Origin of the sequence: Bartonella tamiae Th239 (assembly GCF_000278275.1) — a bacterium.
Lineage (GTDB): Bacteria > Pseudomonadota > Alphaproteobacteria > Rhizobiales > Rhizobiaceae > Bartonella > Bartonella tamiae.
The window spans coordinates 1194220-1251890 of sequence record NZ_JH725147.1; the positions used below are offsets into that span (position 1 = coordinate 1194220).

Annotated in this window: 57 protein-coding genes and 2 pseudogenes (2 of these 59 only partly in view); 25 read left to right on the plus strand and 34 right to left on the minus strand. The window is 37.6% G+C overall.

Annotated features, from left to right (window positions below; all coding sequences use genetic code 11):
• From ME5_RS05335 to rpsF, 6 genes and pseudogenes are all read right to left on the minus strand, one after another.
• A protein-coding gene (locus ME5_RS05335; RefSeq protein WP_008039143.1) for a replicative DNA helicase crosses the window boundary here: on the minus strand, positions 1–803 show its 5' portion. The gene continues 697 nt to the left of window position 1, outside the view; the window shows 803 of its 1500 coding nt (coding positions 1–803); its start codon is at positions 801–803; its stop codon lies off the left edge, out of view.
• Positions 804–1342: 539 nt separating this feature from the next.
• Positions 1343–2572 (minus strand): annotated as a pseudogene (locus tag ME5_RS05340) (cyclopropane fatty acid synthase); the annotation flags it as partial.
• A gap of 234 nt (positions 2573–2806) precedes the next feature.
• Positions 2807–3382 carry a 50S ribosomal protein L9 gene (gene rplI, locus ME5_RS05345; protein WP_008039145.1) on the minus strand — a complete coding sequence of 192 codons (576 nt, stop codon included), beginning with the start codon at positions 3380–3382 and terminating at the stop codon, positions 2807–2809.
• A gap of 25 nt (positions 3383–3407) precedes the next feature.
• Complete coding sequence (locus ME5_RS05350) at positions 3408–4382, minus strand: hypothetical protein (RefSeq protein WP_008039146.1); 975 nt, start codon at positions 4380–4382, stop codon at positions 3408–3410.
• A 150-nt stretch (positions 4383–4532) separates the two neighbouring features.
• Entirely contained in the window at positions 4533–4781 is a 249-nt protein-coding gene (rpsR, locus tag ME5_RS05355) for a 30S ribosomal protein S18 (RefSeq protein ID WP_008039147.1), read from the minus strand.
• Complete coding sequence (rpsF, locus tag ME5_RS05360; RefSeq protein WP_008039148.1) at positions 4781–5191, minus strand: 30S ribosomal protein S6; 411 nt, start codon at positions 5189–5191, stop codon at positions 4781–4783. Before rpsF ends, rpsR begins: the two co-directional genes overlap by 1 nt.
• Before the next feature lie 509 nt (positions 5192–5700).
• On the opposite strand from rpsF, the gene ME5_RS05365 reads away from it, so the two are divergent.
• The 7 genes from ME5_RS05365 (at position 5701) to gmk (ending at position 12258) form a co-directional block, all read left to right on the plus strand.
• Positions 5701–6264 (plus strand): undecaprenyl-diphosphatase, encoded by a 564-nt coding sequence (locus ME5_RS05365; RefSeq protein WP_008039149.1) that lies wholly within the window; start codon positions 5701–5703, stop codon positions 6262–6264.
• 103 nt (positions 6265–6367) lie between these two features.
• Complete coding sequence (fabD, locus tag ME5_RS05370; protein WP_008039150.1) at positions 6368–7312, plus strand: ACP S-malonyltransferase; 945 nt, start codon at positions 6368–6370, stop codon at positions 7310–7312.
• Positions 7313–7329: 17 nt separating this feature from the next.
• A complete protein-coding gene (fabG, locus tag ME5_RS05375; RefSeq protein ID WP_008039151.1) occupies positions 7330–8067 on the plus strand; it encodes a 3-oxoacyl-[acyl-carrier-protein] reductase in 738 nt (245 codons plus the stop codon).
• Between the two features lie 334 nt (positions 8068–8401).
• Positions 8402–8638: an acyl carrier protein gene (locus ME5_RS05380; protein ID WP_008039152.1), complete on the plus strand. Its 237-nt coding sequence runs from the start codon at positions 8402–8404 to the stop codon at positions 8636–8638.
• Between the two features lie 205 nt (positions 8639–8843).
• Complete coding sequence (gene fabF / locus ME5_RS05385) at positions 8844–10103, plus strand: beta-ketoacyl-ACP synthase II (protein WP_008039153.1); 1260 nt, start codon at positions 8844–8846, stop codon at positions 10101–10103.
• Between the two features lie 87 nt (positions 10104–10190).
• On the plus strand, positions 10191–11291 hold the full coding sequence (mltG, locus tag ME5_RS05390; protein ID WP_008039154.1) for an endolytic transglycosylase MltG: 1101 nt from the start codon (positions 10191–10193) through the stop codon (positions 11289–11291).
• Between the two features lie 295 nt (positions 11292–11586).
• Positions 11587–12258 carry a guanylate kinase gene (gene gmk, locus ME5_RS05395; protein WP_008039155.1) on the plus strand — a complete coding sequence of 224 codons (672 nt, stop codon included), beginning with the start codon at positions 11587–11589 and terminating at the stop codon, positions 12256–12258.
• A gap of 246 nt (positions 12259–12504) precedes the next feature.
• Here the strand turns inward: gmk and rsmA are convergent, their stop codons facing one another.
• The 6 genes from rsmA to lptF all read right to left on the minus strand — a co-directional run bounded on the left by rsmA (position 12505) and on the right by lptF (position 20046).
• A complete protein-coding gene (rsmA, locus tag ME5_RS05400; protein ID WP_008039156.1) occupies positions 12505–13329 on the minus strand; it encodes a 16S rRNA (adenine(1518)-N(6)/adenine(1519)-N(6))-dimethyltransferase RsmA in 825 nt (274 codons plus the stop codon).
• Positions 13319–14332: a 4-hydroxythreonine-4-phosphate dehydrogenase PdxA gene (gene pdxA / locus ME5_RS05405; RefSeq protein ID WP_008039157.1), complete on the minus strand. Its 1014-nt coding sequence runs from the start codon at positions 14330–14332 to the stop codon at positions 13319–13321. Before pdxA ends, rsmA begins: the two co-directional genes overlap by 11 nt.
• Positions 14332–15288: a peptidylprolyl isomerase gene (locus tag ME5_RS05410; RefSeq protein ID WP_008039158.1), complete on the minus strand. Its 957-nt coding sequence runs from the start codon at positions 15286–15288 to the stop codon at positions 14332–14334. Before ME5_RS05410 ends, pdxA begins: the two co-directional genes overlap by 1 nt.
• A gap of 118 nt (positions 15289–15406) precedes the next feature.
• Positions 15407–17770 carry an LPS-assembly protein LptD gene (locus ME5_RS05415; RefSeq protein ID WP_008039159.1) on the minus strand — a complete coding sequence of 788 codons (2364 nt, stop codon included), beginning with the start codon at positions 17768–17770 and terminating at the stop codon, positions 15407–15409.
• Entirely contained in the window at positions 17771–18862 is a 1092-nt protein-coding gene (lptG, locus tag ME5_RS05420; RefSeq protein ID WP_008039160.1) for an LPS export ABC transporter permease LptG, read from the minus strand.
• Positions 18859–20046 (minus strand): LPS export ABC transporter permease LptF, encoded by a 1188-nt coding sequence (lptF, locus tag ME5_RS05425; RefSeq protein ID WP_008039161.1) that lies wholly within the window; start codon positions 20044–20046, stop codon positions 18859–18861. The genes lptG and lptF overlap by 4 nt, the downstream gene beginning before the upstream one ends.
• 378 nt (positions 20047–20424) lie before the next feature.
• On the opposite strand from lptF, the gene ME5_RS05430 reads away from it, so the two are divergent.
• Both ME5_RS05430 and ME5_RS05435 read left to right on the plus strand, forming a co-directional pair.
• Positions 20425–21912: a leucyl aminopeptidase gene (locus ME5_RS05430; protein WP_008039162.1), complete on the plus strand. Its 1488-nt coding sequence runs from the start codon at positions 20425–20427 to the stop codon at positions 21910–21912.
• 1 nt (position 21913) lies between these two features.
• The gene (locus ME5_RS05435; RefSeq protein ID WP_196793552.1) at positions 21914–22363 is read left to right on the plus strand and encodes a DNA polymerase III subunit chi; all 450 of its coding nucleotides are present in this window, start codon (positions 21914–21916) and stop codon (positions 22361–22363) included.
• A 173-nt stretch (positions 22364–22536) separates the two neighbouring features.
• Here ME5_RS05435 and ME5_RS05445 read toward each other — a convergent pair whose 3' ends face one another.
• The 8 genes and pseudogenes from ME5_RS05445 to ME5_RS05470 form a co-directional block, all read right to left on the minus strand.
• Complete coding sequence (locus ME5_RS05445; RefSeq protein WP_008039165.1) at positions 22537–22773, minus strand: hypothetical protein; 237 nt, start codon at positions 22771–22773, stop codon at positions 22537–22539.
• 25 nt (positions 22774–22798) lie between these two features.
• Complete coding sequence (locus ME5_RS05450) at positions 22799–24085, minus strand: MFS transporter (RefSeq protein ID WP_008039166.1); 1287 nt, start codon at positions 24083–24085, stop codon at positions 22799–22801.
• Positions 24086–24611: 526 nt separating this feature from the next.
• Positions 24612–25025 (minus strand): autotransporter outer membrane beta-barrel domain-containing protein, encoded by a 414-nt coding sequence (locus ME5_RS10885; protein ID WP_342413249.1) that lies wholly within the window; start codon positions 25023–25025, stop codon positions 24612–24614.
• Positions 25026–25074: 49 nt separating this feature from the next.
• The gene (locus ME5_RS10890) at positions 25075–25308 is read right to left on the minus strand and encodes an autotransporter outer membrane beta-barrel domain-containing protein (RefSeq protein ID WP_051016458.1); all 234 of its coding nucleotides are present in this window, start codon (positions 25306–25308) and stop codon (positions 25075–25077) included.
• A 41-nt stretch (positions 25309–25349) separates the two neighbouring features.
• Positions 25350–25523, minus strand: a complete 174-nt coding sequence (locus ME5_RS10560) for a hypothetical protein (RefSeq protein WP_155799374.1) — start codon at positions 25521–25523, stop codon at positions 25350–25352.
• A 30-nt stretch (positions 25524–25553) separates the two neighbouring features.
• Positions 25554–25889, minus strand: coding sequence for a hypothetical protein (locus ME5_RS05465; protein WP_245256494.1), 336 nt, complete (start codon positions 25887–25889; stop codon positions 25554–25556).
• Between the two features lie 43 nt (positions 25890–25932).
• Positions 25933–26070 (minus strand): annotated as a pseudogene (locus ME5_RS10985) (autotransporter outer membrane beta-barrel domain-containing protein); the annotation flags it as partial.
• Between the two features lie 1031 nt (positions 26071–27101).
• Positions 27102–28985: an ABC-F family ATP-binding cassette domain-containing protein gene (locus ME5_RS05470; RefSeq protein ID WP_035000380.1), complete on the minus strand. Its 1884-nt coding sequence runs from the start codon at positions 28983–28985 to the stop codon at positions 27102–27104.
• Between the two features lie 205 nt (positions 28986–29190).
• Here ME5_RS05470 and ndk point away from each other — a divergent pair, with 205 nt between their 5' ends.
• Complete coding sequence (gene ndk / locus ME5_RS05475; RefSeq protein WP_008039171.1) at positions 29191–29613, plus strand: nucleoside-diphosphate kinase; 423 nt, start codon at positions 29191–29193, stop codon at positions 29611–29613.
• 115 nt (positions 29614–29728) lie between these two features.
• Here ndk and ME5_RS05480 read toward each other — a convergent pair whose 3' ends face one another.
• From ME5_RS05480 to ME5_RS05515, 8 genes are all read right to left on the minus strand, one after another.
• Positions 29729–30580 carry a YbaY family lipoprotein gene (locus ME5_RS05480; protein WP_245256495.1) on the minus strand — a complete coding sequence of 284 codons (852 nt, stop codon included), beginning with the start codon at positions 30578–30580 and terminating at the stop codon, positions 29729–29731.
• Positions 30581–30824: 244 nt separating this feature from the next.
• Positions 30825–31283 (minus strand): molybdenum cofactor biosynthesis protein MoaE, encoded by a 459-nt coding sequence (locus tag ME5_RS05485; RefSeq protein WP_008039173.1) that lies wholly within the window; start codon positions 31281–31283, stop codon positions 30825–30827.
• Positions 31284–31356: 73 nt separating this feature from the next.
• Positions 31357–31632: a molybdopterin converting factor subunit 1 gene (gene moaD / locus ME5_RS05490; RefSeq protein ID WP_008039175.1), complete on the minus strand. Its 276-nt coding sequence runs from the start codon at positions 31630–31632 to the stop codon at positions 31357–31359.
• The gene (gene pgsA / locus ME5_RS05495; protein WP_008039176.1) at positions 31619–32200 is read right to left on the minus strand and encodes a CDP-diacylglycerol--glycerol-3-phosphate 3-phosphatidyltransferase; all 582 of its coding nucleotides are present in this window, start codon (positions 32198–32200) and stop codon (positions 31619–31621) included. Before pgsA ends, moaD begins: the two co-directional genes overlap by 14 nt.
• Positions 32201–32376: 176 nt before the next feature.
• On the minus strand, positions 32377–34398 hold the full coding sequence (gene uvrC, locus ME5_RS05500) for an excinuclease ABC subunit UvrC (protein WP_008039177.1): 2022 nt from the start codon (positions 34396–34398) through the stop codon (positions 32377–32379).
• Entirely contained in the window at positions 34398–35159 is a 762-nt protein-coding gene (locus tag ME5_RS05505; RefSeq protein ID WP_008039178.1) for an SDR family oxidoreductase, read from the minus strand. Before ME5_RS05505 ends, uvrC begins: the two co-directional genes overlap by 1 nt.
• A 436-nt stretch (positions 35160–35595) precedes the next feature.
• Positions 35596–36066 (minus strand): hypothetical protein, encoded by a 471-nt coding sequence (locus ME5_RS05510; protein WP_008039179.1) that lies wholly within the window; start codon positions 36064–36066, stop codon positions 35596–35598.
• 96 nt (positions 36067–36162) lie between these two features.
• Entirely contained in the window at positions 36163–37035 is an 873-nt protein-coding gene (locus ME5_RS05515) for a 23S rRNA (adenine(2030)-N(6))-methyltransferase RlmJ (RefSeq protein ID WP_008039180.1), read from the minus strand.
• A 370-nt stretch (positions 37036–37405) separates the two neighbouring features.
• Here ME5_RS05515 and nagZ point away from each other — a divergent pair, with 370 nt between their 5' ends.
• The 10 genes from nagZ to ME5_RS05565 all read left to right on the plus strand — a co-directional run bounded on the left by nagZ (position 37406) and on the right by ME5_RS05565 (position 46208).
• Positions 37406–38425 (plus strand): beta-N-acetylhexosaminidase, encoded by a 1020-nt coding sequence (gene nagZ, locus ME5_RS05520; protein WP_008039181.1) that lies wholly within the window; start codon positions 37406–37408, stop codon positions 38423–38425.
• A 30-nt stretch (positions 38426–38455) separates the two neighbouring features.
• Complete coding sequence (locus ME5_RS05525) at positions 38456–39331, plus strand: segregation and condensation protein A (RefSeq protein WP_425338862.1); 876 nt, start codon at positions 38456–38458, stop codon at positions 39329–39331.
• A complete protein-coding gene (gene scpB, locus ME5_RS05530) occupies positions 39318–40025 on the plus strand; it encodes an SMC-Scp complex subunit ScpB (protein ID WP_245256496.1) in 708 nt (235 codons plus the stop codon). The genes ME5_RS05525 and scpB overlap by 14 nt, the downstream gene beginning before the upstream one ends.
• A gap of 99 nt (positions 40026–40124) precedes the next feature.
• Positions 40125–40478 carry a twin-arginine translocase TatA/TatE family subunit gene (locus ME5_RS05535; RefSeq protein ID WP_008039184.1) on the plus strand — a complete coding sequence of 118 codons (354 nt, stop codon included), beginning with the start codon at positions 40125–40127 and terminating at the stop codon, positions 40476–40478.
• A gap of 40 nt (positions 40479–40518) precedes the next feature.
• On the plus strand, positions 40519–41349 hold the full coding sequence (tatB, locus tag ME5_RS05540; RefSeq protein ID WP_008039186.1) for a Sec-independent protein translocase protein TatB: 831 nt from the start codon (positions 40519–40521) through the stop codon (positions 41347–41349).
• A complete protein-coding gene (gene tatC / locus ME5_RS05545; protein ID WP_008039196.1) occupies positions 41346–42143 on the plus strand; it encodes a twin-arginine translocase subunit TatC in 798 nt (265 codons plus the stop codon). Before tatB ends, tatC begins: the two co-directional genes overlap by 4 nt.
• A 58-nt stretch (positions 42144–42201) precedes the next feature.
• On the plus strand, positions 42202–43482 hold the full coding sequence (gene serS, locus ME5_RS05550; RefSeq protein WP_008039198.1) for a serine--tRNA ligase: 1281 nt from the start codon (positions 42202–42204) through the stop codon (positions 43480–43482).
• A 14-nt stretch (positions 43483–43496) separates the two neighbouring features.
• A complete protein-coding gene (surE, locus tag ME5_RS05555; protein ID WP_008039199.1) occupies positions 43497–44261 on the plus strand; it encodes a 5'/3'-nucleotidase SurE in 765 nt (254 codons plus the stop codon).
• 18 nt (positions 44262–44279) lie between these two features.
• Positions 44280–44924, plus strand: a complete 645-nt coding sequence (locus tag ME5_RS05560; protein WP_035000229.1) for a protein-L-isoaspartate(D-aspartate) O-methyltransferase — start codon at positions 44280–44282, stop codon at positions 44922–44924.
• Between the two features lie 120 nt (positions 44925–45044).
• Complete coding sequence (locus ME5_RS05565; RefSeq protein ID WP_008039201.1) at positions 45045–46208, plus strand: M23 family metallopeptidase; 1164 nt, start codon at positions 45045–45047, stop codon at positions 46206–46208.
• A 74-nt stretch (positions 46209–46282) separates the two neighbouring features.
• Here the strand turns inward: ME5_RS05565 and ME5_RS05570 are convergent, their stop codons facing one another.
• On the minus strand, positions 46283–47149 hold the full coding sequence (locus ME5_RS05570; RefSeq protein ID WP_008039202.1) for an ATP-binding protein: 867 nt from the start codon (positions 47147–47149) through the stop codon (positions 46283–46285).
• A gap of 240 nt (positions 47150–47389) precedes the next feature.
• On the opposite strand from ME5_RS05570, the gene yajC reads away from it, so the two are divergent.
• From yajC to ME5_RS05590, 4 genes are all read left to right on the plus strand, one after another.
• A complete protein-coding gene (gene yajC / locus ME5_RS05575; RefSeq protein WP_008039203.1) occupies positions 47390–47809 on the plus strand; it encodes a preprotein translocase subunit YajC in 420 nt (139 codons plus the stop codon).
• A gap of 275 nt (positions 47810–48084) precedes the next feature.
• Positions 48085–50322, plus strand: coding sequence for a protein translocase subunit SecD (gene secD / locus ME5_RS05580; protein WP_008039204.1), 2238 nt, complete (start codon positions 48085–48087; stop codon positions 50320–50322).
• A gap of 9 nt (positions 50323–50331) precedes the next feature.
• On the plus strand, positions 50332–50718 hold the full coding sequence (locus ME5_RS05585; RefSeq protein WP_008039205.1) for an Mth938-like domain-containing protein: 387 nt from the start codon (positions 50332–50334) through the stop codon (positions 50716–50718).
• A 23-nt stretch (positions 50719–50741) separates the two neighbouring features.
• Entirely contained in the window at positions 50742–51563 is an 822-nt protein-coding gene (locus tag ME5_RS05590) for a phytoene/squalene synthase family protein (protein WP_245256497.1), read from the plus strand.
• 3 nt (positions 51564–51566) lie between these two features.
• Here the strand turns inward: ME5_RS05590 and ME5_RS05595 are convergent, their stop codons facing one another.
• The 5 genes from ME5_RS05595 to ME5_RS05615 are packed head-to-tail and all read right to left on the minus strand — an operon-like array spanning position 51567 to position 56998.
• Positions 51567–52802 (minus strand): molybdopterin molybdotransferase MoeA, encoded by a 1236-nt coding sequence (locus ME5_RS05595; RefSeq protein ID WP_008039207.1) that lies wholly within the window; start codon positions 52800–52802, stop codon positions 51567–51569.
• Positions 52789–53286 carry a cyclic pyranopterin monophosphate synthase MoaC gene (moaC, locus tag ME5_RS05600; protein ID WP_008039208.1) on the minus strand — a complete coding sequence of 166 codons (498 nt, stop codon included), beginning with the start codon at positions 53284–53286 and terminating at the stop codon, positions 52789–52791. Before moaC ends, ME5_RS05595 begins: the two co-directional genes overlap by 14 nt.
• A 2-nt stretch (positions 53287–53288) precedes the next feature.
• Positions 53289–54080 (minus strand): indole-3-glycerol phosphate synthase TrpC, encoded by a 792-nt coding sequence (gene trpC, locus ME5_RS05605; RefSeq protein WP_196793519.1) that lies wholly within the window; start codon positions 54078–54080, stop codon positions 53289–53291.
• A 1-nt stretch (position 54081) separates the two neighbouring features.
• A complete protein-coding gene (trpD, locus tag ME5_RS05610; RefSeq protein ID WP_008039210.1) occupies positions 54082–55101 on the minus strand; it encodes an anthranilate phosphoribosyltransferase in 1020 nt (339 codons plus the stop codon).
• Positions 55102–55108: 7 nt separating this feature from the next.
• Complete coding sequence (locus tag ME5_RS05615; RefSeq protein WP_008039211.1) at positions 55109–56998, minus strand: peptidyl-prolyl cis-trans isomerase; 1890 nt, start codon at positions 56996–56998, stop codon at positions 55109–55111.
• A gap of 158 nt (positions 56999–57156) precedes the next feature.
• On the opposite strand from ME5_RS05615, the gene tpiA reads away from it, so the two are divergent.
• Positions 57157–57671, plus strand: partial view of a triose-phosphate isomerase gene (tpiA, locus tag ME5_RS05620; RefSeq protein ID WP_008039212.1) — the 5' portion only. It continues 250 nt past the right edge of the window; 515 of the gene's 765 nt are visible here — the first part of the coding sequence; the start codon lies at positions 57157–57159; its stop codon lies off the right edge, out of view.

Genomic DNA, 57671 nt, shown 5'->3' on the forward strand with positions numbered 1-57671 from the left:
GAGAAAAATCCAACCACACCGCCTTCATTCTCATCGTTTGAGTCTTTTCCGTCTTTCTTTTGAACGCAAGCATTGGCAATATTAAATGCTATATTTGTAGCCAATGAGGTTTTTCCCATCGCTGGACGTCCGGCCAATATGATAAGATCAGAGCGTTGCAAGCCGCCCATTTGTTCATCAAGTTTTTTAATATGTGTTGGAATTCCTGAAAGACGCGATGAGCGTTTTTTTGCAGCGCCCGCCATGTCAATGGCTTTTTGTATAGCATCTTTGAAACTTTCAAAACCTCCACCATATTTTCCTGTTTCTGCAAGGGTAAACAGTCGTTGTTCAACTGTCTCTATCTGTTCTGCGGGCGACAGATCCACAATGGAATCGAAGGCGGTATTAACAATTTGATTGCCCAAATCAATCAATGAACGGCGTGTATAGAGATCATAAATCACATGTCCATAATCTTCCGCATTGATAATCGTCACAGCTTCTGTGGTTAAACGAACAACATAATTATAAACAGTAATATCGCCGACTTTTTCTTCAGATGGCAAAAACGGTTTTATCGTAACTGGATCGGCTGTTTTGCCAAGCTTTATGGTTTCATTTAAGACGTCATAAATTTTTTGATGTAAAGGTTCAAAAAAATGAAAGGGCTTTAGAAAATCAGAAACACGATCAAGTGCATCATTATTAAACAAAATAGCCCCTAATAAGGCCTGTTCAGCTTCAATATTATGGGGAACCTGCCTAAAAGCAGGTGTTTCGTCGCTATGTTTTTGAGCAATATTAAGAAGTTTGGCTTCCACGTTGTGTCTTTCAGAAATATTAAATTACGCGCATTATAAGATATGAAACCTATAGCATATTTTCTGCTTTAAGGGATCTCGTTTCTTACTTTATAAAAATAAAATTAACTTATTATAAGTTTTTTTTAAAAGATTTATAAGCGTAATCGTATAAAAACGCGCTATTATTTTTTATCATAAAGCAGCATGCTTTATAAAAGCACACCATCTTTATTCTACTGTATTTTTTAACAAAGCTTCTCATCAGAATATGATTATACATTTTCTATTTTTTTAACGGATTTTGTTTTTTGAATTGGTGTTACTTTTTTTGTTGTACTGGTCCTTTTGGTTGTTCCAGTTTTAGCTGATGAAGCAGTTTTTTGTTTGGTTTTTGTTGGTTTCGTCGCCGTATTTTTTGTCGTTTTTACATCAGACGTTTTTGCTGTGCGCTGAGGGTTTTTATTGCTTGAAGCGGGTTTGATCGCTTTTGTCTGACGAGAATCATCTTTAACTGGCATTGGTTTTTTCTGATGATGAATTGTAAAAATATTCAATGTTGGATCATTGTCAATCTTACGCAATCGAACTTCTTCTTGCATGATATAATCGCGCGTTAAAGGTACTGCATCTTGTTTATGCGCAAGCTGGATCTGGAAATTCATCATACCTTGCCAACGAAAAGCGCTTTCAGAGGCAGCAAGATAAAAATCCCACATACGACAAAACCGTTCATCATATTGCGCTTTTGCTTCATCCCAATGCTCTAAAAATGCATAACGCCAAGCTTTTAACGTTTCGGCGTAATGCAATCTTAATATTTCAATATCGGTAATAACAAGACCACTTTTTTCAATTACAGGAATAACTTCTGATAAGGAGGGAATATAGCCACCGGGGAAAATATATTTGGCAATCCAAGGATTTGTTGCGCCAGGTTCTCCTGAACGGCCAATAGAGTGCAGTACAAAGCGACCATTGGGCTTCAGAAGACGTTTGGCATGACTAAAATATTCTTTGAAATGGCCAATGCCTACATGTTCAAACATGCCGACTGAAACTATTTTATCATATTGGTCATCAAGTGTACGATAGTCTTGTAAGAGAAATTTGGCTTGATGCTCTAATTTTGCATCTTTTGCACGTTGATTGGCAATCGTATGTTGTTCATGAGACAGAGTGACCCCTGTGACTTCAGCGCCAAGAATTTTTGCCATATAAAGACCAAGACCACCCCAACCGCAACCGATATCTAAAAGTTTTTCGCCTTTTTCAACTTGAAGTTTTGCTGCTAAATGACGCTTTTTGGCCAATTGTGCTTCATCAAGACTCATTTGTGGTGTTTCAAAATAAGCACAAGAATATTGCCGATCTGGATCAAGAAAGAGATCATAGAGTTCACTAGATAAATCATAATGATGACGGACATTGCGTGCAGAACGGTTAAGCGTATTCATTTGCGCGAAACGCTTGGTTGCTGTGCGCAAAAAAGAAAGCGCACGCATCCAGACTTGATTCTCTGCATTTTGCCCCGTGCTTTCAAAAATGACTTCGAGCAGTGAATATATATCCCCTGTGATAAATTCAAATCCACCCTCCATATAAGCTTCACCGAGCTTAAGTGCCGGGTCAAGAGCGACTTCACGTTCCCATTTTGTAGATGTGAAACGAATGTGTATCGGTGTACCTGTATTATCCCCAAACCGATAAGTGGCACCATTACTATCCGTTATTGAAAGATTGCCTTTAGAAATAATGTGGCCGGCAGCAGTTTTTAACAGTGCAAACATTTATATCGTCCCTATATATTCACTCTCTAAATCATTAACGCATAGTGCGCGTCCCAAATTAAATATTAAGAGAACTTATGATAAACTCAAGCGATCAAATGGCAGAAAATAAAAAAACACCCATTCTTTTGAATGGGTGTGTTCATTTTTTAGTGACTTTATAAAAAATTATATAATTTTATAGTTTTAAAAAGCTGTTTTTAATGAAAACGATTTATGAACGCGTTTTAATGTTTAATCGTCTTCAGATGCATTTTCTTCTTCAATTTCATCATCGATTTCTTCAGATAAAGGCTGTTCTTCAATACCATAAATCGCGTCAATTGATGTTAAATCTTCACCTGCTGCTTGTCGTTCAGCTTCATCTGTTGAACGAGCGATATTAATCGTAACGGTCACATCAACTTCTGGATGCAAGCTTAATGTGATTGTATGTAAGCCAATGGTTTTAATTGGATGATTAAGTTCCACTTGGTTGCGACCAACTGAAAATCCATCGGCAGTAATAATTTCAGAAATATCACGTGTAGAAACAGAACCATAAAGCTGCCCTGTTTCACCTGCAGAACGAACAACAATGAACGATTTGCCATCAAGTTTATCAGCAACCTGTTGTGCTTCATTTTTACGCTCAAGGTTACGTGCTTCTAGTTGTGCACGTTGTGATTCGAAATGTGTTTTATTGGCTGCGTTCGCACGAAGTGCTTTGCCTTGTGGCAAAAGAAAATTGCGTGCATAACCATCTTTAACGCTGACAACGTCGCCCATTTGTCCAAGGCGGGCGATACGTTCTAAGAGGATAACATCCATATTTTTTCCTTTCAAATAAAATAAGTTATTGTTGAAGTGTCTCTTTTTGATGCTGCAATGTGGCCCAAACGCCAAGCATTAGAAGAAGTATGGAGATTGGCACTGCAAAAACAAAGGTGAAAAGGGCAATATAAATAAACGTCAAAATGACTATACGCCCTTTAATTCCACGCGTTATATTGTGCAAATAAGCAAGACCGCTTATCGATATGACAAGAGAAAATGTTGCGTTAAATACGATTGCTATCAGGTCAATAAAGGGATTGATTTGAAAAAAACTGGCAATAAATGCCAAACCAAAAACCAAAAGCCCCACTTTAGGAAGACGAAAGTTTTTCGGCCAATCATCACGAGGACGTGCTAAGCGCTTCATTTTTTGCGCAGTTATTAAAGAAAAATAAAGGCTTACTAGAAGAAATATGAGACTATAAATAGCGATTACAAACGCTAAAAGAGGCACAAAATTGGCAATAAAACTATTTCTAAAATTTGTTATTTCTATTTCACTTAAAGAGAAATTCTGCTGTATTGTGTTGTTAAAAAGGGCAAAGACTTTTTCTGCTAAAACGGCCATTGAAGGATCGTTGAGAAAATACGCAGCCACTAAAATACAAATAATTGATACAAAACTTGTCAATAAAAAAATGGCATTAGAAAGCGGGTACCAATGTATCTTTTGGCTTTTATCATCTGTTTGAGCAAGCCCTAAAAGCCATGAAGCATAAACAGCAGGAAGAAAAAATAAAAATAAAAATCCAAGGCTAAAAGAAATATTACGGGCAATCGCAAAAATTATTGTCGCCGACATTAAAGCAATGATGCTCGATTTTGTTCCCCAGCCAAAAGCTACAACGAATATTGGCAAAGAGATAAAACAGCCTAATAATAATGAGAATGAAGGACTTAGAAAAAAAAGACTTGTCACAGCCATGCTTATAGCAGTGGTAATAAGTCCTGCAAGAATTCCTATGAGATTTCCTTGTTGATTGGCATGTGGCATTTTCGCTGTCCTGCAAAGCAGTTAGGGGCGTAATACGCTCCAACTTGAATAAATGAATGACATAAAATTTAAAAGATGACACTTTTATGGTTTATTAGTTTCGTAAAGTTTTCACGTGACTGAAATATCAGCCACGTGAAAACGTTTTAATTATTTAACAACATAAGGTAATAAACCTAAAAAACGTGCGCGTTTAATAGCTTTTGCAAGCTCACGTTGTTTTTTCTGGCTTACTGCTGTAATGCGTGAAGGAACAATTTTACCGCGTTCAGAAATATAACGCTGCAACAATTTTACGTCCTTATAGTCAATTTTAGGTGCATTAGGGCCTGTGAAAGGGCAAGTTTTGCGACGACGATGAAAAGGTCGACGTGCCGGCATTTGATTAACATCAACCATTATGCTTCTCCTTCAACAGTATCATCTTCACGTTGGCGACGTGGACGACGTGGACGTTCATCATCTTTTGAAAAACGCTCATCGCGATCACGGCGTGAAAGCATTGCAGATTGTCCTTCTTCATGTTGTTCAACACGAATTGTCATATAGCGCAAAATATCTTCGTTAATGCGCATTTGGCGCTCAACCTCTGAAATTGTTGCAGAAGGTGCATCAATATTCATTAAAGTATAATAAGCTTTACGATTTTTGCGGATACGATAGGTAAGGGTACGTAATCCCCAATTTTCAATACGTCCGACTGATCCACCATTGCTTTCAATGATTCCCTTGTAGTGTTCTACAAGCTGATCAACTTGCTGCTGTGAAATATCTTGTCGGGCAAGAAATACATGTTCATAAAGAGCCATTGTTTTGCCTTTCTTCTATTAATTTTGTCACATTTGACGCAGAGCCTCTGCGACTTGTCTTGTTGGAAAAAACCAAGAAGAAAGGGCGCAAAACTTCGAGACATTCGAGAGCGGAGACACGGGAGGCGTGAAGCATTTTGCTCCGTGTCGTTATTACGACCCTCCGTTCAACCCCCAGCCAAATATGACAGCGAATAAGGCTTCTTTACAGCGTGTTTATAAAAATGGCAAGCCTATTGATAAATATAACAAGGGGCGATGATAAAAATAGGTGATTCATGTAAAAAGATCAATATATTATAAGAATGTGATATGAAAATAGAACGCTAAACGTTTTGCATCGTGTTATTCACATTTTATTTTTTTCGTGACGGATAAGAATCACTCTTTATAAGATTATTAAAAATTGCGTTTTTGACATAAAAAACCAAACACTATATCGCAAATTATCAAAAAATAGCCTTAAAGCTTAAGAAGCGCCAGAAAATCTCTTTGAGTGAAATGATACTATGAATTTTTTAGAACACATTGATAATCAACTTTTTATGCTTATTACAGCCGATCAAAACACATGGACAGTAATAAGTTGGGTAGGAATTTTTTGTGCAAAATATCTAATTTATTTCATACCATTGCATTTAATTGTTTTGTGGCTACTAGGAGGTGAAATAGAAAGACGTGCAGCGATAGCTGTTTTAATTGCGGTGGTGGTAGGATTGGTTTGTAGTTTTCTGATTGGGCAGGTCGCTTTTCGTCCGCGTCCATTTGTCGTGGGTTTAGGTCGTGCGCTTATTCAACATAAGGAAAATGCCTCTTTTCCAAGCAATCACGCTTTAATCTTTGCGGCTTATAGTACTGTTTTATGTTGTTTTCATTATCGTAAAGCGTTTAAATTGGCCCTTATACTAGCATTATTGACATGTTGGGGGCGTATTTTTACAGGTGTTCATTATCCTTTCGATGTTTTAGGTGGTGTTATTTTAGGTATAATTATTACATTTTTCGTAGTTCGATATGCTCTTAGGTTTATTCCATCTTTTATCATTATGCTTCCTCCCTTAAAGCGGAGATAACGGATGAACAATTCTTGTGTGCTTGACTTACAACTCATTGTTTGGTCAAGAATTTTATAATGAGTTTTTAAACAATCCAGTTTTTAAACAAGGAGAAATTATTATGGTCGTTGCTTTTATATTTCCAGGTCAGGGCAGTCAGTCAGTGGGTATGGGAAAAACCTTAAGTGATAATTTTATTGAAGCGCGACAGGTTTTTGAAGAAGTGGATGATGCATTAGGAGAAAAACTGTCAACTTTAATGTTTGAAGGACCTGAAGAAACTTTAACTTTGACAGCAAATGCACAACCCGCCCTTATGGCTGTTTCAATGGCTATTATTCGTGTGATGGAAGCACAGGGTCTTGATATGAAATCAAAAGTTTCTTTTGTTGCTGGCCACTCTTTAGGGGAGTATTCTGCCCTTTGCGCGGCAGGTATGTTTAGCCTTGCGGATACAGCACGTTTGTTAAGACTGCGCGGTAACGCTATGCAAGAAGCTGTAGGCGTTGGTGAAGGGGCCATGGCAGCCATTATTGGATTGGATGAGCAATGCGTTGTGGAAATTTGTAGAAGCGTTTTGGGAGAGGGTATCTGCGAAATTGCCAATGATAATGGTGGCGGTCAATTGGTCATATCAGGCGAAACGGCTGCTGTAAAAAAAGCCGTTGAACGTGCTTCTGAAAAAGGTGCGAAAAGAGCACTTTTATTGCCCGTTTCTGCGCCATTCCATTCAAGTTTAATGCAACCTGCTGCAAATGCAATGAATGATGCCCTCCATGATGTCAATAAAACGGCACCTTGTGTACCACTTATTCCTAATGTAACGGTTGTGCCTGAAAATAATCCTAAAAGGATTATTGAATTATTGGTGCACCAAGTTACTGGACGTGTCAGATGGCGTGAAACGGTTGAGTGGTTTGGTTTAAATGATGTGGAAACACTTTTTGAAGTAGGTGCAGGTAAAGTTTTGACGGGCCTTACAAGACGAATTGACAAAAATCTCAATGCAATGACGGTTGGTCGTGGTGAAGAAATAGAAAATGCGTTGAAGACGCTAAAGGTATAATCGTAAAGGAAATAAAAATGTTTGAACTCAAAGGGCGTAAAGCACTTATAACGGGAGCAACAGGTGGTATTGGTGAGGCGATTGCACGTGCTTTACATGCGCAAGGGGCAATTGTTGGTTTGCATGGTACACGCGAAGAAAAACTAAAAAAATTGTCCGATGATTTAAAAAAGAATTCTTATATATTTCCAGCAAATTTATCTGATAGGCAAACGGTTAAAGCATTGGCGCAGGATGCAGAAAAAGAAATGGATGGTATTGATATTTTGGTCAATAATGCTGGTATCACGCGCGATGGTTTGTTTGTGCGCATGAGCGATGAAGATTGGGATAGTGTTTTGGCAGTTAATTTAACAGCGGTCTTTACATTAACGCGTGAATTGGCACATTCAATGATGCGTCGTCGATTTGGTCGTATTATAAATATTTCATCGATTGTTGGTGTGACTGGCAATCCAGGACAGACAAATTACTGTGCGACCAAAGCAGGTGTTATCGGTTTTTCGAAATCATTAGCACAAGAAATTGCCAGTCGTAATGTGACGGTGAATTCTATTGCTCCAGGATTTATCGAGTCGGCTATGACAGATAAGCTTAATGAGAAACAAACAGATACAATTATGTCAGCAATTCCGATGAAACGCATGGGGCAAAGTGAAGATATTGCCGCTGCTGCTGTTTATTTGGCAAGTGATGAGGCCTCTTTTATTACAGGTCAAACATTGCATATCAATGGTGGTATGGCGATGATTTAATCAATTTTTTATTTATTTTCATCATGAAGAGTAGCTATCTCAATTGCAGATCTTAAAATTGAAAATAAATATATGAAAAAATACCGTTGTTTTGGTGTTTTTTTGAAGATAACATGTAAGAAAAATTAAATATGTGTTAAAATTACTTTACGTGTGGCCGTTTACCATGGTAATGGCGGCGCTTGAATGCGATTTTTAAAATCGGTTCACTCCCGTAAAGGGATATTCACAGGATGCATTTTTACAAAATTGTTGAAATTGTATCTATTGCTTGATTAGATGACCCCGTGCCGTTAACTATGGCAGGGAAAACAATAAAAGTCGAGGATCCGACATGAGTGATACAGCAGAACGCGTCAAGAAAATCGTTGTTGAACATCTTGGTGTAGATGCAGATAAAGTAAGCGAAGGTGCAAGCTTCATCGATGATTTAGGCGCAGATAGCCTTGATACAGTTGAGCTGGTAATGGCTTTTGAAGAAGAATTCGGTGTAGAAATCCCCGACGATGCGGCAGAAACAATTCTGACCGTTGGCGATGCGGTAAAGTTCATCGACAAGGCTTCAGCATAATATTGTTTTAAAGACATAATTTTTAGTTTTGTCTTTAAAATCTCGCTATAATTTTGCCTCTATTGCACTTAAAATAATAAAGATTACATTAAAGATACTGCTGTTTAGAGTTTTATCTTGATCTTGTTGTCAAAGTTTTTTGTGTGATAGTTGGCAAATTATTTCATAAAATATCAATATAATTATTAAAGTCAGGGTTGGAAGCATGAGGCGTGTCGTCATTACCGGTATGGGATTGGTTTCTCCGTTGGCCGGCAATGTGGAGCATAGCTGGAGGCGCCTTCTTGAGGGTCGCAGTGGTGTTCGTCGCGTTAGCGAATTTGAAGTTGATGATCTTCCTTGTCAAATCGCGGCTCGTATTCCTTTAGGAGATGGCACAGAAGGTACTTTTAATGCCGATTTGCATATGGAGCCAAAAGAACAACGTAAAGTTGATCCTTTTATTATATATGCAATGGGTGCTGCCGATGAAGCCTTAACTGATGCTGGGTGGCATCCTGAAAGCGAAGAAGATCAGATTCGTACTGGTGTTATGATCGGTTCTGGTATCGGTGGTGTAGAAGGTATTGTAGAGGCAGGTTATACATTACGTGATAAAGGACCAAGACGTATATCTCCGTTTTTTATCCCTGGTCGTTTAATCAATTTGGCATCTGGATATGTTTCAATTAAACATCATTTGCGTGGCCCCAATCATTCTGTTGTGACAGCTTGTTCAACTGGATCACACGCTATTGGTGATGCCATGCGTCTTATTGCATTGGGTGATGCTGACGTTATGGTCGCAGGTGGCACAGAATCGCCTGTAAATCGTATTTCTTTAGCGGGTTTTGCAGCGTGTAAGGCTTTATCGACAAGTCGAAATAACGACCCTGAGCATGCGTCGCGTCCTTATGATACGGATCGCGATGGTTTTGTTATGGGTGAGGGTGCCGCATTACTTGTATTAGAAGAATTGGAACATGCTAAAAAGCGCGGTGCGCATATTTATGCCGAAGTAATTGGCTACGGTTTATCTGGTGATGCGTATCATATTACAGCACCTTCAGAAAGTGGAGAAGGAGCCCAACGTTGTATGGAATCTGCCATAAAGCGCGCAAATATTTCTGCTTCAGAAATTGATTATATTAATGCGCATGGTACATCAACAATGGCCGATACAATTGAGCTGAGTGCTGTTGAGCGTGTGATGGGTGATCATGCTTCTCATGTTACTATGTCGTCCACAAAATCTTCGATTGGTCATTTGTTGGGCGCAGCAGGAGCAGCTGAAGCCATTTTTAGTGTTTTGGCTATTCGTGATAATGTTGCGCCAGCAACGCTTAATCTGGACAATCCTTCTGTGGAAACAAAAATTGATCTTGTGCCCAAAACACCGCGTGAACGTAAAATTAATACGATTCTTTCCAATTCTTTTGGATTTGGTGGGACAAACGCGTCATTGGTTATACGCCGTTTTACCTAATAATCTAAGCTTGCGTATTTTTGCCTTATGGTCGCAACAGCGGCATGAAAAATATGAATCAGAGTGATATGTTCAGGGTTTTAATGCATGTCTGAAGACAAAAAGAAAACACCATCTACTCATGAGTCTTTCGAAAACGTTCATGATTATGCCTATCAAAACACAACAATAAAGAAAAAGCGATCGCGTTTAGCGCGGAATCCTTTGATTATTTTGGGGAATTTTTTTCTCATGCTTGTCATTATTGCCATTTTGGCAATTGGGATACCTGTTTATATCGGCAAAAACATGTTTGTCGCAGCAGGGCCTCAAGCAGAAGAAAAAACTATTCTTATTCGTTCCGGCTCTGGTATTCGCGAAATTGCTTCAATGTTAGAGGATCAAGGGTTAATTCGTTCCGCAGAAATTTTTGTTTATGGCGTTGGTTATAGTGATAAAGCGAAGTCTTTAAAAGCGGGTGAATATGCGATTCCTGCGCATGCATCTATGCAAACCATTATGCAAATACTTGTTGATGGAAAATCGATAGATTATACATTGACCATCCCTGAAGGCTTGACAGTTTGGCAGGTTTTTCAACGATTGAAAGAAAATGACATTTTAGTCGGAGAATTGCCATTAGAAATGCCTTCTGAAGGAAGTTTAATGGCGGAAACTATCCGCTTTACACGTGGCACGACGCGTGAACAAATTGTAAAACGTTTGCAAAATGGACAAACGCAATTAGTAGTCGATATTTGGTCTAAAAGAACATCAGATTTACCGTTAAACAACATCAATGAATTTATAACTTTAGCATCTATTGTTGAAAAAGAAACAGGTGTAGCAAGCGAACGACCACAAGTTGCTGCTGTCTTTTATAATCGATTAGCTGCAAATATGCGTTTACAGTCTGATCCAACAGTTATTTATGGTGTTTTTGGTGGTCAAGGTAAACCCTCTGATCGTCCTATCTATCGATCGGATTTAGATAAAGAAACGCCTTACAATACGTATAAGATTCATGGACTTCCTCCTACTCCCATTGCTATTCCCGGACGTGCTTCACTTGAAGCTGTCGCCAATCCACCTAAAAGCGATGCTTTTTATTTTGTTGCCGATGGTAAGGGTGGACATGTTTTTTCCAAAACATTGGATGAGCATAACACGAATGTGCGTAAATGGCGTGCATTACAGAATTCTCAATAAAGTTTATTAAAAAATTAATGTATTATACAAAAATAAAAAAACTTAATAAAATGAATTTTAATTATTCTGATGATTGATAATATGTAAAAGTATAATATTTTATAATTTAAGCGGTAAAGACTGACTATCTTAAAAATAAAGCACTATATATAAATTTATCAATCTTGATATAATTGTCAAATATAAGATGTAAATGTTTTTATAAATGTCTATAAGGACATCATACAGTCTTTTTATTTTTAAAAGACGTTTTTCATCATGGAAAAAGACATCAACAAAGCTCTAAGGAAAAAGTATGGTTGATAGAGTAAAACCAAATGAAACACTTATCGTAGAAAATAAAAGGCGTGGTGTTCTAATGGTTCTTTCTTCTCCATCTGGAGCAGGAAAATCAACCTTATCGCGTTTGCTTATCAATGACGGTCAATTAAAGCTTTCTGTTAGTGTAACAACGCGAAAAAAACGTCACAGTGAAGTTGATGGTATTCATTACCATTTTATTAGCGAAGAAGAATTTATCAAAAAGCGTGATAATGATGAGTTGATTGAATGGGCAAAAGTACATGGGAATTATTACGCAACATTGCGTGAAACAGTCGAAACAGCTTTAAAATCAGGAAGAGACATTTTATTTGATATTGATTATCAAGGTGCCGAGCAATTACAAAAAAAAATGCCTGATGATGTGGTTTCAATTTTTATACTTCCACCATCTATGCAAGAATTGCATTCCCGTCTTACGCGCCGTGCAGAAGATGATGCAAAAGTGATTGATTTAAGGCTAGAAAATGCACGGAATGAGATGCAACAATGGAATTCTTATGATTATGTTTTGATCAATAACGATCTTGAGCGTTCTTTTGACTCTATTAAATCTATTTATCATGCAGAAATTTTAAAACGAAAACGATGCTTGTATTTAGATGAATTTGTCAATAAATTGGTTGATGAAAACATTTTATTATAAAAAAGAAAATTAAATTCTTATTATTATTCAATACTATGGCATGAAACTTGTATGTGTTTTTGTGATAAATGATGACACATTAAAAGTCTTTTTTTAAATTGAATTCTCAATATTTTTTATAATAAGCCTATGTTTTAAACTAATTATAAAACTACCTGACAATTTTTTTAAATGATAAAAGAGATTTTATAATTTTAATCATGAACAATAGAAACTGTGTGACTTATTTATACTCAATTTTTATTGTTATAATGCGTTTGCAAGACTGACAAATTCTTCAACACTCAAAGTTTCCGCGCGTCTTGTTGTATCGATGTTTACTTTTTGTAATAAAGCTTCACCACCTAGTGATTTAAGGCTTTGTCGTAACATTTTTCGCCTTTGTCCAAATGCTGCCTTTGTGACATATTCGAGTTGTTTTTTATCACATTCTATGGGATTTTCTCGCGGTATAAGATGCACGATTGACGATGTTACTTTGGGCTGTGGTGTGAAAGCTTGGGCGGGAACATCAAAGGCTATTTTTGCATGTGTTCGCCATTGGGAGACGACGCTTAAGCGACCATAATGTTTCGTCTTTGGTTTTGCTATGATACGTTCAGCAACTTCTTTTTGAAACATTAATGTCATTGAGCAATAAAATGGTGTCCATTCATCACAGAGTAACCAATGTAATAGCAATTGCGTTCCTATATTATAAGGAAGATTCGCAATAATTCGTGGTTTTTGATCACCAGAAAAAAAATCGCGATATGATATATCTAAAGCATCTCCATGAATAATATTAAGCCGTGATGGATAAAGTGCTGCAATATCATTTAAGGCATTTAAACAACGTTCATCGCGTTCAATTGCTGTAACGATCGCTCCTTGCGCCAAAAGCGCGCGCGTTAATCCACCAGGACCAGGACCAATTTCTAAGACATGTTTATTTTTTAAATCACCTGCTTGTCTGGCAATTTTTGAGGTTAAATTGAGATCAAATAAAAAATTCTGCCCTAAAGATTTTTTGGGTTGCAGAGCGTAGTCATCGATAACTTGCCTTAAAGGTGGAAGCGTATCAATGGTCATAATGCATACTATTTTTGGTTAATTCATCTGCAAGTTTTAAAGCTGCGATGAAACTTTTTGGAGAAGCGATATTTTTATCTGCAATATCAAAAGCTGTGCCATGATCAGGGGAGGTGCGTATAAAAGGTAAACCAAGTGTAACATTAACAGTATCGTCAAACCCAATTGTTTTTACAGGAATTAAAGCTTGATCATGATACATACACAAAGCCACATCGTAATTGCACCGTGCTTTTTCATGAAATAGTGTATCTGCTGGTGCAGGACCACTGACAACAACTCCCTTTTTTTGTAAAATATCTATGGCAGGCATTATAATTGTATTTTCTTGCTTTCCCATAGCACCACCTTCGCCTGCATGTGGATTTAAGCCAGCGATGATAAGGCGTGGTTTCTCTATTCTAAACCGATATTTCATATCTTTTTCAGCAATTAATGCCGTTTCAACAATGGTTTTAGTTGTTAAGACTTTAGGAACTTGATCAAGTGCAATATGAACAGTTATAGGAATAGTACGCAAATTTGGACCTGCAAGCATCATTACAGGTTTAAAAGTTTTGTGATGGTAGCGTTTAGCAAGATAAGCAAGAAATTCGGTATGTCCTGGAAAAGTGAATTCTGCTTCATAGAGTGTCTGTTTTGAAATAGGACATGTCACAAGACCACTTGCACGACCATTAATCACATATTCAACGCTACGCTCTATAGATTCAATAATACCACGCGCGTTATTTTTTGAAGGCAGTGCTATTTGATCAATTTGACTGTTTTTTAAAGACACTATCGGCAATGCTGTGGGAAATACAGACAGTGTTTGTTCCGCTGTAATTTTTTGTATTGGAACATCAAGTTGTAAAAATGCAATTCGTTTTTTAATAAGAGCAGGATCTACAATGACAAAAAAAGGCGGTAACTTTAACGAATGTCGTAAAAGCCACGCTTTTAATACTATTTCAAGACCAATACCTGACGGATCGCCTGAACTGATAACAAGCGGCTTCATTAAGGCGTTTTAATGCGAGCAGAAGCACGCAATTCTTTCATATATTTATCACTCAGATCTGCTGCTTTGGCTTGCCCACCTTTTTTGCTGTCTTCAATGGAATAAACGAGCTGTGCAACTTTGTCGTCTGATACTTTTTTAATTTCACAAACAGCAAGCGCTTCCACTCCGCGTTTTGTTTCTATCGGAGGTGTCATTTTACCCACTGGTGTCGAACGTACTGCTTTGTCCCATTCTTCTGGCAACTGAGGTTCTAATATACGGCCTAAATTACGCACTGTAACATCAAGCATAGTCGTCGATTGTTGCTTTAAATTATTACATCCGTTAAATTTCGCCCGAAAATTATTGGCATCTTGTTTGCGCTTACCAATTATTGAAGCACGCTTATTAGCTGGCACAACAAATATAACCTGCTGTAAAGAATATTCATTCGTTGAAGGTTTTTTGCCGCCATTCTTAATCATGCGCTGTACAGCTTCTTGCTCGCTAATAAGCCCATTTTCTGATTGATATCGTGCACTGACTAGTTGTCCCCAACCCATTTGCACACCAATATAAGTTTTAAAATGTTCAGCTGTAATACCTGCTTGTGCTAACATTTGAGTAAGTTGATCAATTGTTAAATTGTTTTGTTGAGCAAAACCCGCATATGCATTATTGACATCATCATCATTAATTTTAATATTGCGACGTTTTATTTCAACTCTCTTCAGCATTTCATCAATTAATTCTTCTTTTGCCAAGGCATTTAAATTGCCTTTACGTTGCTGAAGTTTTAAAAATGCTGCACGTTTTCTAACATCATTATTGGTAATGGCATTACCATTCACAATAACAGCGACAGTTGCTTGCGCATAAGATTTGGACATTAAAAGTGCTTGAGATGATAAACATATTATCCCAATCATGGCTGCCATTAAAAAAGTTTGTGCGCAAATTCTTACTGATTTCATTATATTCGCTCTCGCGTTTTGTACTCAATCATAATTCTAAAATACATTATAACCAATTTATTGCGTCAAAAAAATGACATACCTTATCGCTCTTTAATAAAGTGTAACAGGGATCCACTTATAATGTCTGACCGAAATCAGCAATTGTTCTAAAGGAAAGCATGAAACCAAATTTATGAGAAGGCTCATTTTCCCAAGGATTGCGTGTTTGTTCATAACCGACTGTAAAACCAAAACATTCATCAAGATAATTCAGTCCTGTTCCTGTTTTAACAAATGTATCTGAAACAAGATCATAACTTGTATTGGCTGTTATTGACCAATAATTGGCAAATTTAAAGCCACCCTGAACGCTGACTTCTTGTCTATCTTGTGAATAACCATAGGTGGGTTGACTTTGAATATAGGCATATTGTGATGAAGCCCATACACGTGACCAATTTTGCGAAACTTCAATTTCTCCACGACGAACGGCTCCCGTTTCTTCATCAAAACGACCGCGTGAGGCAATTGCAAATCCTTTTTGATTACTTGCTCCAACCATTGCGACATAATCTGAACGGGCTGTTTCTAAGCCTGAATCAGACCCAACACCAACAAAATCTCTTTGTTGGTAGGAGTTTTTTCCTGCCAATTGAAAGGATTGACCTGCAAGTGCATGAAGTGACCAACCATTGTTTAAATTGCCCGAATAACGAATGCCCACATTGGCACGCGTTCCACCTTCAACACGATCATAACCAGAAAATTTGTCCCGTTGAAATAAAGTGGTCGCATCAAATACAAAGCTTTGTGCATCTTCATTTGGAAGACGTCCTGCGTATTGTTCATTGTTACGAATAAAAATTTGCGCCATTGGTTCTAGTATATGCGTTGAGTTTCCAGCGGTAAATAAAAGTGGGTAACGCAGCTCTAAACCTGCTGTTGCCATGCCACGAAACGCATCTGAAGCAATGTCAACATTGGTATAATGATTTGAACGACTATAACCGTTATAATTCCCGTCAGCATTTGTTGTGATACCATCACCGCGCAAGGCCACTATAGGTGTTAAGACCAACCCACCTTGTGTAATAAAACTACGCTTCCAAGAAACATCGGCGGTTAAGCGTCCACTATAACCAGCCATACCTGCAAGGCGGGGCGAATTAAGAGCAACGCCTTGCCAATCAGCAAAAGCAAAATCAGCTCTATCGCGATAAATTGATTGTAAATTTGCATTAAATGTTAATTCGCCGCCAAATACTGATTCTTCAGGTGTGAAAGAATAATCCAAACGTGGAAGAACCCAAGGTTGACGCGAATTGCGTTCATTAGGGCTATTTTTTAACATCGAATCTTGAACTTCGAAATGATAAAAGCGCATATCAAAATAATTTCGACCTGAAAGCCCTGTTAAATAAATTTGCGAACGCACAACATCTTCTTTATAGCCTTCTAGATCATACGTACGGCTAAAATTTCTATCTGATTGTGCAAGTATATCCCAACCATATGTCCAACTGGAATTAATATTAAAATTACCTTTGGTTGAAACCATATAGCGATTATCTTGGTGGCGGTCTATCGTGGCGTAATCAAAATCATCTGGGTTAATCTGATAGATATGGGCAAAACGAATATTATAAGTGCCATTCTCAAGACGATGACGCCATTCACCTTCTGTCAAAAGCCCTTGATTGGTAAAACCGGTTGCAGATAAAGTAAAATCATAATTTGGTGCTAAATTCCAAAAATAGGAATTACGTACTCCAAAACCAAGATTATTTTTATAACTGAACTCTGGTGCTAGAATGCCCGATTTTCTTTTTACAGTAGGATCAGGCATTTCAAATACGGGAAACCATGCTACCGGAACACCAAATATTTCAAAACGGCTATTTTCAAAACGCATTGTCTTTGTTTCACCATTCCAAATAATGCGTTTGGCTTTGACTTGCCAAAGAACTTCTCTATCGGGTTTTTGATAGCATGGTTCACACGCTGTATAGGCGCCGTTATTAAAAACAGTCATTTGTCCAGCACTGCGTTCTGCACTTTCAGCCGCAAAACGGGTGTTATCAGCGGTTTCTGCGCGTAAAGAATTGACAAATCCTTCACCCAGATCTTCAGTCATATCTATTTTATCAGAATATATTTTGCTGCCATCAGCTTGGACAATCTCAACCTCGCCTTCAGCCATAACACGACCAGTCGCTTGATTATAAGTGACCTTTTTAGCAACAATACGATTACCATCATATTCAATTTGAACATTGCCCCGCGCCGTAATTGTGTTGACATCGCGATCATATATGAGTTCGTCCGCAGCTAAAAGCATACGTGCTTCTTTATTGCTCTCACGATCAGCATTGATGACATTGAGATTTTGAGCAAAATTTGGCTGCGTAAAAGCAAAACCAAACATAAAGCTAAGCGCTGTTGAAAGAGCATAAGCCTTTAGATTTTTTGAAATTTTAACTTCTTTTATCAATTGTGTCACCTAGCCGTCCTCCTTCTGTAAAAGAAAGGAGATACCAATAAATAAAGCAATAACTACAGGAACCCAAGCAGCCACAACAGGAGGAACATATCCTGCTTTACCAAATGCCTGCACAAGTACCGAAACTACATAAAGCACGAAGCCGGCAATGATACCACCCAAAATTAACGTTCCTGACTGACCAAAGCGCACAAATTTTAAAGAAACCGTTGCAGCAATCAAGGTCATCGCGATTAATAATGCCGGAAGTGCTACCAAAGATTGTAGCTGCATGTCAAAGGCATTTGCTGAGTAACCAAATGATCGAGCAACCTCTATTTTTTTTGGTAAATCATAAAATGGTATGGTTGCAGGATCAGCTAATCGCTCTTCTAAAAATTCAGGTCTTAATCGTGTTTGTACCGTTAATTTATCAAATTTTTCAGGCTCTTGACCTGCTTTATAGCGCGTTCCATTTGTAAGAATCCACGCACCGTTTATAAGGCTTGCTTTGGGACTATTAATCCAATCTTTAACACTACCATCATCATTATATTGAACAAAGGTTGTATTGATAAGGGTGAGACCGGAATCAGTAACAGATTTTGCACCTATGGTTGTAATGCCAAAATCTGTGCGCTGTGTTAACCATGGTATACGATTGCTGTCTGTGGATAACTGTGTATTTTCCCCACGCCAATTGGCAAGAAGATTTTCTGATTGAGCAGTTCCCCAAGCGGCCAATGGATTGATAATAATGACTCCAAATAAACCAAACAAAAAAGCGCCAAAACAAGCGGGCATTAAAAATTGCCATGCTGAAACACCTATAGATCGCGCAATAACAAGTTCTAATTTGCGATTAAGAGAAATTAAGGTTGCCATGGCAGAAAAAAGTGCGACAAAAGGAAAAAGTTGCTGCATTATAAAGGGAATGCGCAAAGCTGAAACGCTTAAGGCGCCAAGCGCAGAATAGCCTGGAAGTCGAGATAATCGCGCGGCATTTTCAGTAAAATCCATCAATAATGCCAAAATAAAAATACCGAGTAAAAAATAAATGGTAATTTTTACATAACGGAGAAAAAAGTAGCGACCAAGTGTCCATCCAATCATTGTGGATCTCCATTTTTTGAAGACTGAGGCGATTGGAATATTGTTTTTATTCTATCAACTAAGCGTAATAACTTATCATTTAAAAATTTGGGTAGTTTGAATGTTTTATTCGTGAAAAACATAAATGAAATAACACCACAAACCCCAAGCGGTATAAGATAGAGTAAAGGTATATAAGCCAAATCATTATCGGCGCGGTCGCCAAAATAATAGCCCAACCAGTAAATCAGAAGAGATACAGAAATCGCTGTGAAAGATGCAGAAATTCGTGCCTGGCGGTGGGATTTTGCATCACCTGCAACCGCCAAAGCGACAAAGGCAAAGACTAACGGATAGAGCCATTCTGTAAAGCGTCGATGAAGTTCAGCTGTATATTGTAAAGGACGTCTTTGATAATGACTATCATTAATATCGGGATTCATGAGATAGGCTAGTGGGCGATCTTTTGGAAAAATAGTGGGCGTTCCATCACTTGCTGTAAATTCGCCTAAATCAAAACTATAAGAGCCAAACTTGATAATTGATACATCACCAGTTTGGTTGTCGCGACGTTGTACTTCTCCATTGTTAAGAACAAGATAATCGCTGTGATTATTGCTTATAACAGCACCTTCAACTGCATAATAATATAGATCTATATTAGGATCACGCTGATCAGCAATAAAAAGCCGTCCTATGGTGCCATCATCGTGTCTTTCGCCAATCTCCATATATAAATTTGTTGTAAGTTCTCTAAAATTGCCTTCCTGAATAAAAACATTGATCAAGTCAGAATGTGCAGTCGCAAGCATATCGCGCATTGTATGTCGCGCTTGCGGCGTTACAAAATTAGCAATAGCAAAAGATAGGATTGATACGATGAGTGCTAATAAAAGTACTGGTTTCCAAACTGTAAAGCGAGGAGCTCCTGAGGCATTAATAACAACAAGTTCAGAATCTTGATTCATTGTGGATAAAACTTGTGTCACAGCGATCACCAGAGCGAAAGGAATAACCAATGGAATTGAAGAAGGTATGAATAAAGACGAAAATTTTAAAACGGTGAAGAATGTTTGCTCACTGGTTGTTAGAAAGTTGATTCGTGCCAAAACTTGAACGGTCCAGCTAATGCTAACCGACGCCAAGAGTATGGCCGTGAAGAGAATAAAAACACGCCGCAGGATGTATAACTCTATAATGCGCATATACGATTGTCACACACTCATAAAAAATCGATATAAGAATTTATATCATTCATTATAAAAAATAAATTAGCTTTGTTATCCTATCGCATATCATAATGGGGCTAACAAGAGACAAAAAAAATAGTTGATAGAAACTTAATTTTTAAAGTATTTTGCCACAAATCATTATTACTTTCCAAGAGTCATGAAGATAACATTTTATAAAAGAGTAAAAAAATCCTTTATATCAATGTCATTGTGTGTAATTTTTGACAGTGCTTTATAAAACTAAAATTTAGGCTTGAGATATGAAATCATAAATTTATTTCGTTAGAACTCATCTTAAATGGAGAGTTTTTTGTAAAACATTATAGCAAGTCAACCAATAAGGATTATTCGATGTCAAAATCTATAAAAATTGAAACCAGTGCTATTTCCGCGCCTAAAAAAGGTACTTTGGTTGTACTAGTTAATGAAAAAAAACAGGTTGCTTTTGAAGTTGAAAAAATTGTTGGAAAAGCTTTGATTGATAGAACACAATCTGTGCGAAATTTTAAGGCAAAGCCTTTTACGTTTATTGATACTCTATCTGACAATAAAAAAGGTTTTAATCGCTTGGTCATTATGAGTGTTGGTGAGGTTGCTCAATTAAAAAATGATGATTGGTTAAAATTAGGTGGTGTTGCACGTACAGCCTTAAGTGATGACACAGACGCGACGATTTGCTTAACGGTTGCAGGAGAAAAAATTGATTCTTGTGCAATTGTCGATTTTTTTACAGGAATATATTTACAAAATTATCGTTTTGACACTTATAAAACCAATAACGGTAAAGAGAAAAAGAAAAAAAAGAATTTAGACATAACCATTCAATTAGAAGATTTTGATGCGGGTAAAAAATTAATAGAAAATGCGGGTCATATCAGTAGTGCAATTATTCTTGCGCGTGATTTGGTTAATGAGCCAGCTAATGTTTTAGGACCTAAAGAATTTACAGACCACGTTCAAAAGCTTAAAAAACTTGATGTGAAAGTTGAGTTGTTGAACGAAAAAGATATGGAAAAGCTTGGAATGAACGCGTTGTTAGGCGTTGCGCGCGGTTCAAGACGGCCACCTTATCTTGCCATTATGCATTGGCAAGGCGGTAAAGCGAAAGAAAAGCCTCTCGCCTTTGTTGGCAAAGGTGTGGTTTTCGATTCAGGCGGTATTTCTTTAAAACCTGGTGCGGGGATGGAAGATATGAAGGGCGATATGGGAGGGGCCGCTGCCGTCGCTGCTCTCATGATGGTTCTTGCATCTCGTAAAGCACCAGTCAATGTTGTCGGTGTCATTGGTTTGGTTGAAAATATGCCAGACGGTGATGCACAACGTCCCGGTGATATTATCAAATCTATGTCAGGACAAACAATTGAAGTGATCAATACTGATGCCGAAGGACGTTTGGTTTTGGCGGATGCGCTTTGGTATACAAAAGAACGTTTTAAACCCAAAGCAATGATTAATCTTGCAACACTTACAGGAGCGATCATTGTTGCTTTAGGAACTGAACATGCTGGACTTTTCAGCAATAATGATGATGTGGCACAACAACTTTTTGATGCGGGTCAAAAAACAGGTGAAAAAGTCTGGCGAATGCCATTAAGTCAGACTTATGATAAAATGGTGGATTCTCAATTTGCAGATATGCGCAACAGTTGTGGTCGTTATGCAGGTTCTATTACCGCTGCACAATTTTTAAAAAGATTTGTTGCTGATATTCCTTGGGCTCATCTTGATATAGCAGGAACGGCGATGGCCTCGCCAAAAAATGAGTATAATCAATCTTGGGCATCGGGTTTTGGTGTGCGCTTGCTTGATCGCTTTGTCAAAGATAATTATGAGAGCTGATTTGACAGAAATTCTTTTTTATCATTTGACACGATCAACGCTAGATGAAGCCCTACCTGGGTTGGTTGAGCGTTCTCTTCAGCGTGGATGGAAAGCGAGCATACAATGTTTAAGTGAAGAACGGTGTACACATTTGGATAATCATCTTTGGGCGTATTCTGAGGATTCATTCATTGGACATGGAACACACAATGATTGTGACCATGATTTGCAACCCGTTTATTTAACAACGCGAGAAGACAACCCAAACCATTCAACTGTGCGTTTTCTTTTAGAGGGTGCGTTTTGCACGAATGTTGATAAGTATCAACGCCTTGTTGTTATGTTTGAAGGTGATGATCATGATCTTGTTCGTTTAACACGCGAACACTGGAAACACTATCGGGATCAAAACCATACACTCACATATTGGCAGCAGACAGAAAATGGCCGTTGGGAGAAAAAAACCTAATGCGTATAACACCTATCATATTAATTTTAATTGGACTTGCAGGCTTTTTGTATCCTGAGTATTTTATCAATGAAAACTCAGGAGGTGGAAGATGGGTGTTTTGCATTATTATATTGCTTGGGTTTCTATCCTTTTGGCGTCAATGGCAACGAAAAAAATACGATGACCATGATTTATGATCGACTTATAACACTGTTTTGGGCTGTGTTTTTTGGCTTTATTACGACATATTGGGTGGGAAGAACACATATAATGTCGTCTTTTATTGCTTCAAAACACATTGCTTTGGCAGCTGATAGTGTTTTTGTTTTATCAACCATCTGTTTTGCAGTTTTGTTTTGGTTGTTTTTGCCAAAGATATTTACTGCGAAAATACGAATAGCGGTATCACTACCTCTATTTTTTTTCATTGCATGGCTTTTATCTTTTATACCATTAAGCTGATATTTCTTTATCGGTAAATCCGATAAAGCAAGTCAGTGAGATAAAGGCAGATAATAAAAGATAATAACCGATATAAGCGGTGCCGAAATTTTGCACAAGTGTTTCAGCAATATAAGGTGCAAATGAAGCTCCTACTATTCCAGCAAGATTAAATGTCATTGATGCGCCACTGTAACGAATGGCTGTTGGAAATGGAGAGGCGAGGGCGGCTCCAATGGGTCCATATGTTAATCCCATCAATCCAAGACCGACGACAGAAAGTGTAAAAACACCTAAAAGTCCACGATCAAGAAAATAAGGCACAGCGAAGGAAAAGGCACCGATAAAAATTGTTACCCATATCATGAGTAAACGACGCCCTATGCGATCGGAGATTTTGCCAGCAAATGGAATGAGAAGCGCAAAAAAAACGGCACCGAGCATTTGAACTTCAAGTGCTTTGTTAAAACTTAAGCTTAAATGATTTGTCGAATAAGACAGCAAGTATGCGCTAAAGAGATAAAACAACACAAATGTCGTCATACCGGCAAAAGTGCCCAGAAAAAGTGCGCGAGGATATTTAAAGAAAACCTCAATCATTGGAACTTTGACACGTTCTTGACGATCAATTGTTTTTTGAAATTCAGGTGTTTCTTTAATAGAAAGACGGACCCATAGCCCTACAGCAATGAGAATAAGCGAAGCGATAAAAGGAATACGCCATCCCCAACTCATGCGTTGACTTTCATTGAGAAAATTCCACATAAGCCAAAATGTACCTGAAGATAAAATAAGTCCAATTGGTGCGCCAAGTTGCGGAAACATAGCATACCAGCCGCGTTTTTTTGGTGGAGCGTTTTCTGTTGCTAATAAAACGGCACCCCCCCATTCACCTCCTAGTCCAATTCCTTGTCCAAAACGGCAAAGAGTTAAAAGAAGAGGGGCAAGCCAGCCAATTGTTGCATAGGTTGGAAGGAAACCTATTAAAATAGTCGAAATGCCCATTGTTAAAAGTGCGGCAACAAGTGTTGCCTTGCGTCCAATTTTATCGCCAAAATGTCCAAAAATAATCGACCCTAATGGACGGGCAAAAAATGCTGCAGCAAAAACAGCAAAGGAACTTAAAAGTGCTACGCTAGGATCACCTTTTGGAAAAAATATAACTGGAAAAATTAATGCTGCGGCGGTTGCGAATACATAAAAATCAAAAAATTCAATTGTTGTTCCAATAAGACTGGCTAAAAGAACATGCGCGATAGAATTTTTCGTAATATTATTTGAATTTTCAGAATCGGGCATGATTAAATTGTCTTTATGCTCTTTTTTGAAACTAAGTTATATTTTTGATCAAATGTTTTTATTAAAATTTCTTAAAACTGTCGAGTCATGTTTTTAATATGTTGTAAATTTTAAAAAATATTGACCATGAAAAATTACTTTCGTACAGGGCTGCTAAGATTTATATTATTCTAAATAAAATAGTGATTTTGTAAAACGCTCTTTAATAAAAGAATATGACATCATGTTCATAGTAAACATGTAGGTGAATAAAATAATTTTGTTATTTGTCGTCAGAAAAAAATTATAAATATTCATTTTTCATAATGCATCTTTAAAGTGATTCAGAATTCTATGACAGGAGTGAAGATAGAAAATACTTATTTTTTTGTTTGAAAAGAAAATGTTATACGCGATCCGCGGTGTTTCATCATCGAAAAGTGAAAAAGGCGTATAGTGGAAATTTTCACTATAAGCCTTTAAGTTTTTTTCAAAAAAGGGAAAAATGATCAAGAAATATATTGATTTTTGATCAAATCGTTTCTTTTTAAAATATCGCTTTAAAGCCTATTGTACCATGGAGAGTGTAGCGATCACCAAAATCAATAAAAATCGTGCTCGCAACGATTTTTGTATAAAGTGAATATGCATTATCGTTCCAGTTATATGTAAGACCACCGCCAAGGCCGCCCCAAAAACGATCAGAACGATTACGAAAATCAAAATTGGTTACAGCAATTTCCCTTCCATCTAAAAACTCATAATAGAGGTTTCCAATACCATAAGGTTTTAAACTGCGCATGTCACTCTTTTCGGATTTCCAGATTTTTTCTGTATCAAAAGCGACACCGATGCGGCCTCTAAGTGAATAGCCATCTTCACGGCGAATATGCCCATTATTTGAATCGCAGAAAATGCTGAAATTAATGTTATTGTAGGACAATTGCGCTTGATGTGTTATAAATCAATCTTGATTAAGAGCAATTTTTACCTGTTTCTAAGCTTAAAGCTTAGCCAGTTCCATTATTTCCACTGACAAAATGAGAATTGCGTAGCCATTTTGAATGAATGTTAGTATCATATAACGTGAGATGAGCGACACCATCGATAAAAATACCGTTGTTTCCATGCCAAGTTAGTGTCCAATCAAAACCATAACCATAAGTCTTGATTTTGCCCGCACCAAAAGGTGAAGAAACATTGGTGTGTGCATGACAATCTTGGAAATACAGCCCACCAACCAATTGTCCCGTTAGATTTTCATGGGCTAAGAAATCTAAACCGATTAAGTTTTAATAATGTTGACATCATCATCAGAGATGGTTTTGCTTCTGTTTGGATTGATATGGCTAGTTAAGCCTTCTAGTTTCATCCAAAAATTACTTACTTCAGTGTCGTTTTGTGACACTTCATCATTATTTGTGGCAATCCAAGTTCTATGACCTGTCCATTGCCTCATTGTGCCTAGTTGATTCAACTGTTGTAAGAGTTAAGGATAAATTTTATACATAAGCACAGTCGGTGTGTAAACATGTCTTACTGGTTGACCGTCTATACCAGGATTTTCTGGTTTAGGTGTTGGTTCTGGTAAATTTGGATTAGGATCTGGCTTAGGCGAGGATCTTGCTCGGGTTGTATTTCGGTATTTAAGGTTCTTAAATGCCAATCGCCTGAAAAAATTACCTACCTTGTCACCAGCAAAAAGCCCATAGGAATAGGCGCCACCAATAAATGCTTTTTGACCTTCAAAATTATAGTAAGATTGAATTATGAGATCGTTAGATGATGCGTTACCATCACCTTGAATAAAGATAATTACCATCATTCATCAGTCACCATGAGGCACCAAGACCGCCGCGATTGATAATCTAAACTTTTGAGGTTCCTGTAACGTCAACTAAGATATGAAGGTAGTCAGTTGCTGAGTTGTCATCACCTAGAACTGAATTCAAAATGATTGTCCCAGAACTGCCGATATAATTTCCATCAATCGTTATTTGATTATAGTTATTATTTGTACTATCGCTTTATATAAAGGCACCGTTATTTTTAATATTTGAGAATAAAGTAACATTTCCATGAAATGTAACACTTCCTTCATTAAGAAAGGCATCATTATTGTTACTGGAAGTTTTCCGTATATAGTTACTATATAATTTTAATGATGTATTTTTGGTGACAATGAATTTATCTACAAAAATATTTTGTAACGACTGCGCATTTAAATGAGTATTAAAATCTGCAGATCCTACAAAAAGTAATGAGCCTGTTGTTCCTTTAATTTTACCATAAACTTGTGTATTATCACCTAGTAAAACAAAAAAGAATGGCCAAGATTAACTTCTCCGGCCAGTAAGTCATAATTGTTAATTTGACCGACACCAATAATTGATTAGTCTTTTCCTATTATAATTCTTTTGTCATCATTATTTATGACTAAATTTCAGATAAAATTCTGATTCCATTATTATTAATAATTGCTCCTTGTTCGGAAGAGCTAACATTAATGCCAAAATCACGCCCTTGTATAGTAGAGCTATTGTTAATGGTTAGTTTATTATTATTGCTAATAAGTATACGCGTTGCATTACGCGCTAGTATTCTTCCAAAATTATTTATAGTATTTTATTTATTTGTACTTGATAAAAACACAATGGACACACTGTTTATACTGTTATAAGTTAACATTGTGCTATGATTATAAATATATGAAATGCTACCTTAACTAAATTTCTGCAACCTTTAGTTTCAATGCATCCATAATTATTTATAATTTCTAAAGTACCATAATTAAGTATGCCGTATTTATCAGTTTTGATTTTTTTGTTATTCGTTGATTGTTATTGTGCCAATAGATATCAATAATATAGTTAAAAAATATGAATTTAATAATAAACTTACTATTTTTGGATGCATTTTAGCAACATTATGATGTAAATAGAGACAATGTTTTCAAGTGCGTCTTATTTATTGTTAAAATATTATACTATGTTTAAATGAATAATTCATATGTATTTTATTGACACGTCAAAAGCTATTATTTGAGGGCTGTTTCATAATCATCACTTAATTTTAGCCAGCGGCCTTCGGCATCTTCTAAACGTTTTGCTGCATCGGCACGTTCACGTGCTTTTTCAGCTGCAATTTCAGGCGTTTTTTGATATATTGTGCTCTCACCCAATGCAACATCTAAGCGTGCAATAAGTTTTTGAAGACGCTCAATCAAGGCTTCAATATCAGTTATTTGTTTACGAAGAGGTGCCAGATTTGCCCGTTTATGTGCATTTGTTTTACGATTTTCATTTTTCGTGTTTTTTGAAACAACGTCTTTTGAAGGTTTTGCGTCTTTCGGTTTTGTTAAGCCCAAAACTTCTAGACGATAATCATCCATATCTCCTTCAAAAGGTTTGACTTGGCCATTCTTCACCAGCCATAAGCGATCCATCGTTGCTTCAATAAGGTGGCGGTCATGTGCAATCAAAATAACCGCCCCGTTAAATTCATTGAGAGCATGAATAAGCTCTTCCCGACTATCAATATCCAAATGGTTTGTCGGTTCGTCTAAAATAAGAAGATTGGGGCCATCAAAGGTAGCTAGTCCCATGAGAAGGCGCGCTTTTTCTCCGCCAGAAAGTTCTTTAGCTTTTGTGAGCATTTTTTCGGTGGTTATACCCATTTGCGCAACGCTTGCACGAATTTTTGCTTCTGCATGGCCAGGCATAAGGCGTCGGACGTGCTCAATGGCATTTTCTTCAGGGTATAAATCATCCATTTGATGTTGAGCAAAAAAAGCAACTTTTAAATGCGGCGCCAGAGTCAAGCTGCCTTTTTCTGGCTTTAAACGGCCAGAAAGAAGTTTTGCCATTGTTGATTTACCATTCCCATTTGCCCCCAATAAAGCAATCCGATCATCATTGTCGATTCTAAGATCTAAATTGCGTAATATTGGTTTTGCTGTTTCATAACCAACATCAATGTTCGATAATGCAATGATTGGTGATGCAACTTTTTTTACCGCTTCTGGAAAGCTAAAAGTATGAACATTTTCATCCTTCCATATTGCAACGGGGCTGAGTTTTTCAAGTGCTTTTAAACGGGATTGTGCTTGGCGCGCTTTACTGGCTTTTGCACGAAAGCGTGCAACAAAGGCTTCCATATGTTTGCGATGCGCTTCTTGTTTTGTTGCGTGTTTTTGTTGTAATTCAATTGTTTCGGCGCGTTGGCGTTCAAACTGGTCGTAATTGCCACGCCAAAACGTCAACTTTTTATTCTCAAGATGCATGATAGAGCTTGTGGCACTATTTAAAAGGTCACGATCATGGCTAATAATAATAACGCTATGAGGATAACGACGAACATAATCAATGAGCCATAATGTACCTTCTAAATCAAGGTAATTGGTTGGTTCATCAAGTAATAAAAGGTCTGGCTCTGCAAATAGAACAGCTGCAAGAGCAACACGCATACGCCAACCGCCTGAAAAAGATGAAGCAGGGCGATTTTGTGCTTGAGCATCAAACCCTAAGCCAGAAAGAATAGATCCTGCGCGCGCTTCAGCGGAATGGGCGTTAATATCAACTAGGCGTGTATGAATTTCAGCAATGCGCATCGGATCATTGATAAGTACAACTTCTTTTAACAATTGGGCGCGTTCTTTATCAGCTTCTAGAACAATATCCATTAAGGATTGTTCTGTAGCGGGTGCTTCTTGTGCAACTTGACCGATCCTAGTATTTTTGGGCATGCTAAAATCACCCGTATCAGGGACAATTTCGCCAGTAATGACACGAAAGAGTGTAGATTTTCCAGTGCCGTTATGACCGACAAAACCTGTTTTTGATCCTTCAGGCAAAGTGATAGTGGCGTGATCTATAAGCATGCGTCCAGCCATGCGGACGGTGATGTCGTTGAAAATGAGCATAATATCTTTGCTTTCGCATGCTCTTTTGTGAAGTGCAAGCAAAAATCAGAGTTATTTTTCATAATTGATTAACAAAAGAGCGTAAAAAAAGTTTTCCATGACGTTTATGAGGCAATTTTACGCATCTTATTTTGAAAGGCTTGGCAAATATTATCTATCCGTTTATAGAAGTGGATGAATATATTTTAAACATAAAGGGATTAAAATGGCTGTAGAGCGTACATTTTCGATGATTAAACCAGATGCAACACGTCGTAATTTAACAGGTGCAATTACAAAAATGCTTGAAGATGCAGGTTTGCGTGTTGTTGCATCAAAACGTGTTTGGATGAGCTTGCGTGAAGCTGAAGGTTTTTATGCTGTGCATAAAGAACGCCCTTTTTTTGGTGAATTAACAGAATTTATGTCTTCAGGACCTACAATTGTTCAGGTTCTTGAAGGTGAAAACGCCATTGCTAAAAATCGTGAAGTCATGGGTGCAACTAACCCTGAAGATGCAGCTGAAGGCACCATTCGTAAAGTGCATGCACTTTCTATTGGTGAAAATTCAGTTCATGGCTCTGATGGTGCCGAAACAGCGAAAGAAGAAATTGCTTATTGGTTCTCAGGTACTGAAATTGTTGGCTAAGATTTTATAAAAAACTAGAAAACCGGCTTTTTAGCCGGTTTTTTAAACTTTCAATCTATTGGTGAAGCCAAAGCTTTAGGCTGTTTTCATAATACATAAAACAACCAGCTATCTTTTAAAGATGAGGAATAAGGCGTGCAATATAATTGCCTTTGCTATCTTTTAAAAACAATCGTCCAATATCATCAAAATTATAGCTATTTGTTTTCATTAACATTTCTGTAAAACGATCTTCTTGCTGAGATATGGCTTCAGCACATGCCATAAATGTCATAGCTGGTGTTGCAAATTTTAAAGTTTTTTCATCTTCATTTATCATCACTGATGTTGAATAACGATTGCATCCACCATAACCGGTAACATTGTACTTTACGAATGTCGGATCACTTGTTAGATTTTTTTCGTTTGTAACATTAATAGTGATATGAGATGAATCAATGATACCGGCATTAAAAATATCTTCAACTTGCCACTCATGCCCATTTACTGACGTCGGAACATTCCATTTTGATGAAATATTTTGGCCTACCAGATTCAAATAAATTTTGTAAGGATTTGCAGTTTCAAAAATAGAAATAGGCGTCCGTTCATCACTGATAAACCAAAGAATATCACCGACAACAATACGTGCTTGCAGGGCATAATCATGGTCTTTTTCGAACGTTATCGTATTTAAAACCATTTTAAAGTCTAACGCTTTTTGTGTATTTATAGCCATTGAGGTTTCTGAAATAACCTGAAAAGGACCTTCTTTTTGGCTTATATCGACGAGCTGTACAATAAGATGAGCATGTGCGGGCATCTCTACATCTTGATTTAAGATGATATTTCCTTTGATAGTTGATATTTTGGTTTCCGTTATAGAGGAGTTCGTAGTGTTGATTGCCATTGCAACAACGGATACGACCAATAGGCTCGTTAATGCTGCTGTACCAATTGTCATTCCTACAAAAAGACGACGCTTCATAGGCATTTAAATCCTTTTATTATGATGTTTTAAATCTAGGCTAACGATAACGAAAATTCTAGATTCTAGCGGAGAAATTACTCCATAGCTATATTTTTATAAGAGATTTTCAGGAAAAATTAAGGCAATGGAGATTATAAATTTTTTGATTGATCAATAAACTTAAAGTGTCTTTAAAAAAGTAGAATAGCAATTGAAAAAAATAATTTTAACGTGTTTGAATTGTTATTATAAAAAATGATCTCTATATTGACCATTTGTATTTTTCGATTTCATCATCTTTTTTTGCTCTCACCCATTTTTTTTGATTGCTATTTTTATAATGTTCTTTTTTCCAAAAGGGTGCGTCAGTTTTAAGAAAATCCATAATAAAGCTAGCGGCTTCAAAAGCCGCTTTTCTGTGAGATGACGCGACAGAAACCATAACAATTTGTTCCCCAATGGGGATTGTTCCAAAACGATGAATAAGCGTTGCATCTATAAGTGGCCACTGCTCTTTGGCTTTCATTATAATATTATGAAGCTGTTTTTTTGCCATTTCTGGATAATGTTCAATTTCTAGAGCGATAAGTGTATTGTCTTCATCACGACAATAGCCGCTAAACGTTACGATAGCACCAATATTTGTGTTGAAGTGTTGAAGTTTTTTAACTTCTTCTGCCATATTAAAATCTTCAGATTGAACACGAATAGTAAAGGTCATCTTTATACTCCATGGCAATATTTGCACTGTTTGGTTACCATATATTGCCCCTTAAAAGATAAAGCTATACGATTTATCCCCCAGTCATTGGTGGAAAAATAGCGATTTCATCATTATCTTTTATGGCGTGGTCGTAGCCAACTTGTTCTTGATTGAGAGCGATGTAAATTGTTTCTGAAGAGCTTAATGCACAAGCATAATTTTCCCCTAAGTGGGCGAGATAGTTTAAAAGTTCATGCACTGTTTGCACAGTTTCAGGAACGCTAAGATCTTCGTGATCATACCCTATACGTTCTCGAATCCATGCAAAATAACGCAATCGTATTTTTTTGTCTTTAATGGATGACATGTTTAATACCTGCGCGAAAATAATCCCAGCCTGTCCATAGTGTTAATATAGCTGCGACCCAAAGCATAGCCAAACCGAATTCCATAGCATATGGTAAAATTTTATTACCTGCAGGTCCAGCAAGTAAAAAGACAATGGCAATCATTTGTACTGTTGTTTTCCATTTTGCCAAACGAGAAACTGGCACACTAACTTTCAGTTCTGCCAAATATTCGCGCAAACCTGAAACAAGAATTTCACGACATAAAATGATAATTGCAGCCCATAATGTCCATCCCGCGATTGTATTATCCGCAGCGAGAAGCAAAAGACAGGCGGAAACCAAAAGCTTGTCAGCAATAGGATCAAGCATGCGCCCAATATCAGATGTTTGTTTCCAAATGCGAGCGAGATAACCGTCAAAAAAATCAGTAATGGATGCGGCAATGAAAATGGCGACGGCAGTCCAACGAGCAGGATCTGTTGATTGTAAACGACCCTCGACAAAGAAACATAAGACAACAAGAGGTACGGCAACGATGCGCGAATAAGTTAAAATATTTGGAAGAGAAAAAGTGTTGCTTTTCATGAAACCTTCTTCAAAAGAATATTAAAAGTTATAAACGTATCCTATTATTTGTCGCTTTAAGCGTAAAGAGATAATATGACTAAATAATATCTTAAATAATAATTTATTATGAAATATTTTTTAAGCTCTTTGTAAACAAAGTGTATTTATTATAAGTTTTTGAGTTAATTTCATAATTATGAACCATCATTGAAATGATTGTAAATATGTAGCGCGAGTGTAGCTGATATGCCTTCAACTTTTTTTAAATCTTCTACAGCTGCTCTTGAAACATCCTTTGCTGTACCGAAATAACTTAAAAGCGCACGTTTTCGTGTGGGACCTATTCCATCAATTTCATCAAGAGGATTTTTAATCAGTTCCTTTTTACGTTTTGCACGATGTGTACCGATTGCAAAACGATGTGCTTCATCACGCAGACGTTGTAGAAAATACAAAACCGGATCACGCGGTGGCAGTGTGAAAGCAGGTCGACCAGACATAAAAAACCGTTCTCTGCCAGCTTCGCGGTCAATACCTTTGGCAACACCAATAGCAGTCACTGTATCGTTTAATCCCAACTCAGTTAATATTTTCCGAACAACACTCATTTGACCTTCCCCGCCATCAATGAGGATAACATCAGGCCAAGCAGGAAATTGTTCATCATCAATACTGGTTGTTATGTCTTGTTTTTCTGGGATGCCATAATCTTTAATAAGCCTTGAAAAACGCCGATGAATAACCTCTTTCATCATACCAAAGTCATCACCTGGAGTAATATCTGTGGAACGAATATTAAATTTTCTATAGTGGTTTTTGATAAAACCCTCTTTACCTGCAACAATCATTCCACCCACAGCATTTGTTCCCATAATATGGGAATTATCATAAACTTCTATACGCTTTGGAATAGTCTTAAGATCAAATGTGTCTCGCATGCCTTCTAATAGTTTTGTTTGGGTCGATGTTTCAGCAAGCCTACGGCCCAATGCCTCACGTGCATTGGTCAGGGCATGATCGATGAGCGCTTTTCGCTCACCTTTTTGTGGAACACTTATAGTAATTTTTCGCTCGGCTTTTAAGGAAAGAGCTTCTGTAAGCAGGGGTTCTTCTGCAACATTTTCAGAAAGTAAAATCAGTTTTGGAATTGGCTTGTTATCATAAAACTGCGCCAAAAAAGCTTCAAGAACATCCGTTGAAGATATCGAAGAATCCGCTTTTGGAAAATAAGCACGATTACCCCAATTTTGTCTAGTACGAAAAAAGAAAACCTGTATGCACGTCATACCCCCTTGTTGATAAATAGCAAATACGTCTGCTTCTTCAATTGTGTGGGGATTGATTTCCTGATGACCTTGAATATGAGAAAGTGCTGATAATCGATCGCGATAGACAGCGGCACTTTCAAAATCCATTTTTTCAGCGGCTTCATGCATGGTTCTTGCCATTTTTTCTTGTATTGATTGGCTTTTACCTGATAAAAAAGCTTTTGCTTCATTGACGAGATGGAGATAGTTTTCGTCATTTATTTCGCCTGTGCACGGCGCAGAACAGCGTTTAATTTGATAAAGAAGACAAGGACGTGTGCGGCTTTCAAGTACTGAATCGCTGCATGTGCGTAATAAAAATGCTCGCTGCATTGCGTTAATTGTTCGTGTTACGGCACCAGCCGAGGCAAAAGGACCAAAATAATCGCCTTTTCGGGAGCGGGCACCGCGGTGTTTCATAAGTGCAGGCGCACGATGGTCTTTTGTAATAATAATATAGGGAAAACTTTTATCATCGCGTAAGAGTACATTAAAGCGGGGCCGCAATCTTTTGATGAGGTTTGCTTCTAATAATAAAGCTTCTGTTTCTGTATTCGTTACCACAAATTCCATATGATATGTGGCGCGTATCATACGTTCAATGCGATTGCTATGTCCTTTTCCGCGTGCATAATTTGAGACACGTTTTTTTAAATTGCGTGCTTTGCCAACATAAAGCACGGTGCCATCTTGGCTAAACATACGATAAACACCGGGCTTATTGGGTAAGTTTTTAACAAATTCTTGAATAAGAAGTGCTCCTGTGAGCGATCTATCTTTTTCATAACTATTGCCTTTATCCCAGATGATTTCAAGCGTATCAGGCACAACATCTTCTGTTTGATGAGGTAAAAAGGTTTCATCATCTGATTTTGAAAAATTATTATTTTGCTTTTTGATTGTCATCATTATTCGTTTTGTCCAATCAAATCAGCTGTTTCCCACATAAGGTGCTGTCCACCATCAAGAGCAATCATTTGGCCTGTTATTGATTTTTGTTTCCAAAAATATCGAATGGTTGCTCCAAATTCTTCAATTTCTGGTCCATGATGTAATAAGACTGATTGTGTTTGTTTTAAAAAATCTTCAGCATTTTGCCTCGGACTTTTTAAAGACGGTCCAGGCGCAATTGCATTGACACGTATTTTGGGCGCTAATGCTTGGGCTAAAGTTTGTGTTAGTGTCCATAAAGCTGATTTGGACAATGTATATGATAAAAAATTTGGATTGAGCTTCCAAACTCGTTGGTCAATCATATTGACAATTAAAGCTGTTTCATCTTGCGGTAATAGTTTTGTTAAAGCATCAGATAATATCACAGGTGCATGCAAGTGAAGTGCGAAATGATCATTCCAAATTTTATCATTTAAAGCACCAATATGATCGTCAAGAAAAAGAGAAGCATTATTGATAAGAAGTGACACATGCCCCATTTTTTTTGTAATGTTTTCTATCAAGCCTTTTCCATAATTTATTGAAAGATCTGCCTGAAAACCCATGGCACTTCCGCCCATAGTCTTGAGTTCTGATACAAGATCCTCAGCCGCTTGTGATGCTTCATTATAATGAATGGCGATATCAAAGCCATGTTTAATCAAATCGCGTGCCATAGCAGCACCTAATCTTTTAGAGCCACCTGTAATAAGAGCGATGGGTCGTTTCAATGGCATAGAAATATTGATCCATAAATTTGAATTTAATTTAAAATGCGCCTGCTAAGATTGGTGCTAAGAAATACTTAAATGGCAATCAGATTTTTTTAAATCAAGTTTTTTATACAAAGAATAGTATCATTAATTAAAAAATAAAAAAATTTTGTTGTTTGCTAGGATGTGTTTTGAACAAAACCAATCTATTATATTAAATAATAAAATTTTTAAAAAATACAAATGAATAAATATAGGATTGAACACATAAATTTCATAACAAGAAATGTAATCACGACGCATGGTGCTGCAAATGAATTGTTCATGTTACAGATTGCGTATAAAATTTAAAAAAGAACAAACGATAAAATCAAGATAATTTTGTAGTTTTTATCTAATATGCATTCATCTCTATGGCTTTTAAAAAAGTATGGATTTAAAAAACTTATTAAAGGAATTTTTAACGAACAGCGCGACAATTACCGTCTTGGATACGCCATTTATCAAAACCTTCAACACAAAATTCTGTGTTAAAGCCACCAACACCCGTAAATCCTTGGCCAAATTCAACCATGTACCAAATGGGATAGGTGCTTCCATCATTCATGATTGCCGTTGCACCGCAATATTGACGACTAATATTTAATTTTGTTGCAGCGGGTTCATCACGGGTCATAACAATGTTTGCCATGTCTTTGATTCGGACGATAGGAATATCAGGAATGTGGCGAACTGCATGATAAAATTTATAAGAAACATTACTAAGCACGTGTTGATGCGCACAGACACCTGTTGACACATGGGCTGGTTCAAAAGTTAGAATCATATCAGCAGCGTTTGCGGTGTAAGAGAGAGAGGCTACACCGCTGTAAATCATAAAAAACGATAAAGCTGCGCGACGCGATACTTTGGAAAACAGCAATTTTTTCATGGTCATTTATCCTGTCATTATTTGACGCTTGATATTTAAAATGTCACTTTTAATCAACACTATCAGTTTTGTTTTAATCTTTTTGTCGCGTCAAGATCAAACAGTTTCCTCCCTGATCCATTCACGAATTAATCTTGCATGCTTATCTTGCCCAAGTCTTTCTATGAGCAAAGGTTCTATAATTTGTAATTCTTGCTCAAGGATATAAGGTGGATTGATAATAATCAAGCCGCTTCCATCCAATCCCATTTTATTTTCTTGTTTATCATTGGATACTTGTCTTATGCGCAATTCCAAACGAAGTATTTTGGGTATAGATGTCTCGTGTAAGGCTTTTAAAAAATGTTCTACAGCATCATAATGTTTAACGGGATACCAAAAAACATACATACCGCCTGAAAACCGTCGATAAGCATTACGAAGACCATCAATTATCCGTTGAAATTCATCTTTTTCTTCAAAAGGTGGGTCAACCAGTATTAGCCCTCTTTTTTCCTTAACAGGTAAATGAGCTTTTAAAGATAAATATCCATCCAATTGTATAAGACGTGTTTGAAAATCATTTGCAAAATGGGTTGTCAAATGTGCGTAATCCTCATGATGCAATTCAATCGCTGTCATGCGATCTTGTTTGCGCAACATGTTTCTAATAATATAAGGAGAGCCTGGATATTGTGTGATTATATTTTGTGAATGGTTTAATGTATTTATTGTTTCAAGCCAAGGCTTTAAAAGTGAAAGGTTTTTATCCGCTATGGGGTGAGATAAAAATTTTCCCACGCCTTCAAGCCATTCACCTGTTTTTTGAGCTTCTTTTGATGAAAGATCATAAATTCCAATGCCCGCATGGGTGTCAATAACACGAAACGCCTGATCTTTTCTTTTTAAATAATCAATCAGACGCGTTAAAACAATATGTTTAAACACGTCGGCAAAATTTCCTGCATGGTAGATATGGCGATAATTCATAGTGATCGGATTATCATGATAAGTGGCTGTGCGCCAAGATGCAAATAAGCTTGAAAGCAAAATTTTTTATTATGACTGCACTATTTTGACGTGCAGTTTTTAAAGGATATAGGCTTGATTAAGTCGTTTTAAAATTCTTTATTAAAGTTGATCAAATGTTTTGAGGGTATAATGAATAAATCAGATCAATAATATCTATCATCCATAAAGTCGCTTTCAACAGCTTTGTCATTTATGAAAAATATATGATCAATAGCAGTAATTGTGAATATTTATGTATGATGATAAAAACAACTTGAAAAATAGCAACGATCGTGACCAAAAATCATCTGTTAATGTTATCATATGTTTTTTCTAAAGGAAGCGAACAATGTCAAACGTAAAAGCCATGATTACAGGTGTTGCGGGTATTACGTTGCAAGCTGAAGAAAAGCGTTTTATTGAAGAACATCAACCATGGGCATTTATTTTATTTGCTAGAAATATAGGAACAGCCGAAGAGGTTATACGTTTAACACAGGGTTTGCGTAAAGCCAGTCAGCGTGAGGATGTTTTTATTTTTATTGACCAAGAAGGGGGCAAAGTTCAAAGATTGCGTCCACCACTTGCCCCTGATTATCCATCGGCTGAAACATTGGGTAATCTTTATAAACTTGATTCTGAAAAAGCACAACGAGCGACTTGGATTATGTCGCGTCTTCATGCTTTTGATTTAATAAAAATAGGAATTGATGCCAATTGTTTACCCTTAATCGATGTGCCTGTTAAGGGTGCTCATAATGTTATTGGTTCTCGCGCATATGGCTATGATCCAGAAATGGTAACGCTTTTAGGTCGTCAAGCAGCGGATGGTCTTCTTTCAGGGGGTGTTTTACCCGTTATGAAGCATATTCCAGGTCATGGCCGTGCTATGAATGACACGCATTTAGAGCTTGCGCGTGTTGATGCTTCGTTAGAAGAGTTGCAAAGCCGGGATTTTATTCCATTTAAAGCTTTAGCTGATTTGCCAAGCGCAATGACAGCACATGTTATTTATAGTGCGATAGATCCAATTCTTCCCGCAACACTTTCATCAAAAGTGATACATGAGTTCATTCGTAAGGACATTGGTTTTGATGGATTGTTGATGAGTGATGATTTATCTATGAAGGCATTGTCAGGAAGTTTTTCTGATATAACAAAAGACGCATTTTATGCGGGATGCGATGTTGTTCTTCATTGTAATGGGAATATGGAAGAAATGATTGAGATTGTATCTCAAACGCCGTTTTTACAAAATAAATCTTTAATGCGCGCGCAAAATGCGCGTAATGCGCTTCTTAAAAACGATCAATCTGACGAAAAAAGCTTGCGTGCTGAATTTGTAGAACTTTTATCCTTGAACGCATAGAGTCAAATTGTGGGATTGAATTATAAAAAAATGTCAAAACATTCAGCGCAAAAAGCGATGGATAAGTTATGGACGCATACTGAAAATTATCAAAAAGAAGATCATGGCATTCATGAGCCCTCGTTTATAGTAGATGTGCAAGGGTTTGAAGGGCCTATGGATCTTTTATTGCATTTGGCACGAAACCAAAAAGTTGATCTTGAGCGTATTTCAATTTTAGCGTTGGTTGAGCAATATCTTAACTTTATTGATCAAGCACACTTGTCGCGTTTGGAAATTGCTGCTGATTATCTTGTTATGGCAGCGTGGCTTGTTTATCTTAAATCACGCTTGCTTATGCCAAAAACAAAAAGTGATGAAGAAGAAAGTGGTGAAGAACTCGCACAATTATTACAGTTTAGGCTAAAACGTCTTGAAGCGATGCGTGAGGCGGCTGTTGCTTTGTTTAATTGTAATCAATTGGGTCGTGATGTTTTTAAACGTGCCCATCCAGAAACATTGGTGCTTGATAAAAAAAAACGTTTTGAAACGTCTCTTTATGAATTGTTGACGGCTTATGTGGGATTGCGGCAGCGCCAATCAGCAACTCATGTTGAAGTAGCCAAACGCACCGTTTGGTCACTTAAAATGGCGCGCGAGATTTTAGAGCGTCTTATAGATGCACCAATGAATTGGACAATTTTGGATCGCTATTTATCTCAATATATTCCTTCGCAAAAAGAAAAACGAACTGCTTTAGCAAGTGCATTCGCAGCCAGTTTGGAAATGGTAAAAGAAGGACAAATAAACATGCAGCAAGAAAAACCATTTGCACCTCTTTATTTACGTGTCGCGTCAAAAATAAAAAGTCACTCTTCCCAAATTTCATTTGAAAAAGCCACGATGGTGCATAATGAGAAAGAATGAAAATATGGGAAACGGTAAAAAAACAGGTGAACTCAATATTACGTCGCAATTGGTACGTATGGTAGAGGCGATGGTTTTTGCATCAAGTCAGCCCGTAACGCAAAAAGCGTTGGAAGAGCGTCTTCCAATAGGCGCAAATGTTGATGCTATCGTGGACGTTTTGCAAAAAAACTATCATGAGCGCGGTGTGCATTTTGTCAAAGTTGGCGATGCTTATGCATTTCGTACAGCGGCTGATTTGGCTTTTCTTTTCAATCGTAAGGAAGAAAGCTCACGAAAGCTTTCACGTGCTGCTTTGGAAGTTTTAGCAATTATTGCTTATCATCAGCCTGTAACGCGTGCGGAACTTGAAGACATAAGAGGCGTTGAAACCTCAAAAGGAACGTTGGATGTTTTGTTGGAAACACAGTGGATTAAAATTCGTGGACGTCGTAGAACGCCTGGGCGTCCTGTGACTTATGGAACAACAAGAAATTTTCTTGATCATTTTAGTCTTGCTGATATTCAAGATTTGCCTGGTGTTGAAGAGTTAAAAGGGGCGGGGCTTTTGTCAACTCGTATGACAGAAAATTTTCAAATACCATTGATGTCTCTTAATTTGGACGAGTTAAGCGATGATGAAGATCCGTTGGATGGTGTCGATAAAGAAGATTTTGGATTATTAACTTCACTAGAAAAAGAAGAAAAAGTGTAAATACACGCGGTTGTGTTTGAAACGAATGAAAAAAATGACTATGACTGTCAGGGCTAACTGATTTCATACCAACTGATTTAGCTATAAAGAGAGACAATAATGGGCAATATTTTTACACCATCGCATCTTATTATTATTTTACTGATTATTCTTGTTCTTTTTGGTCGGGGCAAAATATCTGAATTTATGGGCGATTTTGCAAAAGGCATTAAAAGTTTTAAAAAAGGAATGAAAGATGAAGATGAAGCAGAAAATGAAGATCACAATACACCACCACAATCGGCTTCAACTATGAAAACAATTGAAGTGCAACCAGAAGAAGTTGTGGCACCCGTAAAACGTCAAGCTGCACCGCGTAAAAGTTCGGCAACGAAAACGACAAGTTCCACACGTACTGCAAAAACAACAAGAAAATCATCGCCAGCACGTAAAACAACAAAGTCAAAGTCGTGATTTTTATAAGTTTTGTGTTTTTTGAAAACTGGTTGAAATAATGTTTGGAATTGATGGACCAGAATTTTTGGTCATACTCATTGTTTTGATTGTCGTTGTGGGACCAAAAGACTTGCCTAAAATGCTACGTGCTTTTGGTAAAGCGACGTCGCGTATGCGCTCAACGGCAAATGAGTTCCGTCGTCAATTTGATGATGCTATGCGTGAAGCGGAATTGGATGATTTGCAAAAGAAAATTTCCGATGTGACCGATTTGGATCCACGAAAAAATTTAACCAAAATGTTTGATCCGATCCGAGATGTTGCAAATGATGTTAAATCCAGTATCAATGCATCAACCGTACTTGATGATAAAACACCTTCCCTTAAGAATATATCACTTGAAGATTCTGAGGCTGCACAACAATCCTCTTTAAAGAAGAAGAATGAAAAAACGAGTCATGATACTTCTCCTAATAAAGATAAAAACAGTCAAAAAAAAGTAAGCCATATTACGCACGAAAAATTACCCGCACCCAATAACAAAACGCTAAAAAGTCAAAAGACGAAGGATGTTACGAAAATTACAACAAAGGCAAAAGCAAGCGTTGGACAAAATAAAAAACAAAATATCCATAAAGAAACTTCATCTCATGCTCCCCTAAAAGTTCATGTTCAATCTTTAGAGCAAAGTCATTTTGATACTCTTTCTCCGAGTGTAAAAAAGCATGTTCAAAAAGAGCCAATAAAAAAGAATAATGACGTTGAAAATAAAAAGCTTGGATTAAACGAAACAACGTCTGCTGTTCAAAAAACAAAGGCGAAGGCACAAAAACCTCTCAAAACCTTATCTTCAAATAAAGTTACACAAAATAGGAATAAAAAATCGTGAATTCTGAAGAAGATGAAGTTGATGCTAGCTCGGCTCCCTTGCTTGAGCATTTGATAGAGCTTCGGCAACGCATTATTGTGTCACTGATTGCGTTTTTTATCGCATTCTTCCTGTGTTTTCTTGTTAAAGATTATATATTGAATTTTTTATTATGGCCTTATCAATGGGCGATGAAAATATCGGGCGGTGATCCAGAAAATATTCGTCTCCAATCAACGCAGGTTTGGGAAACCTTTTTAACGAAAATGAAACTCGCAGCTTTTGGTGCCGTCATCTTATCTTTTCCTTATTTAGCCTTTCAGCTCTATAGTTTTATTGCACCTGGTCTTTATAAAAACGAACGTATGGCTTTTTTACCTTTTTTAATCAGTGCGCCCATTTTATTTTTTATAGGTGGGGCATTTGTTTATGGTATTTTGGCGCCTATGATGTTGTGGTTCAGTTTATCGCAACAGTTTTTGCCTGATTCTCATTTGAAAGTAGAGTTTATTGCCCGTATTTCTGATTATTTAAGTTTTATGACGTCATTTATTCTGATTTTCGGTCTTATATTTCAACTGCCGTTGATTACAAGCTTATTCACGAAAGTTGGCTTATTAACATCTGATATGTTAGTGTCAAAACGTAAATGGGCAATACTTGTTGCTGTGATTGTGGCAGCTATTGTCACACCTTCAGATTTTTTTACTATGTTTGGTGTCGCTCTTCCAACAATTTTGCTTTATGAAGTTTCTATTATTGTTTCACGATGGATCGAAAAGAAACAGAAGAAAAAGCAAGATACATCTTCGTAATTTATTGGCTATCGTTTACATATAAACAAAGATTTGACGTTTTAAACAGGAAGTTTTTATGCTTGATATCAAATGGATAAGGGAAAATCCAAAATTGCTTGATGAGGCTCTCGAAAAAAGAGGAGCAGACAAACAAGCCGATTTTCTCATTGCCTTAGATTTTGAGAGACGCAATCATGTCTCTAAAGTGCAAGAGGCACAAGAAAGACGCAATAGTGCATCAAAAGAAATCGGCCAAGCCATAGCATCGGGAAATGCCAAAAAAGCGGATGATTTTAAACAAGAAGTGGTTGATCTTAAAGCGTTTCTTACAGAAGCTGAAGTGAAAGAAAAAGCATTATCAGATAAATTAGAAGATGCTCTGTCACGTCTGCCCAACATTCCACTTGATGATGTTCCTATTGGTCTTGATGAAAAAGATAATAGAGAAATAAGAAAAATAGGTGCGCCACCTGTTTTCGATTTTACACCAAAAGAACATTTTGACATTGGTGAAGGTCTAAAGCAGATGAATTTTGAACGCGCCAGTCATTTGTCAGGTGCACGTTTTACAGTTCTCTCAGCAGGACTTGCACGTCTGGAACGCGCTTTAGGGCAATTTATGATTGATCTTCATGTGCAAGAACATGAGTATACAGAAGTCAGTGTTCCTATTCTTGTTCGCGATAAAGCGGTTTATGGAACAGCACAATTACCCAAATTTTCAGAAGATTTATTTCAAACAACTGATGGACGCTGGCTCATTCCTACTGCCGAAGTACCTCTCACAAATTTAGTTTCTGGAGAAATTTTAGCTGCGTCACAATTGCCTTTGCGTTTTGTAGCTCTTACACCTTGTTTTCGTTCTGAGGCAGGATCAGCTGGGCGTGATACGCGAGGTATGTTGCGTCAACATCAATTTTGGAAGGTAGAAATGGTATCCATTGTTGATGAAAATAATGGAATTACAGAATTAGAGCGTATGACAGAATGTGCTGAAGCAGTTTTGAAAAAACTTGAATTGCCTTTTCGTACCGTTGTTTTATGTACAGGTGATATGGGCTTTAGCGCTCAAAAAACTTATGATATTGAAGTTTGGCTTCCTGGTCAAAATACTTATCGCGAAATATCAAGTTGTTCTTTTTGTGGCCCTTTTCAAGGACGTAGAATGAATGCTCGTTATCGACATGATAATGACAAAACATCACGATTTGTCCATACATTAAATGGTTCGGGAACAGCCGTTGGTCGCTGTTTAATTGCGATTTTAGAAAATTACCAACAATCTGATGGTTCGGTTGTTATCCCTCAAGCTTTACGCCCTTATATGGGTGGTGTTGACCGTTTGGTAGCCCAATAGGAGTGTGAGAATCCGTGCGTATTTTATTGACAAATGATGATGGAATTCATTCTGAAGGATTGGTTGTCTTAGAACGCATTGCAAAGCAATTGAGTGATGATGTTTGGATAGTTGCACCTGAAACAGATCAAAGTGGCTTATCACATTCATTAACATTATCCACACCTCTTCGTTTGCGTACTCTTGATAAACTTCATTTTACAGTAAGGGGAACGCCAACTGATTGTGTGATTATGGGAGTACGCCATGTGTTGCTTGAACCACCAGATTTAATTTTGTCAGGAATAAATATTGGAGGCAATCTCGCTGATGATGTAACGTATTCGGGAACAGTTGCCGCAGCTATGGAGGGAACATTAAATGGTATTCGCTCTATTGCTCTTTCACAAGAATTTCTTCACGATAAAGCAAGCATAACGATGCAATGGGCTACAGCCGAAGGGCATGCTGTTAAAATTTTGCGCGCGCTTATTAATATGGAAACGCCTGATAATGTTTTGTATAATATAAATTTCCCAGCATGTTCTGTTGAGGATGTGACAGCGATCCGTTCAACCGTGCAAGGCAAAAGAGGACATGATGTGCATATTGAAGAGCGTCATGATGGTCGTCATTTTCCTTATTATTGGACTTTTTTTAGCCGTAGTCCAACCACAGGTGCAGAAGAAACAGATTTACGTGCTATTTACGATAATGCGATCTCTGTCACGCCTCTTCATTTAGATTTAACGGCTTATAAAATGCGTGATAATCTGGACAGCGTTCTGTCATTATTATAGAGGTTTATTTTGTCTGTTATGTTGTCTGAAAGAGAAGCATTGGCAAGCCTTGTATTAAAAATGCGAGCTAAAGGCATAGATGATATTGCGCTTTTTTCTGCACTTGAAAAAACTTCACGTCGCCTTTTTGTTTCAGCAAATTTTGGTGATGACGCTTATGATAATAAGATCATTCCTATAGAATGCGGCGAATATATAGAACGCTTAGAAGAACAATTAACGCTTATTGCTGCTCTTCAATTAGAGAAAAAACATCGTGTTCTTGAGGTTGGCACAGGCTCTGGCTTTACAGCAGCGCTTTTATCAAGACTATCAGGGCGTGTAACTACGATTGAGCGCTATAAAACTTTATGTGATTTGGCGCGCCAAAGGTTTCAGGCTTTAGGTTTAGAAAATATTATATTACGTCAAATGGACGGTCGACAAGTTTTATCGGGGGCAGGGCCATTTGATCGCATTCTTATATGGCCTTCTCGTCAAGATGAGCCACAGGATTTTTTAGAAATTTTAGCCGCAAGTGGATTATTGATTCAGCCTATTGGCTCTTTTGATTCAGTACAAACGATTGTAAAATATAAAAAGACAGGCAGCCGTTTTGAAAGAACCGATATGTTTAAAGTTCGTTATCAGCCCTTTATTGAAGGGGTGGCTGCTGCACTTTAAGACGTTAGAATTTTTCTCTGAACTTTATTCTTCAAAAATCATCATAAAATATATTTAAAATGAAAAATTTTAACCCAAAGGTAATAATAACACGATTTAATAGCTGAAATTGAGTTTCGTGTGAATGGGCGTAAAACTATGTATTTTAAAGTTAAGAGTAAATTTTCTCGTCGTTATCTACAAAGCGCAGCCGTTATTGTTATTGCTGGTTTGGTTGCAGGATGTAGTTCTGGCACGCAACGATTTACAGATAGTTTTTACACTGGTGCAACACCCAACCAACAGCAGGCTTCAAATGGGCAATTGGCTTATCCACAGGCGCCGCAAACAAATGCTATTGTGCAAAGTAATGATCTTCCACCTGTTGCAGGACAAGGTTCTTATCCCCAGCAGTACGATCCACAATCGGCTTATCCACAGGCACCATCCAATACGAATTATCAACAGCCAACGCAGGTTGCATCTGCAGGTCAAGCAATGGGACAAGGTCAGCAAACGCTAGGAACGATGCCGGCATCAACGACACAAATATCTGCTAAAAGTGGTACTTATGTCGTCCAAAGCGGTGATACGCTTTATAGTGTATCACGCAAAACAGGAGCGAGTGTAAATTCTATCAGCACAGCTAATGGTTTGACAAATGGTGGAATACGTGTGGGACAATCTTTAATAATTCCTCATGGAAATAACAACACTGTTGCAATGACCAATCCTAATACGCAAACACAAGGCACAACACCTGTTCAGCAGCCAACAACGCAGCTTAGCGCTAAAAAAGTTGCGCCTGTCAATGCTGTTGAAACAACACCCGTTAAACCAACCAGTCAACCCGCTGTAGCAAAAGCTCAAGATACAACCTTAAATCAGGTTGAAAATGTTGCCGTTGTTGCCCCCCAAGCAACAGGGATTGCAAAAATGCGTTGGCCAGCTCAAGGGCGTATATTGTCAAGTTTTGGTCATAAAGAAGGCACTAACACTAATGAAGGTATCGATATTATGGTGCCAGAGGGATCATCCGTTAAAGCAGCGGAAAATGGTGTTGTTATTTATGCCGATAGTGGTTTGAAAGATTACGGTAATACTGTACTTATTCGCCATGAAGACAATATTGTGACTGTTTATGGTTACAATAGTCAATTGCTTGTTAAAAAGGGTCAAAAAGTGCGTCGTGGTGATGAAATTGCAAAATCAGGTATGTCTGGAATTGCTTCTACACCTCGAGTGCATTTTGAAGTTCGCAAAAATTCGACACCCGTTAATCCAATGAACTACCTTGATAATTAATTATAAATATAAGCTATTTTAAAAAAGGATGAAGCATTAAAGTTTTCATTTGAGTTCACTTTAATGCTTCAATTTTATGCAATAGTCTGTCCCATCATTCCTGCTAAATGCTGAATGAATTGCCATGCCACGCGACCTGAACGATTCCCCCTTGTTGTTTCCCATTCAAGTGCTTGTTTATGGATGTCTTCGCGTGGTGCTTGGAGGTTATATTTTTTGACATATCCATCTATCATGGCAAGATAATCATCTTGATTGCATTTATGAAAACCAAGCCATAGTCCAAATCGGTCAGAAAGCGATACTTTTTCTTCAGTCGCTTCAGATGGATTAATCGCACTTGAGCGTTCATTATCGATCATGTCACGTGGCATGAGATGTCGCCGATTTGATGTTGCATATAGAAGAACATTATTCGGACGACCTTCAATACCACCATCAAGTGCGGTCTTTAAAGACTTATAGCTCGTATCATCATGGTCAAAGGAAAGATCATCACAAAAAAGAATACATTGATAAGGCACATTTCGAAGACTGGTCATTAAAATAGGAAGAGTATTGATATCTTCTCGATTGATTTCGATGAGTTTGAGTTTTTTATCCTTTTTCATCGTTTGGTTCACATGAACTTGTGCGGATTTTACAAGCGATGATTTTCCCATGCCTCGTGCCCCCCAAAGCAAAATATTATTAGCAGGTAAATGATGCGCAAACTGTCTTGTATTATTTAGTAAAATATCACGTGTTGAATCAATACCCATAAGCAGATCAATATCAACAAAGTTCATTTCTTTGACATGATGTAATTTTAGTTTTTCACTATTCCAGACAAAACAGTCATTATAGTCTAAATTTACAGCTTCAGGCTCGGGCGGCGCAATGCGGTTTAAGGCAGCTACCAGTTCATCAAGTTTTTGAATAAGAATATCTTTTTCTTGCATACAATGTCACTCAATAATTTTATTTTAAATTTATTAACATGATTATCGCAATAGGTGAAATTTGACCATTGTTTAATTTTTGCTTATTGCGTTAAAGTCATCAAGGATATATTGCAAATGGAAACATCACAGCTATGTGAAGTGTTTTGTAGACCGCTTGTCAATTATGAAAGGTGGTTTTCTTAGATTGATGAATTGATCAGACTCATATTTGTGGTCTTGACCAAAAAGGAGATATTCATGTTTATTTCTAGTGCTTATGCTCAAGCCGCTGGTGGCGCTTCTGGTGAAATGTCATCGCTCATGACATTTGCTCCTTTTGTTTTAATTTTTGTTATCATGTATTTTTTGATCATTCGGCCGCAACGCAGCCAGATGAAAAGACGACAGGAAATGTTAAATGCTGTACGTCGTGGTGATACTGTTGTCACGGGGGGCGGTATTTTGGGGAAAGTGACAAAAGTCAATGATGATAATGGTGAAGTTGAAGTTGAAATTGCAAACGATACGCGCATTCGTGTATTACGCTCAACTTTAACGGATGTACGCGTAAAAGGTGAACCAGTCACTGAGACGAAAACAAAGCCTGTACCAAAAACAAAAACTGTGAAAAAAACAACAACAAAAACAAATGTTAAGAGTGAAGATACAGATGCCTAATTTTCGCTCATAGGGTCGTGTTATCCTATAATCTATCATTAAGGGCTTCCATTTTATGGGAGTCCAATACTTTTAACGATTTGTCACTTTAATGGGTAAATTTTAAACTATTATTTGTTGCGATTTTTCACTCATAACTGAATATTAAAATAGAGAAGATCATATTGAAGAACGATTGTATGTGTTTTCTTTATACCGTTTGTGAAGCGCTTATTTGAAACAACCAAAGCTTATCAAACTTTAATAAGGTTTGAAGCAGAGCGAGGGACACTATCATGCTCTATTTTCCTCTTTGGAAACGTCTTTTAATTTGGTTGGTCGTTTTTTTAGGTTTTTTAATCGCTTTACCAAATATTTTACCACAAAGTCTTTTATCCAAATTGCCCAATTGGTATTCCACGCTTCATTTGTCAATGGGAGTAGATTTACAAGGTGGTTCTCGTCTTGTTGTTCAACTTCCTGAATATGCTATTGATAAGCGTGATGAGACAATGGATGTTATGCGCCGTCGTCTTGATATGGTTGCAATAGATTTTAACGATTATACAATTCATCCACAGGGTCATGATAAAATACGCGTTGAGGTTCCGGGTCTTTTTGATGTGCAATATTTGAAAGACATTGTCAGTGTTACGGCAAAATTGTCATTATATCCAGAAGATAACAGCGTACCCGTCAATGATGTTGTTACAGGCAAAATGGGAAAATTAAGTGATTCCATTATTGGTTATTCCTTTGATGATCCGCCTGCTGCATATCTTATGAAAAAAATACCACTCCTAACAAATAAAAATATAGTGGGAGCAGCAACAGACAGCGCAGAAAACGGTCAGGCTTTTTTGACCATCACACTTGATACAGAAGGGCAAAAAAAGCTTGCAGACTTTACTCAAAATGGAGAAAATCATCGCCTTATCAGTGTTTTTGATAATGAAGTTTTGATGGCATTAAGTTTTCCTGAACAAATCAGTGAGGGATATATCCGTATAGGACCATTTGCAGATGATGTGGCTCGAAACTTACAAACGGTTTTATCTACTGGACCGTTGCCAGCGGATTTAACATTTATTGAAGAACGCACAATTGGAGGAGAGCTTGGTGCAGATTATGCAAAGTCTGGTCTTTACGCCGCATTAGGAGCGTTGATTGTTGTCGCTCTTTTTATGATTTTAAGTTATGGGCTTTTAGGACTTGCTGCCGATATTGCACTTGCTAGTAACTTATTCATTCTCTTAGCAATATTAAGCATTATAGGGACACCTTTAACATTAGCTGGTTTTGCAGGTCTTGTTTTAATTATTGGTGTTTCGGTTGATGCAAATATATTGATTTATGAGCGCATTCGTGAAGCGCGGCGTCAAAATTATTCAGTTGCTCAAGCTATTGAAGCTGGTTTTTATGGCGCATTAAATACTATACTTGATGCCAATATTACAACGCTTATCGCAGCCGTTGTTTTATTTTTTCTAGGGGTTGGTCCGATACATGGATTTGCTCTTACGGTTACTATTGGTATATTAACGTCACTTTTCACAACGATAGTGTTTACACGCATGATGATAAGTTGGTGGGTTAAAACCTTCCGTCCAACAGAAATTCCTCAGCGTATTATACGTCTAATCCCGCAAAATACTGCTATTCCATTTATGAGTTTTGGAAAAGTAACGCTTGGATTGGCTGTTATATTAATTCTTGCCACCATTGGTCTTTTTTCTACAGTAGGAATAAACTACGGTATTGATTTTAGGGGCGGGTCTTTAGCTGTCTTAGAAGCGAAAAATGGTGAGGCCGATCTTTATGATGTCGCTCATCGCGTTATGAACTTAAATATTGGTGGTGTTACCATTGAACCATCGAAATCAGCCTCAATTGCACTTTTGTCAATTTCTAGCCAAGGCAATGGAGAAGATGCAGAACAAACCGTTGCTGTAAAATTGCGGACTGAATTTGATGATTATAATTTGCAACGTATGGATGTTGTGGGACCAACAGTTTCAGAAGAGTTAAGTCAGGCAAGTCTTCTTGCGATTTTTGTATCTCTTCTTGCGATTTTTGGCTATGTTTGGTTGCGTTTTCGTTGGCAATTTGCATTAGGCGCTGTGTTAACGACTATTCATGATATTTTTATTTTAATTGGTGTATTTCTACTTTTTCAATGGCAGTTTAATTTGTGGAGTATTGCAGCTTTGCTCGCCATTATAGGTTATTCACTTAATGATACTATAGTTGTTTATGACCGTGTACGTTTTTTGCTGACAAAACAAGGAACCATTACTATGTCATCATTGGTAGATCTTGCCATTAACCGTACGTTATCCCGCACGATTCTAACGTCTTTGGCAACTTTGGTTGCTCATATACCACTTTATTATTTTGGTGGCACTGATATGAAAGATTTTGCTTCAGTTTTATTGCTGGGTATTGTGATTGGCACATATTCTTCTATCTTTATTGCAGGGCCACTTCTTGTGCTTTTACGTGTAAAGCCTGCAAGTTCTGCTTTAACGCAATGAGGTTTAAAAATGTTTGACGCTATTCAGATGCGAAAAGCACATTTTCCTGGTCGTGCACCAATTGATGCTTATGGCAATGGCGGCTTTCGTTTTGCTGATATGTCGCATCGTGGTTCAATTATTTGCGTCCCGTCTGGAATTTATGGTATTGATATGAAAACGCCAGTTCCAACAAAAGAGACAATCGAAAAAGTTTTGAATGAGGCAGATACTATTGAGGTTTTTCTTGTTGGTACGGGTGTTGATCTTATTCCTATGCCTGAGGAATTGCGGCAATATTTACGTGAAAAACAAATATCAACTGACACAATGAGTACGGGAGCAGCAGTGCGAACATTCAACGTTCTTTTAGCTGAAGATCGTGCCGTTGCAGCTTTATTTTACGCTGTTGAATAATGAGCTATAACGACCATTGTTTCATGCTTTTACGTCACGGTGATCGTGATCGATATCTTGCAACGTTATTTGCGCCACAATCAAAAAGATCTGCACTTGCTGCACTTTACGCTTTTAATTTAGAAATTGCGCGCATTCGCGATATGATACGAGAACCTTTAATTGGTGAGATCCGACTTAAATATTGGCGCGATGCTATCGAAAACGACACACGTGAAAATGATGCTAATCCCATTTTGCAAGCTTTGCTAACGACGATTGATGACTATCATTTATCGAAAGAGGCTTTTGTGCGTATGTGCGATGCACGTGTGTTTGATCTTTATAATGATCCAATGCCTGATATGTCTGCGTTCGAAGCCTATTGTGGTGAAACAGCCAGCATCGTTCTTCAGCTTTCTTGCCAAATTTTAGACCAATCAAGCGCAAAAGATGCGTATGATGCATGTGGTCATGGAGGTGTTGTACAAGCAATTGCGGGGCTTTTGCGTCGTCTTCCTGTGAGTCAAAGTCGCGGGCAGTTTTATTTGCCGACTGATTTTATTTTAGCACTTGGTGTAACTTCAGATTCGCTTTTGTCTAATAAAGCGACAGATAAAGAAAGAAAGCGTGTTGTTGATGCATTTCTTTCACTTGGCAGAGAACATTATAGAAAATTTCGTGCAAATTTTTCATCACTGCCAAAAATATTGCATCCTGCATTTTTGCCCTTAGCGACTGTCCCGACTGTATTTAAAAAGATTGAAACAAAAAGTGGTGATATCTTTCATGATGATATCTCTCTTTCCCCTTTGCACCACTATTGGCTTTTTATGAAAACAGCGATTTTAGGTCATATGCTTTAAGGTTTAAAAACCTAGATTTCCTTGAGGAATAAAAATGGAACAGCTTTCGCCCATCCTGATAGCATCACTATGTTCTTCTTGTATAATGAGACAATTAGCTTTCGTTAATATTGAGAGATTGGAAGAATCTTGATTCAGTAAAGGCGTAACCATATATTGACCATCGTCAGATATTTTCATTTTCGCACGTACAAAGTTTTTTCTTGCGCCATTTTTTGGTAAATTATTCGTTAAAATACCAGAAGTTGTTTTGGCTTGATAATGACGGCCAGATAATTTTTCTAAAATTGGAATAAGAAATATATGCGCTGTGAGAAGACAGGAGACAGGATTTCCTGGGAGGCCTAAAGCCAGCATTTTGTATGCGCCGTCAATATGACCAAACATGAGAGGTTTTCCAGGGCGCATGGCCACTTTCCAAAAATTTAATTCCAGACCTTGTTCTTTTAAAACTTTTTGAACAAGATCATATTCCCCCACCGATACCCCTCCACTCGTGACAAGCAGATCAGCTTTTTCTTGCTGTGCTCTAGCAATAGCGGATTGGATTGATTTTTCATCATCTTTAGCGATACCAAGATCAATAACGTCGCAATGGTGAGCGCGTATGAGTTGCATGAGACCAAAAGAATTGGATGAAATAATTTGATCTTCTGAAGGCTGTTTATCTGGTAACACAAGTTCATTGCCCGTTGCCAAAACAGCGATGCGTGGACAGCTAATAACATCAATTTGTGCATGCCCACTTGCAGCACAAAGTGCTAAAGCACTAGGAGAAATGACAGAGCCGGCTTTTAAAATACACTCGCCCGTTTTAAAATCACCACCTTCTGGGCGTATATTCGCATTCCATTGAGGCGGTTTTGTTAAGACTATCTGGTCATTGTCTTCTATGGTAACATTTTCTTGTATCACCACGCAATCAGCATCATCTGGAACTGGAGCCCCTGTAAAAATGCGGACGGCTTCATTCAAACCAATTTGTCCTTTAAAACGTTGGCCAGCAGCGGCTTCACCGACAATCTTTAAAGGGTAGTGAATTGAGGAAAGCGCATTCAGACGAAATGCATAGCCGTCCATTGCTGAAGAACGAAAAGGAGGTTGGGTGCGTTTGGCAAAGATGTCTTGGGCAAGAACTTGATGAATACCTATGTCACGAAGGTTTATTGTTTTTTTTTCAAGCGTTTGCGTTGCTAATAAAACGCGCTCTAACGCCTCATTCACACTAAGAAGTGCCATTGTCTTTTCCTCGAATATAAAATCCTGATTTTCCCCCTTGTTTTTCAACCAAACAAATATCTGAAATTATCATACTTTTATCCAAAGCTTTGATCATATCATAAAGGGTCAAACAAGTTATGCTAACGGCTGTTAATGCTTCCATTTCGACACCTGTTTTTCCATTTAAACTTGCTTCTGCGGTGATATGATAACCAGGTAAGGTCACATCGGCTAGAATATCAATACTCATATTTGTAAGCATTAATGGATGGCATAGAGGAATAAGGTCTGATGTTTTTTTTGCTCCCATAATACCAGCAATGCGAGCAGTTGCTATAACATCGCCTTTAGCGGTTTGACCCTTTTCTACCGTTTCAAAAGTTTCTTTGGTCATTCGGATTGAACCGCGAGCGATCGCCGTGCGTTTTGTATCGATTTTATCGCCAACATCCACCATATTGGCGTCCCCTTTTTCATTCAGATGCGTCAGCTTATTGTTCATTTTTAAATCCCTAACAATGTTTTGGTTGCTTGGGTCACATCTGCTTGGCGCATTAAACTTTCTCCGACAAGAAAGGAAAGAATTTGACTTTCTTTCAAACGCAAAAGATCATTATGAGTAAAAATACCACTTTCACTGATTAAAATATGATGATCTTTGACCATATGGGCAAGTGTTTGGCTTACACTTAAATTAACGGCAAAAGTTTTAAGATTACGATTATTTATACCAATAAGCTTTGAACGCATTCTCAAAGCACGTTCCATTTCTTTCTCATTATGGGTTTCAATCAAAACATCCATTCCAAGGTCTAATGCACATGTTTCAAGCTCATTGGCCACTCTGTCATCAACAGCTGCAAGTATGATTAAAATACAATCAGCCCCCCATGCTCGTGCTTCATACACTTGATAAGGATCAAATAAAAAGTCTTTACGTAAAACAGGAAGTGAGCAGGCATGACGTGCTTGCTGTAAAAACTTAGGTGAACCTTGAAATGAGGGTTGATCTGTTAATACTGAGAGGCAAGCTGCGCCACCTTTTTCATAAGCGATTGCAAGATTTTCTGGATCAAAATCTTGGCGAATAAGTCCCTTAGACGGACTTGCCTTCTTAATTTCTGCAATTAAACCAAAAAATCCATTATCTTGCTTTTGTTGTAATGCTTTTTGAAATCCACGTGGATCATCTGCTTTATATGCCTTTAATTTTATCTCATTTAGCGGGCATTGAGATTTTGCCTCAGTAATTTCTGCACGTTTATAAGTTTCAATTTTTTTTAAAATATCTTGCATATTACTCACCAAGCGCATTTGAAACGAGAATTAACTGTTCAAGTTTAGTTTTTGCCTTGCCTTGATCGATACTGTCCGTCGCAATTTTTACACCATCACGTAAATTTTTTGCTTTTCCAGCAATAATAAGAGCAGCCGATGCATTGAGTAAAACAATATCGCGATAAGCTCCCTTTTTACCATCAAGCACTTCAAGAAGAGCTTGCGCATTATGTTGCGGATCTCCACCTTTTAAATCATTCATTGTGACGCGTTTTAAACCTGCATCTTCAGGTGTAATCATAAATTTTGATAAGGTTCCATTGGTTAAAGCCGCAACATGTGTCTCACCTGCTGTTGTTAGCTCATCCATGCCATCTCCATGAACAACCCATAATGATTTTGAACCAAAAGATTGTAAAACTTTTGCAATCGGTTCAACCCATTGGGGTGAAAAAACACCTATTAACTGATTGGTAACCCCCGCGGGATTCGATAAAGGGCCTAAAATATTGAAAATCGTTCGTGTTCCAAGTTCAACACGTGCAGGTCCAACATGCCTCATTGCTGAATGATGTGTTGGCGCAAACATAAAACCCAGTCCAATTTCACGAATACACCGCCCGATTGTTGCTGCATCAGCATCAATATTTACACCAAGGGCTGCGAGTGCATCGGCAGCCCCTGATTTCGAAGATAGTGCACGATTACCATGTTTGCCAACAGGCACACCTGCTCCAGCGACGACAAAGGCTGTCGCTGTTGAAACATTATAAGATCCAGATTTATCACCACCTGTGCCGACAATATCAATGGCTTCTTTAACACCATCCACCGGCATCATTTTTTCGCGCATTGAAGCAACGGCTCCAGAAATCTCATCAACTGTTTCGCCGCGAACACGTAAAGCCATTAAAAATCCACCAATTTGAGCTGGCGTAGCCTTTCCCGACATCATAATTGTAAAAGCACTTTGCGCTTCTTCTTTACTTAAAGAAACACCTGTTGCGACTTTATCAATAAAGGGCTTGAGATCGCTCATGTTAAACTCACTGAAGATTATTCAATATTCGGCTATAATTTTGTGTGTTGACTTTGATAGGATGTTGTTCATTGGCAACTTGTAGCATTTCAAGACGTAAATCCTCTCCCATCATTGCATCAATCATTTTTTTTTCTTGAGCGTTTAAGGATTGCGCGCTTGTGTTTAAAGGTTCTATTGCACCTGTAACTTGATAAATGATACGCGCATTATGATTTGTACCTGTCGTAACACCACTATGATTTGTATCGCTAGAAAACACATCATTAACTCCTGTTTGGCCAAAAATTTCTGCAGCGACACCGCGTTGTAGACCACGAGCAGTTTGTTTTTGTAAATGAAATTCTTGTGCGAGTTGATCAAGACTCTTTCCTTGTTGGAGAGAGTGAGCTATTTGTTGCGAGACTTGATCCAGTTGTTTTTGTGTTTGTTCGCTTTTCCAATTTTCTATGAGAGTTTGTTTGATTTCATCAAAGCTGCGGGTACGCTGGGGAATGATCTCTTCAACATTTAACCAAATATATCCACCATTTTGATCTGTTAACGGATCAATATCGGAATCTTTTGAGGATTGAAAAATTGTTTGAAGGACATTGTCACGGTTTTTAATGTCACTTATAGATGTGCCATCTGGTGTCAGTCCTTGACTATCCAAAGTAAGTTCGCGCATGTTGAGTCCATATTTTTGGGCAAGCTCTTTTAAAGGGACACCTTCAAAACGCTCATTTTCGATCGCTTCATGCATCTCTTTTATAGATTGAGTGGCATGGTTTTTTGCCAAAGTGTGCCGGATTTTTTGTTCCACTTGTTCAAATGGAATTTGTGCAGATGGCGTAATACTGCGTACTCTTATAAGTATTGGACCTTTTAAATCGTTTACCACTCCACTTATTCCATCTTTTGGCAAAGAAAAAACTTCAGAGGCAATCAAAGATGAAAATTCGTCTTTGGATAAAGGTCCTTTAGTAATTTCCGCTTTTGTTTTATTTTCTGAAACAATTAAGTCATCAAAACTCGTGCCTTCGTTTAATTTTGTTAAAGCTTTATTAGCATCGTCCTGAGATTTAAACACCAATTCTTCGATCGTTCTTCTTTCGGGCTCTTCAAATTGTGCAACGTTTTGTTCGTAATAAGCTTTTGCCTCATCTGTTGAAATGTCTTGCGGTTTTAAAACATTGTCTATATTCATTTCTATAAGAGCAACTTTTCGATATTCTGGCGCTTGAAATTGATCTTTGTGCGCTTCAAACCATGTTTGTAATTCTTCATTTGTTGGATTATCAATCGTATCAAGTTGATTTGGAGTCAATAATAGATAGTCAGCTGTTCTCGTTTCACCTTTATATGTGAGTAATGCCGAATAATACACATCAGGTGCTTTCAGCGCTCCTATGGCACTTTTTATGAGTTGATCACGATCTTCTTTTGCCGCATAATAATGAACAATATCTGCTTCACTTATTTGCAATTGACGCAAATATCCTAAAAAAAGATTGCGATCAAAACGACCATTTTGATGAAAAAACGGATCTGAGCCAATAGCACGTGCAATGCCATCTTTAGAAACGCCGATATTAAGAAGACGTGCTTGCTCATTAAAAAGAACATCTTGTTGCATTTTATTAAGAACCATTTGGGGAATACCATATTGCTCGGCCTCACTAACTGTCAAAGGTCGACCAAGATTGGACGCCACCGATAAGCGCATAATTTGATCATTAAGGGCCAGACGATAAGTATCTATGGATATTTTGGATTTTCCAGATACAATAAGATCATTGCTGCTTCCTCCTGCAAGATTGGGGAGCCCCCAAAGTAATGCAAAATATAAGAGGAACAAACCGAATAAAACTTTGGCGATCCATGAATTGAGAACTTTACGTAAATTAATAAGCATCGATTGGTCCCATTTTAAAAGTCTTTAATGAAAACATAAGTTTTTATAGGATTTGCAACAAAGATACACAAGATGCAAGGTTAAACACTTGCTTTGCCTGTGTGATTTGTTAGTAATTATCATTAAAGTGCTTTTAAAAACGATATTGAGGTGAAATCATGACCCCGAATGTTCGACCTTTGGTCGCTGGAAACTGGAAAATGAATGGCACTGGTGAAACCTTGACAGAATTGCGTGCAATTGCTTCTGGGGTCAGTACCGATTTAGGATTGTTGTTTGAAGCACTCATCTGTGTGCCAGCCACGCTTATTTCACGCGCCGCTGATGTTTTGGATGGAGAAAAACTTTTGTTAGGTGGGCAAGATTGTCATACGCAAGATAGTGGTGCCCATACAGGTGATATATCTGCGCCAATGCTTAAAGAAGCAGGGGCAAGCTATGTGATTGTTGGTCATTCAGAACGACGGACAGACCACCATGAAACGGATGAAATCGTTCATAAAAAAGCGCAAGCAGCATGGCATGCTGGTTTAAAAGCGATTATTTGTGTTGGTGAAACTTTAGCACAAAGAGATGAAGGCATAACGCTAGAAATCATTGGTAAACAATTAAATGATTCTGTTCCTAATGATGCAACAAATGAAAATACAATTATAGCTTATGAGCCTGTTTG

Excerpts from the sequence above, each read along its gene's own strand:
- rplI (WP_008039145.1), bottom strand. The coding sequence starts at position 3,382 with ATGGATGTTATCCTCTTAGAACGTATCGCCCGCCTTGGACAAATGGGC.
- ME5_RS05350 (WP_008039146.1), bottom strand. The coding sequence starts at position 4,382 with ATGCCACATGCCAATCAACAAGGAAATCTCATAGGAATTCTTGCAGGA.
- rpsR (WP_008039147.1), bottom strand. The coding sequence starts at position 4,781 with ATGGTTGATGTTAATCAAATGCCGGCACGTCGACCTTTTCATCGTCGT.
- rpsF (WP_008039148.1), bottom strand. The coding sequence starts at position 5,191 with ATGGCTCTTTATGAACATGTATTTCTTGCCCGACAAGATATTTCACAG.
- ME5_RS05365 (WP_008039149.1), top strand. The coding sequence starts at position 5,701 with ATGAATTTTTTAGAACACATTGATAATCAACTTTTTATGCTTATTACA.
- fabD (WP_008039150.1), top strand. The coding sequence starts at position 6,368 with ATGGTCGTTGCTTTTATATTTCCAGGTCAGGGCAGTCAGTCAGTGGGT.
- fabG (WP_008039151.1), top strand. The coding sequence starts at position 7,330 with ATGTTTGAACTCAAAGGGCGTAAAGCACTTATAACGGGAGCAACAGGT.
- ME5_RS05380 (WP_008039152.1), top strand. The coding sequence starts at position 8,402 with ATGAGTGATACAGCAGAACGCGTCAAGAAAATCGTTGTTGAACATCTT.
- fabF (WP_008039153.1), top strand. The coding sequence starts at position 8,844 with ATGAGGCGTGTCGTCATTACCGGTATGGGATTGGTTTCTCCGTTGGCC.
- mltG (WP_008039154.1), top strand. The coding sequence starts at position 10,191 with ATGTCTGAAGACAAAAAGAAAACACCATCTACTCATGAGTCTTTCGAA.
- gmk (WP_008039155.1), top strand. The coding sequence starts at position 11,587 with ATGGTTGATAGAGTAAAACCAAATGAAACACTTATCGTAGAAAATAAA.
- rsmA (WP_008039156.1), bottom strand. The coding sequence starts at position 13,329 with ATGACCATTGATACGCTTCCACCTTTAAGGCAAGTTATCGATGACTAC.
- pdxA (WP_008039157.1), bottom strand. The coding sequence starts at position 14,332 with ATGAAGCCGCTTGTTATCAGTTCAGGCGATCCGTCAGGTATTGGTCTT.
- ME5_RS05410 (WP_008039158.1), bottom strand. The coding sequence starts at position 15,288 with ATGAAATCAGTAAGAATTTGCGCACAAACTTTTTTAATGGCAGCCATG.
- lptG (WP_008039160.1), bottom strand. The coding sequence starts at position 18,862 with ATGATTGGATGGACACTTGGTCGCTACTTTTTTCTCCGTTATGTAAAA.
- lptF (WP_008039161.1), bottom strand. The coding sequence starts at position 20,046 with ATGCGCATTATAGAGTTATACATCCTGCGGCGTGTTTTTATTCTCTTC.
- ME5_RS05430 (WP_008039162.1), top strand. The coding sequence starts at position 20,425 with ATGTCAAAATCTATAAAAATTGAAACCAGTGCTATTTCCGCGCCTAAA.
- ME5_RS05445 (WP_008039165.1), bottom strand. The coding sequence starts at position 22,773 with ATGAAAAAAAATAGAGGTAGTGATACCGCTATTCGTATTTTCGCAGTA.
- ME5_RS05450 (WP_008039166.1), bottom strand. The coding sequence starts at position 24,085 with ATGCCCGATTCTGAAAATTCAAATAATATTACGAAAAATTCTATCGCG.
- ME5_RS10560 (WP_155799374.1), bottom strand. The coding sequence starts at position 25,523 with ATGAGGCAATGGACAGGTCATAGAACTTGGATTGCCACAAATAATGAT.
- ME5_RS05465 (WP_245256494.1), bottom strand. The coding sequence starts at position 25,889 with ATGATGGTAATTATCTTTATTCAAGGTGATGGTAACGCATCATCTAAC.
- ME5_RS05470 (WP_035000380.1), bottom strand. The coding sequence starts at position 28,985 with ATGCTCATTTTCAACGACATCACCGTCCGCATGGCTGGACGCATGCTT.
- ndk (WP_008039171.1), top strand. The coding sequence starts at position 29,191 with ATGGCTGTAGAGCGTACATTTTCGATGATTAAACCAGATGCAACACGT.
- ME5_RS05480 (WP_245256495.1), bottom strand. The coding sequence starts at position 30,580 with ATGAAGCGTCGTCTTTTTGTAGGAATGACAATTGGTACAGCAGCATTA.
- ME5_RS05485 (WP_008039173.1), bottom strand. The coding sequence starts at position 31,283 with ATGACCTTTACTATTCGTGTTCAATCTGAAGATTTTAATATGGCAGAA.
- moaD (WP_008039175.1), bottom strand. The coding sequence starts at position 31,632 with ATGTCATCCATTAAAGACAAAAAAATACGATTGCGTTATTTTGCATGG.
- pgsA (WP_008039176.1), bottom strand. The coding sequence starts at position 32,200 with ATGAAAAGCAACACTTTTTCTCTTCCAAATATTTTAACTTATTCGCGC.
- uvrC (WP_008039177.1), bottom strand. The coding sequence starts at position 34,398 with ATGATGACAATCAAAAAGCAAAATAATAATTTTTCAAAATCAGATGAT.
- ME5_RS05505 (WP_008039178.1), bottom strand. The coding sequence starts at position 35,159 with ATGCCATTGAAACGACCCATCGCTCTTATTACAGGTGGCTCTAAAAGA.
- ME5_RS05510 (WP_008039179.1), bottom strand. The coding sequence starts at position 36,066 with ATGAAAAAATTGCTGTTTTCCAAAGTATCGCGTCGCGCAGCTTTATCG.
- ME5_RS05515 (WP_008039180.1), bottom strand. The coding sequence starts at position 37,035 with ATGAATTATCGCCATATCTACCATGCAGGAAATTTTGCCGACGTGTTT.
- nagZ (WP_008039181.1), top strand. The coding sequence starts at position 37,406 with ATGTCAAACGTAAAAGCCATGATTACAGGTGTTGCGGGTATTACGTTG.
- ME5_RS05525 (WP_425338862.1), top strand. The coding sequence starts at position 38,456 with ATGTCAAAACATTCAGCGCAAAAAGCGATGGATAAGTTATGGACGCAT.
- scpB (WP_245256496.1), top strand. The coding sequence starts at position 39,318 with ATGAGAAAGAATGAAAATATGGGAAACGGTAAAAAAACAGGTGAACTC.
- ME5_RS05535 (WP_008039184.1), top strand. The coding sequence starts at position 40,125 with ATGGGCAATATTTTTACACCATCGCATCTTATTATTATTTTACTGATT.
- tatB (WP_008039186.1), top strand. The coding sequence starts at position 40,519 with ATGTTTGGAATTGATGGACCAGAATTTTTGGTCATACTCATTGTTTTG.
- serS (WP_008039198.1), top strand. The coding sequence starts at position 42,202 with ATGCTTGATATCAAATGGATAAGGGAAAATCCAAAATTGCTTGATGAG.
- ME5_RS05560 (WP_035000229.1), top strand. The coding sequence starts at position 44,280 with ATGTTGTCTGAAAGAGAAGCATTGGCAAGCCTTGTATTAAAAATGCGA.
- ME5_RS05570 (WP_008039202.1), bottom strand. The coding sequence starts at position 47,149 with ATGCAAGAAAAAGATATTCTTATTCAAAAACTTGATGAACTGGTAGCT.
- yajC (WP_008039203.1), top strand. The coding sequence starts at position 47,390 with ATGTTTATTTCTAGTGCTTATGCTCAAGCCGCTGGTGGCGCTTCTGGT.
- secD (WP_008039204.1), top strand. The coding sequence starts at position 48,085 with ATGCTCTATTTTCCTCTTTGGAAACGTCTTTTAATTTGGTTGGTCGTT.
- ME5_RS05585 (WP_008039205.1), top strand. The coding sequence starts at position 50,332 with ATGTTTGACGCTATTCAGATGCGAAAAGCACATTTTCCTGGTCGTGCA.
- ME5_RS05590 (WP_245256497.1), top strand. The coding sequence starts at position 50,742 with ATGCTTTTACGTCACGGTGATCGTGATCGATATCTTGCAACGTTATTT.
- ME5_RS05595 (WP_008039207.1), bottom strand. The coding sequence starts at position 52,802 with ATGGCACTTCTTAGTGTGAATGAGGCGTTAGAGCGCGTTTTATTAGCA.
- moaC (WP_008039208.1), bottom strand. The coding sequence starts at position 53,286 with ATGAACAATAAGCTGACGCATCTGAATGAAAAAGGGGACGCCAATATG.
- trpC (WP_196793519.1), bottom strand. The coding sequence starts at position 54,080 with ATGCAAGATATTTTAAAAAAAATTGAAACTTATAAACGTGCAGAAATT.
- trpD (WP_008039210.1), bottom strand. The coding sequence starts at position 55,101 with ATGAGCGATCTCAAGCCCTTTATTGATAAAGTCGCAACAGGTGTTTCT.
- ME5_RS05615 (WP_008039211.1), bottom strand. The coding sequence starts at position 56,998 with ATGCTTATTAATTTACGTAAAGTTCTCAATTCATGGATCGCCAAAGTT.